The 57,671-nt window shown below is 46.9% G+C and carries 53 protein-coding genes, 2 tRNA genes, 1 other RNA gene and 1 pseudogene (2 of these 57 running past the window's edge); 46 read left to right on the top strand and 11 right to left on the bottom strand.

Annotated features, from left to right (window positions below; all coding sequences use genetic code 11):
• A protein-coding gene (locus A4V09_RS17310) for an aminopeptidase (RefSeq protein ID WP_330396456.1) crosses the window boundary here: on the top strand, positions 1 to 1,004 show its 3' portion. Its footprint begins 181 nt before the window's first position; 1,004 of the gene's 1,185 nt are visible here — the last part of the coding sequence; the start codon falls outside the window, past its left edge; the stop codon is at positions 1,002 to 1,004.
• Between the two features lie 358 nt (positions 1,005 to 1,362).
• Here the strand turns inward: A4V09_RS17310 and A4V09_RS17305 are convergent, their stop codons facing one another.
• Positions 1,363 to 1,527: a helix-turn-helix transcriptional regulator gene (locus A4V09_RS17305; RefSeq protein ID WP_084043646.1), complete on the bottom strand. Its 165-nt coding sequence runs from the start codon at positions 1,525 to 1,527 to the stop codon at positions 1,363 to 1,365.
• A 127-nt stretch (positions 1,528 to 1,654) separates the two neighbouring features.
• Here A4V09_RS17305 and A4V09_RS17300 point away from each other — a divergent pair, with 127 nt between their 5' ends.
• From A4V09_RS17300 to A4V09_RS17240, 13 genes are all read left to right on the top strand, one after another.
• The gene (locus A4V09_RS17300) at positions 1,655 to 3,397 is read left to right on the top strand and encodes a cache domain-containing sensor histidine kinase (protein WP_162291117.1); all 1,743 of its coding nucleotides are present in this window, start codon (positions 1,655 to 1,657) and stop codon (positions 3,395 to 3,397) included.
• On the top strand, positions 3,394 to 4,473 hold the full coding sequence (locus tag A4V09_RS17295; protein WP_065543433.1) for a response regulator transcription factor: 1,080 nt from the start codon (positions 3,394 to 3,396) through the stop codon (positions 4,471 to 4,473). Before A4V09_RS17300 ends, A4V09_RS17295 begins: the two co-directional genes overlap by 4 nt.
• A gap of 234 nt (positions 4,474 to 4,707) precedes the next feature.
• Complete coding sequence (locus tag A4V09_RS17290; protein ID WP_065543432.1) at positions 4,708 to 6,033, top strand: ABC transporter substrate-binding protein; 1,326 nt, start codon at positions 4,708 to 4,710, stop codon at positions 6,031 to 6,033.
• Between the two features lie 68 nt (positions 6,034 to 6,101).
• A complete protein-coding gene (locus A4V09_RS17285; protein ID WP_065543431.1) occupies positions 6,102 to 6,992 on the top strand; it encodes a carbohydrate ABC transporter permease in 891 nt (296 codons plus the stop codon).
• A gap of 13 nt (positions 6,993 to 7,005) precedes the next feature.
• Positions 7,006 to 7,842, top strand: coding sequence for a carbohydrate ABC transporter permease (locus A4V09_RS17280; RefSeq protein WP_065543430.1), 837 nt, complete (start codon positions 7,006 to 7,008; stop codon positions 7,840 to 7,842).
• A 9-nt stretch (positions 7,843 to 7,851) separates the two neighbouring features.
• Entirely contained in the window at positions 7,852 to 9,639 is a 1,788-nt protein-coding gene (locus A4V09_RS17275) for an FAD-dependent oxidoreductase (protein WP_065543429.1), read from the top strand.
• Between the two features lie 273 nt (positions 9,640 to 9,912).
• Positions 9,913 to 10,413 (top strand): RNA polymerase sigma factor, encoded by a 501-nt coding sequence (locus tag A4V09_RS17270; protein WP_065544843.1) that lies wholly within the window; start codon positions 9,913 to 9,915, stop codon positions 10,411 to 10,413.
• A 17-nt stretch (positions 10,414 to 10,430) separates the two neighbouring features.
• Entirely contained in the window at positions 10,431 to 12,671 is a 2,241-nt protein-coding gene (locus tag A4V09_RS17265; RefSeq protein ID WP_065543428.1) for a beta-propeller domain-containing protein, read from the top strand.
• 129 nt (positions 12,672 to 12,800) lie between these two features.
• Positions 12,801 to 14,192 (top strand): asparagine--tRNA ligase, encoded by a 1,392-nt coding sequence (gene asnS / locus A4V09_RS17260; protein WP_065543427.1) that lies wholly within the window; start codon positions 12,801 to 12,803, stop codon positions 14,190 to 14,192.
• A 14-nt stretch (positions 14,193 to 14,206) separates the two neighbouring features.
• A complete protein-coding gene (locus A4V09_RS17255; protein ID WP_065543426.1) occupies positions 14,207 to 15,262 on the top strand; it encodes a metallophosphoesterase family protein in 1,056 nt (351 codons plus the stop codon).
• Between the two features lie 6 nt (positions 15,263 to 15,268).
• A complete protein-coding gene (locus A4V09_RS17250; RefSeq protein WP_065543425.1) occupies positions 15,269 to 16,846 on the top strand; it encodes an ATP-binding protein in 1,578 nt (525 codons plus the stop codon).
• A 206-nt stretch (positions 16,847 to 17,052) separates the two neighbouring features.
• Positions 17,053 to 17,487: a beta-galactosidase trimerization domain-containing protein gene (locus tag A4V09_RS17245; protein ID WP_065543424.1), complete on the top strand. Its 435-nt coding sequence runs from the start codon at positions 17,053 to 17,055 to the stop codon at positions 17,485 to 17,487.
• Positions 17,480 to 17,608 carry a hypothetical protein gene (locus A4V09_RS17240; RefSeq protein ID WP_242963855.1) on the top strand — a complete coding sequence of 43 codons (129 nt, stop codon included), beginning with the start codon at positions 17,480 to 17,482 and terminating at the stop codon, positions 17,606 to 17,608. Before A4V09_RS17245 ends, A4V09_RS17240 begins: the two co-directional genes overlap by 8 nt.
• Positions 17,609 to 17,671: 63 nt before the next feature.
• Here A4V09_RS17240 and A4V09_RS17235 read toward each other — a convergent pair whose 3' ends face one another.
• The 4 genes from A4V09_RS17235 to murC form a co-directional block, all read right to left on the bottom strand.
• Positions 17,672 to 18,865, bottom strand: a complete 1,194-nt coding sequence (locus A4V09_RS17235) for a ribose-phosphate pyrophosphokinase (protein WP_065543423.1) — start codon at positions 18,863 to 18,865, stop codon at positions 17,672 to 17,674.
• Between the two features lie 3 nt (positions 18,866 to 18,868).
• On the bottom strand, positions 18,869 to 19,858 hold the full coding sequence (locus A4V09_RS17230) for an ATP-binding protein (RefSeq protein WP_065543422.1): 990 nt from the start codon (positions 19,856 to 19,858) through the stop codon (positions 18,869 to 18,871).
• A 120-nt stretch (positions 19,859 to 19,978) separates the two neighbouring features.
• On the bottom strand, positions 19,979 to 21,061 hold the full coding sequence (locus tag A4V09_RS17225; RefSeq protein ID WP_065543421.1) for a DnaD domain protein: 1,083 nt from the start codon (positions 21,059 to 21,061) through the stop codon (positions 19,979 to 19,981).
• Between the two features lie 429 nt (positions 21,062 to 21,490).
• Positions 21,491 to 22,870 (bottom strand): UDP-N-acetylmuramate--L-alanine ligase, encoded by a 1,380-nt coding sequence (gene murC / locus A4V09_RS17220; protein ID WP_065543420.1) that lies wholly within the window; start codon positions 22,868 to 22,870, stop codon positions 21,491 to 21,493.
• A gap of 239 nt (positions 22,871 to 23,109) precedes the next feature.
• On the opposite strand from murC, the gene A4V09_RS17215 reads away from it, so the two are divergent.
• The 6 genes from A4V09_RS17215 (at position 23,110) to A4V09_RS17190 (ending at position 28,617) form a co-directional block, all read left to right on the top strand.
• Positions 23,110 to 24,384 carry a glucose-1-phosphate adenylyltransferase gene (locus tag A4V09_RS17215; RefSeq protein ID WP_065543419.1) on the top strand — a complete coding sequence of 425 codons (1,275 nt, stop codon included), beginning with the start codon at positions 23,110 to 23,112 and terminating at the stop codon, positions 24,382 to 24,384.
• Entirely contained in the window at positions 24,381 to 25,496 is a 1,116-nt protein-coding gene (gene glgD, locus A4V09_RS17210; protein WP_065543418.1) for a glucose-1-phosphate adenylyltransferase subunit GlgD, read from the top strand. Before A4V09_RS17215 ends, glgD begins: the two co-directional genes overlap by 4 nt.
• Positions 25,497 to 25,581: 85 nt before the next feature.
• Positions 25,582 to 25,869 (top strand): septation regulator SpoVG, encoded by a 288-nt coding sequence (spoVG, locus tag A4V09_RS17205; protein WP_065543417.1) that lies wholly within the window; start codon positions 25,582 to 25,584, stop codon positions 25,867 to 25,869.
• 277 nt (positions 25,870 to 26,146) lie between these two features.
• On the top strand, positions 26,147 to 27,181 hold the full coding sequence (locus A4V09_RS17200) for a uroporphyrinogen decarboxylase family protein (protein ID WP_065543416.1): 1,035 nt from the start codon (positions 26,147 to 26,149) through the stop codon (positions 27,179 to 27,181).
• 22 nt (positions 27,182 to 27,203) lie between these two features.
• Entirely contained in the window at positions 27,204 to 27,815 is a 612-nt protein-coding gene (locus A4V09_RS17195; RefSeq protein WP_065544842.1) for a GTP-binding protein, read from the top strand.
• Complete coding sequence (locus A4V09_RS17190; RefSeq protein ID WP_065543415.1) at positions 27,808 to 28,617, top strand: hypothetical protein; 810 nt, start codon at positions 27,808 to 27,810, stop codon at positions 28,615 to 28,617. Before A4V09_RS17195 ends, A4V09_RS17190 begins: the two co-directional genes overlap by 8 nt.
• Here the strand turns inward: A4V09_RS17190 and A4V09_RS17185 are convergent.
• A complete protein-coding gene (locus tag A4V09_RS17185; protein ID WP_171286940.1) occupies positions 28,614 to 29,993 on the bottom strand; it encodes an RsmB/NOP family class I SAM-dependent RNA methyltransferase in 1,380 nt (459 codons plus the stop codon). The genes A4V09_RS17190 and A4V09_RS17185 overlap by 4 nt on opposite strands.
• A gap of 341 nt (positions 29,994 to 30,334) precedes the next feature.
• On the opposite strand from A4V09_RS17185, the gene A4V09_RS17180 reads away from it, so the two are divergent.
• The 3 genes from A4V09_RS17180 to A4V09_RS27015 all read left to right on the top strand — a co-directional run bounded on the left by A4V09_RS17180 (position 30,335) and on the right by A4V09_RS27015 (position 32,888).
• Positions 30,335 to 31,357: a LacI family DNA-binding transcriptional regulator gene (locus A4V09_RS17180; protein WP_065543414.1), complete on the top strand. Its 1,023-nt coding sequence runs from the start codon at positions 30,335 to 30,337 to the stop codon at positions 31,355 to 31,357.
• Positions 31,358 to 31,539: 182 nt separating this feature from the next.
• Positions 31,540 to 32,487 (top strand): AEC family transporter, encoded by a 948-nt coding sequence (locus A4V09_RS17175; RefSeq protein ID WP_065543413.1) that lies wholly within the window; start codon positions 31,540 to 31,542, stop codon positions 32,485 to 32,487.
• 131 nt (positions 32,488 to 32,618) lie between these two features.
• Complete coding sequence (locus A4V09_RS27015; RefSeq protein WP_157123518.1) at positions 32,619 to 32,888, top strand: DUF5131 family protein; 270 nt, start codon at positions 32,619 to 32,621, stop codon at positions 32,886 to 32,888.
• Between the two features lie 87 nt (positions 32,889 to 32,975).
• On the opposite strand, the gene A4V09_RS17165 is transcribed toward A4V09_RS27015, so the two are convergent.
• Positions 32,976 to 33,049, bottom strand: a tRNA-Pro gene (locus A4V09_RS17165).
• 175 nt (positions 33,050 to 33,224) lie between these two features.
• On the opposite strand from A4V09_RS17165, the gene A4V09_RS17160 reads away from it, so the two are divergent.
• A complete protein-coding gene (locus A4V09_RS17160; RefSeq protein WP_065543411.1) occupies positions 33,225 to 35,711 on the top strand; it encodes a DUF6128 domain-containing protein in 2,487 nt (828 codons plus the stop codon).
• Here A4V09_RS17160 and A4V09_RS17155 read toward each other — a convergent pair.
• Complete coding sequence (locus A4V09_RS17155; RefSeq protein ID WP_065543410.1) at positions 35,670 to 36,365, bottom strand: anaerobic ribonucleoside-triphosphate reductase activating protein; 696 nt, start codon at positions 36,363 to 36,365, stop codon at positions 35,670 to 35,672. The genes A4V09_RS17160 and A4V09_RS17155 overlap by 42 nt on opposite strands.
• A 147-nt stretch (positions 36,366 to 36,512) precedes the next feature.
• Here A4V09_RS17155 and A4V09_RS17150 point away from each other — a divergent pair.
• From A4V09_RS17150 to A4V09_RS17140, 3 genes are all read left to right on the top strand, one after another.
• Positions 36,513 to 36,600: transfer RNA gene (locus A4V09_RS17150), tRNA-Ser, on the top strand.
• A gap of 663 nt (positions 36,601 to 37,263) precedes the next feature.
• A complete protein-coding gene (tadA, locus tag A4V09_RS17145) occupies positions 37,264 to 37,761 on the top strand; it encodes a tRNA adenosine(34) deaminase TadA (protein WP_065543409.1) in 498 nt (165 codons plus the stop codon).
• Positions 37,742 to 38,599, top strand: a complete 858-nt coding sequence (locus A4V09_RS17140; RefSeq protein WP_065543408.1) for a homocysteine S-methyltransferase family protein — start codon at positions 37,742 to 37,744, stop codon at positions 38,597 to 38,599. Before tadA ends, A4V09_RS17140 begins: the two co-directional genes overlap by 20 nt.
• Positions 38,600 to 38,632: 33 nt before the next feature.
• On the opposite strand, the gene A4V09_RS17135 is transcribed toward A4V09_RS17140, so the two are convergent.
• Both A4V09_RS17135 and ffs read right to left on the bottom strand, forming a co-directional pair.
• A complete protein-coding gene (locus tag A4V09_RS17135; RefSeq protein WP_065543407.1) occupies positions 38,633 to 39,247 on the bottom strand; it encodes a DedA family protein in 615 nt (204 codons plus the stop codon).
• Positions 39,248 to 39,319: 72 nt separating this feature from the next.
• Positions 39,320 to 39,582, bottom strand: an RNA gene (gene ffs / locus A4V09_RS17130) — signal recognition particle sRNA large type.
• A gap of 235 nt (positions 39,583 to 39,817) precedes the next feature.
• On the opposite strand from ffs, the gene A4V09_RS17125 reads away from it, so the two are divergent.
• From A4V09_RS17125 to A4V09_RS26870, 11 genes and pseudogenes are all read left to right on the top strand, one after another.
• Entirely contained in the window at positions 39,818 to 40,297 is a 480-nt protein-coding gene (locus A4V09_RS17125) for a hypothetical protein (protein WP_065543406.1), read from the top strand.
• 216 nt (positions 40,298 to 40,513) lie between these two features.
• Complete coding sequence (locus A4V09_RS17120) at positions 40,514 to 41,593, top strand: 6-phosphofructokinase (RefSeq protein WP_065543405.1); 1,080 nt, start codon at positions 40,514 to 40,516, stop codon at positions 41,591 to 41,593.
• A gap of 19 nt (positions 41,594 to 41,612) precedes the next feature.
• Entirely contained in the window at positions 41,613 to 43,247 is a 1,635-nt protein-coding gene (gene dnaX, locus A4V09_RS17115; protein ID WP_065543404.1) for a DNA polymerase III subunit gamma/tau, read from the top strand.
• Between the two features lie 12 nt (positions 43,248 to 43,259).
• Positions 43,260 to 43,616 carry a YbaB/EbfC family nucleoid-associated protein gene (locus A4V09_RS17110; RefSeq protein WP_065543403.1) on the top strand — a complete coding sequence of 119 codons (357 nt, stop codon included), beginning with the start codon at positions 43,260 to 43,262 and terminating at the stop codon, positions 43,614 to 43,616.
• Between the two features lie 29 nt (positions 43,617 to 43,645).
• Positions 43,646 to 44,245: a recombination mediator RecR gene (recR, locus tag A4V09_RS17105; protein ID WP_065543402.1), complete on the top strand. Its 600-nt coding sequence runs from the start codon at positions 43,646 to 43,648 to the stop codon at positions 44,243 to 44,245.
• 10 nt (positions 44,246 to 44,255) lie between these two features.
• Complete coding sequence (locus tag A4V09_RS17100; protein WP_065543401.1) at positions 44,256 to 45,362, top strand: LacI family DNA-binding transcriptional regulator; 1,107 nt, start codon at positions 44,256 to 44,258, stop codon at positions 45,360 to 45,362.
• 231 nt (positions 45,363 to 45,593) lie between these two features.
• The gene (gene fsa, locus A4V09_RS17095; protein WP_065543400.1) at positions 45,594 to 46,247 is read left to right on the top strand and encodes a fructose-6-phosphate aldolase; all 654 of its coding nucleotides are present in this window, start codon (positions 45,594 to 45,596) and stop codon (positions 46,245 to 46,247) included.
• A gap of 72 nt (positions 46,248 to 46,319) precedes the next feature.
• On the top strand, positions 46,320 to 47,159 hold the full coding sequence (locus A4V09_RS17090) for a transketolase (RefSeq protein ID WP_065543399.1): 840 nt from the start codon (positions 46,320 to 46,322) through the stop codon (positions 47,157 to 47,159).
• Complete coding sequence (locus A4V09_RS17085; protein WP_065543398.1) at positions 47,147 to 48,085, top strand: transketolase family protein; 939 nt, start codon at positions 47,147 to 47,149, stop codon at positions 48,083 to 48,085. Before A4V09_RS17090 ends, A4V09_RS17085 begins: the two co-directional genes overlap by 13 nt.
• Before the next feature lie 363 nt (positions 48,086 to 48,448).
• Positions 48,449 to 48,901 (top strand): annotated as a pseudogene (locus A4V09_RS26875) (HD domain-containing protein); the annotation flags it as partial.
• A 35-nt stretch (positions 48,902 to 48,936) separates the two neighbouring features.
• The gene (locus A4V09_RS26870) at positions 48,937 to 49,083 is read left to right on the top strand and encodes a 3-alpha domain-containing protein (protein WP_408606840.1); all 147 of its coding nucleotides are present in this window, start codon (positions 48,937 to 48,939) and stop codon (positions 49,081 to 49,083) included.
• Here A4V09_RS26870 and yyaC read toward each other — a convergent pair.
• A complete protein-coding gene (gene yyaC / locus A4V09_RS17075; protein ID WP_330396455.1) occupies positions 49,033 to 49,722 on the bottom strand; it encodes a spore protease YyaC in 690 nt (229 codons plus the stop codon). The two genes, A4V09_RS26870 and yyaC, sit on opposite strands and share 51 nt — an antisense overlap.
• 152 nt (positions 49,723 to 49,874) lie before the next feature.
• Here yyaC and A4V09_RS17070 point away from each other — a divergent pair, with 152 nt between their 5' ends.
• From A4V09_RS17070 to A4V09_RS17035, 8 genes are all read left to right on the top strand, one after another.
• Positions 49,875 to 51,230 carry a LysM peptidoglycan-binding domain-containing protein gene (locus A4V09_RS17070; protein ID WP_065543395.1) on the top strand — a complete coding sequence of 452 codons (1,356 nt, stop codon included), beginning with the start codon at positions 49,875 to 49,877 and terminating at the stop codon, positions 51,228 to 51,230.
• Between the two features lie 53 nt (positions 51,231 to 51,283).
• Entirely contained in the window at positions 51,284 to 52,492 is a 1,209-nt protein-coding gene (locus tag A4V09_RS17065) for a DUF5711 family protein (RefSeq protein ID WP_065543394.1), read from the top strand.
• Between the two features lie 110 nt (positions 52,493 to 52,602).
• Complete coding sequence (locus A4V09_RS17060; protein ID WP_065543393.1) at positions 52,603 to 53,289, top strand: CvpA family protein; 687 nt, start codon at positions 52,603 to 52,605, stop codon at positions 53,287 to 53,289.
• 31 nt (positions 53,290 to 53,320) lie between these two features.
• The gene (locus A4V09_RS17055) at positions 53,321 to 54,331 is read left to right on the top strand and encodes a LacI family DNA-binding transcriptional regulator (RefSeq protein WP_065543392.1); all 1,011 of its coding nucleotides are present in this window, start codon (positions 53,321 to 53,323) and stop codon (positions 54,329 to 54,331) included.
• A 155-nt stretch (positions 54,332 to 54,486) separates the two neighbouring features.
• Entirely contained in the window at positions 54,487 to 55,707 is a 1,221-nt protein-coding gene (locus tag A4V09_RS17050; protein WP_065543391.1) for an ABC transporter substrate-binding protein, read from the top strand.
• Positions 55,708 to 55,718: 11 nt separating this feature from the next.
• On the top strand, positions 55,719 to 56,573 hold the full coding sequence (locus A4V09_RS17045) for a carbohydrate ABC transporter permease (protein WP_065543390.1): 855 nt from the start codon (positions 55,719 to 55,721) through the stop codon (positions 56,571 to 56,573).
• 3 nt (positions 56,574 to 56,576) lie between these two features.
• A complete protein-coding gene (locus A4V09_RS17040) occupies positions 56,577 to 57,407 on the top strand; it encodes a carbohydrate ABC transporter permease (protein ID WP_171286951.1) in 831 nt (276 codons plus the stop codon).
• Positions 57,408 to 57,422: 15 nt separating this feature from the next.
• Positions 57,423 to 57,671 carry the beginning of a glycoside hydrolase family 13 protein gene (locus tag A4V09_RS17035; RefSeq protein WP_065543389.1) on the top strand. The gene runs 1,419 nt beyond the window's last position, so the window shows 249 of its 1,668 coding nt (coding positions 1-249); the start codon lies at positions 57,423 to 57,425; its stop codon lies beyond the right edge, outside the window.

Genomic DNA, 57,671 nt, shown 5'->3' with positions numbered 1-57,671 from the left:
CGAAACAGCTTATCCGGGAAGTATACCGGGCGGGCGGGATGCCCTTCCCCCACTTTACGGACCCGAAAGTCCAGAGGGAGATGCTGCTTAACTGTACCAAAGAGCAGATCGAACTTATGGCAAAGGTGGACAGGGAAGAGATGGAGGCCATGGACTGCTATATTGGAGTCAGGGGCGCGGACAACATTACAGAGCTGTCCGATGTTCCAAAAGAAAACATGGCTGTCTATGATAAATACTATAATACCCCGGTACACCATGAGGTGAGAGTCGCAAAGACAAAATGGGTGGTTCTGCGCTATCCCAATGATGCTATGGCGCAGTTATCCGGTACCAGCACGGAAGCTTTTGAAGATTTTTACTTTGATGTATGCACACTGGATTACAGCAGAATGGGCAGGGCTATGGAGAATCTGGTGGAGTATATGCAGCGCACTGACCGGGTACGGATCACAGCCCCGGGCACAGACCTGACTTTCTCCATTAAGGATATACCGGCGGTCCCATGCAGTGGTGAGAGCAATATCCCTGACGGCGAGGTGTTTACAGCACCGGTCCGCGAATCTGTCAACGGTACCATCCGTTACAATGCAGCCTCCTCCTATCAGGGGTTTGTATTCGAGAATGTGACACTCACATTTGAAAATGGAAAGATCGTGAAGGCAGAGGCCAATGACACGGAGCGCATCAATGGAATCTTTGATATGGATGAGGGCGCGCGTTATGTGGGGGAATTTGCCATAGGGGTGAATCCCTTTATCCTTCACCCCATGAAGGATATCCTGTTTGATGAAAAGATACAGGGCTCTATTCATTTTACACCGGGAAGCTGCTATGATGATGCCTGGAATGGAAATGTATCAGCTATCCACTGGGATTTGGTACTGATCCAGAGACCGGAGTACGGCGGAGGGGAAATTTATTTTGACGATGTGCTCATACGGAAGGACGGACGCTTTGTGGTGCCTGAGCTGGAAGGACTGAACCCGGAGAACCTCAGGTAGGGAAATAGAAAAGAAGCGAAATAAGAGAAGTGGGATATCCAATTTAGACTTTTAAAGTTTAGATCAGATATCCCATATTTTTTTATGTCTATCCATTTAATATTTCTCAGCGCTTGGCAATAAGACAAACCTGCGCGTTTTACAGCTTATGGAGATAATAAAATTTAAAGCAGATACCCAGCAGCATCTGACATGTGCCGGCAGCTAAAAGGGTGTAAAAAATGACGATATTAAAATATCCGCCGATAATACCTCCAAATATCATGGTTAAAGATGTGATGAGCAGTGGGGGTACGGTAATGTCTTTTTATATTTTTCCATAATCTTTAACCTCCTTATCTATCAGCAATGCCCATATCTAAAAATCAAAAACTTCCTCAACGGTAAGCCCGAAATAATGTGCTATTTTATAGGCCAGGACCAGGGAGGCGGTATATTTTCCCACCTGAATAGATGTAATGGTCTGTCTTGTGGTTCCCACTGCGAAGGCAAGCTCTTCCTGGGAAAGTTTGATCTGTGACATTTTCCTGTTGCTGTTCTCGTACGGGGGGGACGGTTACTGCAGATGCGGTAAGTTAAAAATTACCATCATCACTACATTGCATAACAATATTGATTCTGCTAATATGAAAACGGGGTGTAAAATTCATATGACTATAAAAAAACAACTGCTATACACTATTATTTTATCAACATTGATCCCCATGATCGTTATACCCTGGATTGGATATCTGTATATCAGGGATACTGTAAAAGAACAGCTTCTGCTGCAAAGCAAGCGGCAGTTGGAAGAAATCACGCGGGATACAGAGGATATGCTGGATGATATTCTGAAGGTTTCAAGTGTGGCGGCAGTAGATGAAAATATTATGGAGATTATTAAAGAGAAAGACAGCAGTATACAAAAAAAGTCTGAGGTTATTGCTGCTCTTTCTAATATGAATGCAGTTTATTTGTACCGTTACAATGCTGCCATATGTTTATATGACAACTATGGGAGAATATACAGTACATTGGGTACAGAACAAAACGAAAAGGCTGAATTCAGAAAAGCGTGGAATAAAGAAACGATTATCAATCAAACATATTTTCTGTGGAAAGTATTTCCGGAAAGGACTTCTGAGGAACCTGTACTGGGAATGTCCAGGAACCTGTATGACCGGAATGGAAATAGGACAGGAACACTCTGTATAGAAATCTATCAGGACCGTTATCTGACAAAATTGCTCCGGCAGGACAGTGATTTGAATGATACGGAACGCTATCTTGTAGATGAAGAAGGAAATCTGGTGTTGGAGTATACCAACGATAACACAGAAGCGGGCAGAGGCCAGAAGTTACAAACCTTTACCAGAGAAGTTTACAGCCGCCTGATGGAAAAAGCAGAGTCCGGGGAAGACATACAGGACCTGCGCATGGGAAACAAGAGATTTATTTTTCTGCAGAATTCTGTGGAGAAGACGGGATGGAAACTGATACAGATCGTTCCCTATAATGAGGTATTCGCAAAGCTAAACTATTACCGGAATTTTACATATCTGAGTAATCTTATCTGTCTGGCCCTGTTGATCCTGGTAGATAATTATACAGCAAATAAAATAGGAAAATCGCTGACCAGGCTGGGTGCAGCCATGAAACAGGTAAGAAAAGGAAACTTTATTACAATTGAAAACAGGGAAAAGAATATAGAAGTACATCAGATTTATGATGATTTTAATAACATGAGTACGAAACTGAAGGTTTTGTTTGAGGAAAACCGGAGAATCACCAGAGAAAAGGAGGAATGCAGGCTGCTGGCACTTCAGACTCAGATACAGCCCCACTTTTTGTTTAATACTCTGAATGGGATAAAGTGGCTCTGTATTATCGAATCGGCGCCTACAGCCGAGCGTATGATTGAATCTCTTGGACATATTCTGGAATATTCCCTTGGGAAAACGAAGGATTGTGTCACGCTGGAAGAGGAACTGACCTGTCTGAAACATTATGTGGAGCTGCAGAAAATGAGGTATGGCAATATATTCGATGTTTTTTATGAGATTGATGAAAAACTTCTCAAACTGGAAGTACCTGTTCTGATATTGCAGCCCTTGGTAGAAAACAGTATTATCCATGGAATCCGTGAGAAGGAAGACAGAGGTGAAATATGGATTCGGGCCGGGCAGACAGATGATGAGGCTGTCATATCTGTGGAAGACAACGGAGAGGGAATCAGTGAGGAAAGAATCTGTGAGATTTTAAATGGAAATGGTACAACGGGAAATATTGGGGTAGTCAATGTAAAAGAGAGAATGGAACTTTATTACAGAGACAGCAGATTTGAAATCGTATCAGAAGAAGGCAGAGGAACCAGAATACAGATGATGTTGAAGATGGGGGAGGAAATGCTATGAAAGTAGTGATCGCAGATGATGAAGTCCTGGTGCGTAAAGGAATCAGCATGAGCATTCCGTGGCAGGAACTGGGAGTAGACCAGGTATTTGAAGCTGGAGATGGACAGCAGGCTATGGAAATAATTGAAAGCAATCCAATTGATATTCTGCTTACAGATATCAGAATGCCGAAAATGGACGGGCTCGAACTTTTGAAAAGGGTGAGTGTTATCAGTCCTCATACAGTTAATATTGTTTTAAGCTGTGTTAATGATATGGAGTGTGTTCGGGAAGCCATGAAATTCAACAAAGCGGTGGATTATATTCCGAAGCTGACTATGAGTACGGATGAACTGACATCCGTCATACGAAGGGCACAGACATTTGTGAAAGACAGGCAGGAAGATTCCCATGAGAAGGAAGAGAGTCTGCCGTTGTTCTTTCGGGCAGAATCCGAGGCCAGACTGCGCAGGGGACTGGAATACGAGACAAAGGAAGAACTGTGGAAGATACTCAGAGGAATTTTCACGGAGTCCCGGGTTCTGGGAACCGCCTGGAGAAAGAGCACAGAATGGGAAGAGATCGTTGGCGTGTTTGCCAGTGCAGGCAAAAAGTATGGTATCTATGAAAAAGACTATCTGGCAGGTAAACTGGAGCGGGCTCTGAAGCAGGCGGCAGCGCAGGAAGAGCTGGAAAAAGAAATTCTGAATCTGGCATCTGAGATGAAGGAACGGATAGAAGAAGAAAAAAGAAAAAGTTACGATACGGGAATACGGGCAGCATTGGAATACATGGACCTGAATTATAAGAAAAATTTGAAACTGGGGGAAGTTGCAGAACATGTCGGGATGAGTGAATCCTATTTTTCCAGATATTTTAAAAGAGTAATGGGGGAGGGCTTCTGCGAATATCTCAATAAGATAAGAGTGGAAAAAGCAAAGGATTTGCTGAAGGAACAAAGAATCACCATGCAGGAGACTGCAGAGCGGGTAGGGTATTCCAATGGGGCTTATTTTACCCGGATATTTAAGAATCTTACAGGTATGTCTCCAAAAGCTTTTCAGAAAAAGATATCCGGGGGCCAGGTACCCAGATGATAAATGAAAAAATATCGAAAGAGTCCGGCATAAAACCGGGCTCTTTATTTGAACAAGATTTCGATAAAAAACGACAAAAAATTGTAAATCCATACGTGAGAGAAAAATACTAAAAAAAACTGACAATTTATTTTCTGTTGGAAACAAAATATTTTATTTATAATCAGAGTATCAGATGAGGTAAAGAAAACAGTACTGAAAACTTACCAAATATAAATAAAAGGAGAATGAGATATGAAGATGAAAAGTATAAGTCTGGTAATGGCAGGCATTCTGGCAGCCTCTGCTCTGGCCGGCTGCGGTAATCAGTCACAAGCTTCCCAAGGTAAGGGGAGCGAAACAACAGAAACGAAACAGCTGGTAGTGTGGGGCGGGGTTCCCGGAGAAGACGGACCGGATAAGATCGTAGAAGACTGGAATAAACAGCACCCGGAAGCACAGGCGGAATATGTACGCTTTGTCAATGATGATACAGGAAATACGAAGCTGGATACAGCACTTCAGTCAGGAGAGCAGATAGATATATTTTTCACGTATTCGCCTGATTTGATGGTAAAAAGGGCTTCCAGCGGCATGTTGGAAGATTTGGAAAATCTCGGCGCAAAGGAATTTGTGGATGAGAATATTCTGGGCGGCGAAGAATCGTTTCTCCGGGTGAACAACAAAATCTATGGTATCCCCACTGTGACAGAACCTACAGGTATCATGATCAATAAAGATATGCTGGATGCCAAAGGAGTCACCATACCGGAGAACTGGACGATCAGTGATTATGAAGAGGTTGCCCGGCAGCTTACAGGTGAAGTGGACGGCAAGAAAGTGTATGGCTGTAATGTGTACTGGGGCGGCGGTCCGCTGTCTATTGCCAGATCTATTCTGGGCGGAGATGAATTCTACAAATCAGATACAGAAACTAACTTTGATGCAAAAGAGTATCAGATCAATACCAAGTTTAAAGCCATGATGGATGAGGGAATCGCCATGCCGTATGAAGAAATTTTCTCAAGAAAACTGGATGTCTACTCTCATCCGGCGTTCCTTTCCGGAGAAATTGCCATGATGCCGTTTTCAGCCTGGATGCTCCGTTATGTGAATGATAAGGAGAATTTCCCTCATGACTTCGTGACAACCTTTGCACCTTTCCCGAGTACAGATGACGGAACCCCCAATCCTTACCAGTCAGAAAATAATAATACCATCTGCATGAACAGCCAGAGCAGGAACAAAGAGGAGGCATGGGAGTTCATAAAATTCTGGATCACAGAGGGCTCCAGGTACATCGCCAAAATGCCGGCCTGGTCAGGGGCTGCAGAAGATGAGATTGTAGCAAAAATCCTGGGAGAAAATCCGGAAGAAAGGTTTGATGTAGAGGCATATAAGAAAGTAATGCTGAGAGATGATTTCAAATATATTGTGCCGACAAAGACAACGGCCCTTTCAGAAATTACACAGATTTACAAAGAAGAATCACAGAACTATTTCCTGGGAGTCACAAGTGAGGAAGATTATTACAAAAATCTGAAAGAGCGGGCAGACAAAGCGCTTCAGTCAGCGCAGTAAAAAGTCGGCTGCATGGTGGGGAATGCAGGTTCTCTGTCATGCAGCCTGATTTATGAAGGAGGCAGAAGATGAAAACAAAAAAGAAAAAATTGAATTTAGCGCCATATCTGTTCATTGCCCCTAACTTTATCGGATTTCTGGTGTTTATTTTAATCCCCGTGCTGGTATCCCTTGTTGTGGCATTTACAGACTTCAATATTTTCCAGGGATTTGCCAACAGTAAATTTGTAGGGCTGGATAATTTCATTCAAATGTTCAGTGATGAATGGTTCTGGGCGGCGCTTAAGAATAACCTGATTTATACAGTAGTGACGATTCCCATTATATTAGGATTCAGTATTGTACTGGCAACTATACTCAATGATAAGGTCTATTGCAGGACTGCCATCAGGGTTATGATTTTTATTCCCTATATTGCCAGTGTAGTAGCCATATCTGTAATCTGGATGCTGATCTTAAATCCATCACAGGGTATTCTTAATAATTTTCTGAGAAATCTGGGCATAGCTAACCCTCCGGGATGGCTGGGAGATCCTAAATGGGCACTCCCTGCTGTAATTATCGTAGGAATCTGGATGGGGCTGGGTTATAACACCATTATCTATATGTCAGGGCTGCAGTCGGTATCAAAAAGTCTGTATGAAGCGGCTGAGATTGACGGGGCTTCTTCTGTTCAGCTTTTTCGGTTTATCACAGTGCCTATGCTCCGTAATACCACTTTCTTCCTTCTGATCACCAATATCATCGGGTCTTTTCAGGTGTTCGGGCAGATCAATATCATGACAGGCGGAGGACCGGGCAATTCTACCACGGTTCTGGCACATTACATCTATCTGTCTGGTTTCAGGTATCACAAGATGGGATATGCTTCGTCTATGGCATGGTTCCTGCTGCTGATTATTTTTCTGGTGACATTGTTCCAGTGGAAAGTACAGCGCAGATATGAAGAAGATATGTAGGGAGGAGAGGACAATGACAAAAAAACAAAAAACACAGAAAACAATTCTTACAATGATCATGTTTGCTTTTGCACTGGCTGTCTTATTCCCGTTTATCTGGATGCTGTTCTGTTCCTTTAAGCCTTTAAACGAGATTTACGATTTTCCTCCCAGATTCTTATCGGGAAATATGTCATTGAAAAATTACAGGCAAGTGCTGTTTGAACAGGATCCGTCATTCCTTACATATTTGAAAAACACAACAGTCACCACAGTAGTATCTGTATTGGGAACTGTTATCACATCATCTATGGCGGGATATGCGTTCGCAAAGATGAAATTCAGATTCAGAGACCAGCTCTTCCTGCTGTATCTGATCACCATGATGGTGCCATTCCAGGTACTGATGGTGCCGCAGTTTATCCTGTTTAAAGAAATGGGGATTTTTAACACTTTATGGGCACTGATCTTACCAAGACTGTTTACACCACTTGGAACTTTCCTGATGCGTCAGTATTTTCTGGATGTACCTGATGAAATCATAGAAGCCGGCAAGGTGGAAGGGCTGGGTGAATTTGGGATTTTTTCCCGCCTGGTACTGCCGCTTGCAAAACCGGCCATGTCCACTGTGGTTATTCTGAACTTTGTATGGAGGTGGAATGATTATGAAGCACCGCTGATTTTCCTGACAGACAGCAAATTGTATACTTTGACAGTGGGTCTTACAAACTTTATTGATGAATCAGGATTTTCGCAGGACAATCTGGTTATGGCGGCTGCTACCGTGGCATTGATCCCCATAATCCTGGTGTTTATTTTAGGACAGAAATATTTTATAGAAGGACTGACAAGCGGAAGCGTGAAAGGATAAGGTGGCGTAATGGAAAAAAAGATTTATGAAGTGATTGTAGTGGGCGGAGGGATGGCAGGAGTCTGTGCAGCCATTGCCAGTGCCAGGACAGGTGCCTGCACGGCACTGATTCAGGATAGACCGGTACTGGGCGGTAATGCCAGTTCAGAAATCAGGATGCATATCTGTGGTGCCACTCATCATGGCCACCGGGAAAATGCCCGGGAGACAGGAATCCTGGAAGAAATTCTACTGGAAAACCGTTCCAGGAATCCGCAGCACTCATTCTCCATATTCGACACGGTGTTATGGGAGAAGGTCAGACAGGAGGAGAAGTTAGAACTATACCTGAACACAAGAGTGACAGATGTAGAGACTGCAGACGGCAGGATTCTGAATCTGAAAGCGCATCAGCTCACCACAGAAAAGGAATTCATGCTGGAAGGAAATCTTTACATGGACTGCACAGGCGACGGTATGATCGGGGCCAGGGCAGGTGCGTCTGTAAGACAGGGCAGAGAAGGCAGAGCAGAATTCGGGGAAACTTATGCGCTGGATGAGCCGGATACAGGCACTATGGGTAATTCTCTTATGTTCAGAGCTGTGGATATGGGAAAACCTGTGCCTTTCAAGAGGCCGCAATGGGCTTATGAATACAGCGAGGAAGACCTGGCATACAGAGGCCACAGTGATTACTGTTCAAAAATGCAGAATTATGATATTGAATCCGGATATTGGTGGATTGAACTGGGAGGAACACAAAATACAATTGATGATGCCGAAGAAATCCGGGATGAACTATTGAAAACACTGTACGGTGTCTGGGATCACATTAAAAATAAGGGAGACCATGGAGCTGAAAATTATGCTCTTGACTGGGTGCAGTTCCTTCCGGGAAAGCGGGAGAGCAGAAGGATTGAAGGCGATTATATTCTGAGAGAACAGGACCTGCTGGAAGGCCGGGTGTTTGAGGATACGGTTGCCTACGGCGGCTGGCCTATGGATATGCATCCGCCTCAGGGCTTTTTGTTTGGCGGCGACCCCACAAAGTACATTGCGCTGGAGAATATTTATACGATTCCTTACCGGTGTTTTTATTCCAAAGATATCCCGAATCTGATGATGGCGGGAAGAAATATCAGCACAACGCATATGGCATTCGGTTCCACCCGGGTTATGGCGACCTGTGCGGCAGGCGGCCAGGCGGCAGGAACTGCGGCGGCAATGGCTGTAAAAAAACACTGTACCCCAAGACAGCTCGGAATGGATTATATAAATGAACTCCAAAAACAGCTCATGAGAGATGACTGCTATCTCCCGGGATTCCTTCATAAAGATTCCGATGATTTGGTAAAAGGGGCAGAAGAAATTCTATATTCCTCAGAAACCCCGGAAGGAGCAGCGGAAAAAATCCGTGATGGGCATCAGAGAAATGAAGGGAACGAAATACACCAGTGGATATCAGAAGAAATCATCAGTCAGCCTCAGTGGTTGGAAATCCGTCTGAAAAGTGTGAAAAAACTGGCAGAGATCCATCTCAAATTCGACACTGACCTGACTACAGAGATAGAAACCTCCCTGTCCCGGACTATCCGTGAAAAACAGATACCCGGAATACCAAAATCTCTGGTAAAACACTATAAAATCCAGGCCCTCAAAAATGGAAACAGTATCTGGGAAGAAGAAGAAACAGAAAATCACCAGAGATTCTGTATGCATTTCCCAAATGCAGAGGCTGATACGATCAGAATAGAGGTCTATCAGACATGGGAGTGCAAGTCAGCAAAAATATTTGAAGTAAGGGCATATGAAGCATAAAAAATAGCTGCTGTTCAGAGGGCGGCTTGCCAAAAAAAAACCGGTGGTGCGGACGAAATCCAGTCCAAACCATCGGTTTTTTTTCGTTCAACTTTATTAATCGCTGCCGGGATACCCCTGGGCTGTAAATAGTAATAGAAATTTTTTAAATCCGAATGCAACAAAAGGATGCAAACAGAACACTATATTTATATAATAAAAGGGAACAACCGGCATGAGGGATGCCGTGTACAGATAAGAAGGAACATAGGAAAGAGAAAGAGAGGTGGCGGCATGACGGACTGTAAGCAGTTGGCGTATGAGGCAAGGCAGGGCAGCAAAGAAGCGTTTGCCGAGTTATATCAGGCAGTTTATCAGGATTTGTACCGTTTTGCGTTATATGTACTTAAGAACCCGGAGGATGCCCAGGATGCGGTGGCGGAGACAGTGGCAGATGCCTATGCGGAGATCACGAAGCTGAGGGACAGTGAGGCCTTTAAGGGCTGGATCTTTAAGATCCTGTCAAATAAATGCAAACGGAAATTGAAGGAGTATACCAGGAAGACGGAGCCGCTGTATGAACAGGAGGGGAGCGTGCGGGGAGATCTGGACCGGGACATGCAGGTGCGGGAGGCATTTTTCTCCCTCAGCGATGAGGAGCGTTTCATTGTAGCCATGCAGGTCTTCGGAGGCTACAAGAGCAAGGAGATCGGCCTTATCCTACATAAAAACCACAATACCGTGCGCTCAAGGATTAACAGAGCGCTGAAGAAAATGGAAGAGATATTACAGTGAGAAGGGAGGCGAAGAATATGAAGGATGAGAATTTCAATGAGAATCAGATGCAGGACGAGAACAACCGGCATGAAATCATACAGAAGATCAGGGAGTCTGCGGACAAGGAGAAAATCCCCGAGAGCCTGAACCCTGAGAACCTGGACAGCTTGCTGGAGCAGGGGAAAAACTCGAAGGGCAGAAACGGGAAATGGAGAGATGCCGCCGCGGACTTTGCGTTCCGTTACCGGAAGACTGCCGGGGTGGCCGCAGCCTGTGTGATCCTGGTGATCGCCGCGGTAAACCTCATGCCTCTTATGAATCTGAACTACAGAAGCGAGAACAAAGCGGATAGTGCCCAGTCCATGGATACTTCTTCTGAGGCAGCGAAACAAGATACCGGGGCAGAAGACGGGGATGCTTCCGGCGGGGATATGGGAGCAGAACCAAAAGACTCCAAAGGTACGGAAAAAGCAGATGAGGCGGCACCGGAGAAGAAATCAGAGGACAAAGAAACGGCAGAGGGATATATTGCCGGGAGCAGCTACGAAGAGCTGTATGAACAAATATATACGGAGACAGAAAATGCCCGGAAGGAATGGGAGCAGAAGCGGATGGCAGATACCGGAGACGGCGCAGCGCAGTCTGACAGCAGCACTACTGCAAAAAGTGAGGAGAAAGCGGTTATGGAGGATGCCGGTGCGGAGGAGTCCGCAAGTAACACAGCAGGCTACACGGCAGACGGAGGGGCAGGACATTCCTCCACCAACGTCCGCACAGAAGGTGTGGACGAAGGGGACATTGTCAAGACAGACGGCACCTATATCTATACGCTGACACGTTCCGGTACGCTCCGCATTGTATCTGCCCATGGAGGCGAAATGTCTGTTGCAGGCCAGACATCACTGGAGGATTTGACGGATTCCATACAGGAGATGTATGTGGATGGCAATACACTCTGCGTAGTCACCAGCGGATATGATTCGGGCCTGGAATGGCAGGGGGACGAGACATATATGGTGAACAGCAGGGAGTTTATCCGTCTGTACACATATGATATCACAGATAAGAGCAAAATAACTCTGAAGGGCACGGCGGAACAGGACGGGGGATATTATTCCACCAGAAAAGTAGGAAATTATGTGTATCTTTTCTCCCAGTTCTATCCTGCATACAGGGAAGATACGCAGGAGGCAGATCCGAGGCTCTATGTACCTTCCGTGAACAAGGAGCTTCTGGACAGCAGTGATGTGCTCTATCCGGCTGTGCCGCAGATGGAGAACGGGCAATTGGTGATCTCCTCTGTGAACCTGGAGAAACCGGATAAGATACAGCAGAGCAAATCCCTGATCGGGGCATCCGGCAGGTGTTATGTGAGCAGGGAGAGCATTTACATTTTCGGGGAGGATTACAGCGGTGAGGAGATGCGGACCCGGATCGTGCGGTTCTCCTATAAAGACGGTGAGATACAGGCAAGGGCAGCAGGCGAAGTGAACGGGAGTATTAACGATACATTTTCTATGGATGAATATGACGGCTATCTGAGGGTGGTAGCCACCAGATACAATAACGGCTGGTGGGGAGGCAGCATGAGCAACAGCCTGTATGTGCTGGATGATAAGCTGAAGATGACAGGCAAAGTGGAAGACCTGGCAAAAGGGGAGCAGATATATTCCTCCAGGTTTATGGGGAATACCGGCTACTTTGTCACATACCGGCAGATGGACCCCCTGTTTTCCGTTGACCTTTCAGACCCGGCAGACCCGAAGATCCTGGGTGAGCTGAAGATCACGGGATTTTCCGAATACCTGCACTTTTACGGGGAGAATAAGCTGCTGGGAATCGGCTGGGAGACGGACCCGGATACAGGAGAACAGAAAGGGCTGAAGCTCTCCATGTTCGATATTTCTAATCCGGCAGACGTTAAGGAGATTGACAAGATGGTGCTGAAAAATGTGGATTTCTGCCAGGCTATGGAGGACTACAGGTCAATTCTCATTGACCCTGAAGAGAATATTCTGGGGTTCAGTGCGGGAGTATATGACAGAAATTACTATGAACTGCAGGGATATTACGGAGTCTTCACCTATAACCCGGAGGAGGGATTCCAGAAGCTTTTGTATCAGAGCATAAGCAAATGGATGGACAGTTCCGGGGACGAACTGGCGTGCGTGCGCGGTATTTACATCGGCAATACATTCTACCTGTGCGGCAGCAGCGGAATCAGTGCTTTTGACCGGGAAAAAGAGTACGAAAACTGCGGAAATCTGGAGTGGTAGAGCGCCAAATACCCCTTGCATAGCAGGAAACAATGAGATATACTAAAGTGGAGTGGATAAAAAATCCACCCCGCTTTTTATAAATTGATACTTTACGGTCACCGGACCGGCAAATAAAGGAGAATAAATATGCAGCTTACAACAGTAAAAGAAATTTACAGGGACAAAGAGCAGCACCTGGACAAACAGGTGACTGTGGGCGGATGGGTAAGAAGTGTCCGCGATTCCAAGACATTCGGCTTCGTTGTACTCCATGACGGAAGCTTTTTCGAGACACTTCAGGTAGTTTACCATGACAGCATGGATAATTTCCAGGATATCTGCAAGTTAAATGTAGGCGCTGCCATTATTGTAAAAGGTACCCTGGTCGCAACACCCCAGGCAAAGCAGCCTTTTGAGATCCAGGCAGAGGAGATCACTGTGGAAGGGGATTCCGCTGCAGACTATCCGCTGCAGAAAAAGCGCCACTCCATGGAATACCTGCGCACCATCTCCCATCTGCGTCCGAGAACCAATACCTTCCAGGCAGTGTTCCGTGTGCGCTCCATGATCGCGTTTGCTGTTCATCAGTTCTTCCAGGAGAGGGGCTTTGTCTATGTGCACACCCCACTGATCACGGGCAGCGACTGTGAAGGTGCTGGTGAAATGTTCCGCGTCACTACACTGGATATGGAGAACCTTCCGAGAACTCCGGAGGGAAAAGTGGATTACAGCAAGGATTTCTTTAAAAAAGAGACCAGCCTGACAGTGAGCGGACAGCTAAACGGTGAGACTTATGCCCAGGCGTTCCGCAATATTTATACATTCGGACCAACCTTCCGTGCGGAAAATTCCAACACCACACGCCACGCGGCAGAATTCTGGATGATCGAGCCCGAGATGGCATTTGCGGATTTGGAGGATAACATGGAACTGGCAGAAGCCATGCTGAAATATATCATTCAGTATGTGCTGGAGAATGCTCCTGAGGAAATGCAGTTTTTCAACTCCTTTATAGACAAGGGGCTCTTGGAGCGTCTGGAACTTGTGAAAAATTCTGAATTTGGACATGTTACCTATACAGAGGCAATTGAGATACTGGAAAAAGTAAATGATAAGTTTGAATACAAAGTGTTCTGGGGCTGTGATCTGCAGACGGAGCATGAGCGCTACCTGACGGAGCAGGTATACAAACGTCCTGTATTTGTCACCGATTACCCGAAGGAGATCAAAGCCTTCTATATGAAACAGAACGATGACAACAAGACAGTAGCAGCCATGGACTGCCTGGTTCCCGGCATCGGTGAGATCATTGGCGGCAGCCAGAGAGAGGATTCCTATGACAAGCTGAAATCCCGTATGGCGGAGTTGGGCTTGGATGAGGCGGATTATGATTTCTATCTGGATTTGCGCAAATACGGTTCCACCCGTCATTCAGGATTTGGTCTTGGATTTGACCGTTGCGTGATGTACCTGACAGGTATGCAGAACATCCGCGACGTCCTTCCGTTCCCGAGAACTGTAAACAACTGTGATTTATAAAAAAAGGAGAACCCATGAAATTTTTTCATGCCGCTGACATACATCTGGGTGCAGAGCCTGACAAAGGTTTTCCCTGGAGTAAAGAAAGGGGCCGGGAGATATGGGACAGTTTCCGAAGATTGATAAGACAGGTCGGCGATGAAAAAGCCGGCCTGTTTCTGATTGCAGGGGACTTGTTTCACAGACAGCCTCTAATGAAAGAATTAAAGGAAGTAAATTATCTGTTTTCAACGATACCGGATACAAAGGTGGTACTGATAGCGGGAAACCATGACTATCTGAAGCGGGAATCCTGCTATCGGCGGTTTCCGTGGGCAGAAAATGTGTTCTGTCTGTGGGGAGAGCAGGAGCCCTGCGTGGAATTTCCGGATCTTGGCACTGCGGTTTACGGGATAAGCTATGACAGGAAAGAGATCACGGACCCTTTATACCACCATATCAGGCCCCAGAGACGTCAGCCCCTGGAAATCCTGCTGGCACATGGGGGTGACAGGACACATATCCCTTTTGACAGATCCTTACTGGAACGGTCCGGGTTTTCTTATATTGCCCTGGGCCATATACACAAACCGGAGGTTCTGGCAAAGGACAAAATGGCCTATGCAGGGGCATTGGAACCCATAGATAAAAATGATCTGGGTCCCCATGGATATATAAAAGGTATTTGCAGCAATGGGGGGACCAGAATCGAATTTGTTCCGGCCGCCATCCGTTCCTATATTCTTCTGTCTGTAAAGGCAAAGGAGAGCACCACACAGTTTTCCCTTGAGCAGGCACTTGCCAGACTCATGGAGGAGAAGGGCAGGAATAACCTGTACCGGATCCTGATAAAGGGTGAGCACGCCATGGGCACAGAGTTTGACATGGAACGCCTTATGAAGCTTGGAAATGTGCGCGAGGCCGTGGACCGGAGCCATACAGTCTATGATAAGGAAGCTCTCATGCGTCAGTACAGGGGAAGCCTGATCGAGGCCTATGTAAAACGGTTCAGCGGCAGGGAGCTTTCCGCCACGGAGGAGAAGGCCTTCGCATACGGCATGGAGGCTCTGATGGCTTCAAGGGAGGAGTAACGTTCTATGATGATCCGTGAGCTTATTTTAAAAAATTTCGGCAGATTCCGGAACCGTTCCATACGGCTTAAAGAAGGCATCAATATTATATATGGGGAAAATGAAAGCGGAAAAAGTACGCTCCATGCCTTTATCCAGGGCATGTTATTCGGCATGAGAAAAATGAGGGGCCGGGCGGCCAGGACAGATTCCTACACCCGCTATACTCCCTGGGAGCATCCCTCCTGGTATGAGGGAAGCCTGCGTTTTTCCTGCGGCGGCAAAGCGTTCAGGCTGGAACGTGATTTCAGGAGAGGAGAAGAAGGGACAAAGCTGGTCTGTGAAAGCGACGGGGAACTTTTGTCTGTGATGGACGGGGACCTGGAGATGCTGCTGGGCGGCATCAGTGATACGGTATACGAAAATACGGTATCCATAGGCCAGATGAAGAGCCGTACCGGGGATGCTCTGCTACTGGAGCTGAGGAACTATCTAAGCAACTATCAGGAGAGCGGTGACGGAAAACTGAATCTTGACAGGGCGCTTTTGCTTCTGAAGGAGAAAAAGAAAGAGTGGCAAAACCGCATGCAGACGAGAGAACAGCAGCAGGAGGCAGAGGGGAAGAAGATAAAGTATGAAATCGCCTATCTTGAGCGGGAGACAGAAGAACTGGGACAAAAACTTTTGGAGGAGCGGAAAAGGGAAAAAGCAGAACAGGAAGTACTGAGACAGGAAAATCCGAGCAGGCAAAATGCCCATAAGAAAAAGGGGGCAGGAGCAGCATGGAACTGGAAAAAGGCGGTTCCGGCTGTCCTTCTGGGTGATGTTATTGTCTGGGGGATCCTTTTGTGTTTAGCCGGCTGGAAGGCAGCCAGTATATCTGCTGTGTGTATACTCATAGCAGTGTCTCTGTTTCTGGTATATATATCAACTGCTTTCAAGAAAGCAGAAACGGAAGAGGATACGAAGCATGCTGGACAGCCTGTTTCGGACAATACTTCCGGCAATTCCCAAAAAGAGAGTATAACCAATGACAGCGTCCGTCTGCTCACAGCCCAGCTTCAGGAAAAAAGAACCAGGTTATCCAACCTGCAGGAAGAGCTTTCAGAACTTCAGATGGCAGGAATCTCGGACCGGGCGGAAATGGAGGAGATACGCGGCATAGAGCTTGCAGCAGTGACCATACAGAGCCTGTCCGTATCGGCGCAGGAGTCTGTGGGGGAAACATTGAAAAAACGTATCTCGGATATTTTCTGCACCATGACAGGGGGGAAATACAAAAAAGTCTCCATAGATGAGGAGCTGAAAATCGACCTGTTCACAGAAGAGCGCCATGTTCCTCTTTTTATGGCCAGCCAGGGAACCATAGAGCAGGTGTATCTGGCACTTCGCATGGCGGTGGGAGATATCTTCTGCAGCGAGGAACCTATGCCGCTTCTGCTGGATGAGGTATTTGCCATGTACGATGAAGAACGTATGACAGAGACGCTCAGATGGCTTTATACGGAGAAAGAACAGACCATTATTTTTACCTGTAACAGGAGGGAGACGGAGGTTCTGGAAAAGGCGGGAATCCCCTTCCATATGGTGCGCCTGCAGGAATAATGAAGGAAAATATTGCAAAAATAAGGAAAAAATTTATCATATTTTTAAAATTGATTGGAACTAATTGACTTATTTTCAGGACAATTCTATAATCAAGAAAAGATACCGAAAGGTAACTATTCAGCAGGTCTGCGCGCTCCCTGCGGCATGAAAATGCCCTGGAATATGAATACTTCCGTGCCATTGCAAACGGGGCAAGGGTATGTGTGGGTGACCAGATGCATCCCTGCGGAAAGCTGGATCTTACTGTGTACAAACGGATTGGAAACATCTTTGAACAGATCGAACGTATGGAGCCGTGGCTGTATGATACCAAAAAGGTCAGAGAGATTGCCGTATTGATCCCAACCAGGGCGGGGACAGAGGACCCGTCTTTGGGGGGAATGAGCGAGGAAGGCGTATACCGTGTACTCTCAGAACTGCATCTTCCCTTTGATTTTGTCAATAAGGAGAATTCTCTTGAGGATTCCAGGCTTCTGATCTTACCGGACCATGCAGAACTGGATGGGAAATATGCAGAGATCATAGCTGCATTTGTAAAAGGGGGAGGAAAACTCCTTGTATCCGGCACATGCAGCTTCCTTTTTCATCTCACGTTCAATCACCCATCCGGTTCAGAAATTGATAAAATCCATGAATAAAGTAAAAATGGGGAACCTGAAAAAGGCAGACCTGGATACCGGAAAAGATGAGATCGGAATCCTGAAGGACAAATATAATGAGATGATAGAGCTGGAGAGGATTTCATATCGAGAGGTATGATTTTACTAAACTAAAAGAACAGGGACAAAATCCGCATCTTGCGGTTCCATCCCTGTTCTCTTTTTATGCTTCTTTGGTTCCCAGCTGTTTTTTATGTTTTACCATCAGCTTATTGATCCTCTCCACCGGATTCAGCAGCTTGCTGATCGAGGCATCGTGGTTCAGAGTGTCAATGAGCAGAGCAATGTATTTGCTCATATCACAGTTTACATAATATTCTTTCTGCAGAAGCTCATCAGGCTGGTACACCAGATTGGTGGTGAGCAGTCTGTGGAATTCACCTCTCTCAAAGGCTTTGTCGAATTTTTTCATTCCGTTGGTGAAGAGTCCAAAGGTGGAGCACATGAAAATCTTACCAGCTCCCTTGCTCTTTAAAAGTGCGGCAACTTCCAGCATGCTGTCGCCGGAGGAAATCATATCATCAATAATGATCATATTCTTGCCTGCCACATCCGTGCCCAGAAATTCATGTGCAACGATGGGATTGCGGCCGTCAATGATGGTGGAGTAATCACGGCGTTTGTAGAACATACCCATGTCCACGCCCAGTACATTAGCCAGATAGATGGCACGTCCCGTACCGCCTGCATCGGGGCTGATCACCATAGTGTTGCCATTGGTTATCTCAAGGTCAGGTTCAACCTTGAAAAGTCCTTTGATGAACTGGTAGGATGGCTGTACAGTCTCAAAGCCTTGCAGAGGGATGGAATTCTGCACACGGGGGTCGTGGGCATCAAAGGTAATGATATTGTCCACACCCATGTTCACTAACTCCTGCAGGGCAATGGCGCAGTCCAGAGATTCTCTGCCGGAGCGCTTGTGCTGACGGCTCTCATAGAGGAACGGCATAATGACATTAATACGTCTGGCCTTCCCGCCGATGGCAGCAATGATGCGTTTGAGGTCCTGGAAATGGTCATCCGGTGACATGTGGTTAGGGTGTCCGCAGAGGGAATAGGTGAGGCTGTGGTTGCACACATCCACCATGATATAGATATCATCGCCGCGTACGGACTCACCCAGAATGCCCTTTGCCTCTCCGGTACCGAAGCGGGGGGTCTGTGCTTTGACAAGATAGGAATCCCGCTCATAGCCTTCAAACTCCAGGTTGTTTTTCTCCTGATGTTCACGGTCCCTGCGCCATTTTACAATGTAGTCATCAACCCTGGAACCCAGCTTTTCACAGCTTTTCAGTGGAATGATCCCAAGGCGGCCTACGGGAAGGGAATCTAATGGAGTTGCATCTTTTGGTGACATGTTTTACTTTCCTCCTAAAAGTTTTTTTTGGATCCTTATATCATTTCCGATCAGCTTCAGCATGGTATAATTGCTGGAAATCCTGGAGAAGATACGCTCGGAATACGTCTCCAGAAAGTCTTCCATGGCAAGGTTGGTGGAAATAATAGTAGATTTATGGTTCATAATACGTTCATTGATACAGCAGAAAAGCTGGCTTGCCACAAAATTGTTGGTAAGCTCGGTCCCCAGATCGTCAATGATGAGCAGGTCACAGTCATAGATAAAACCAGCTATATCAGAGGCCGCTGCATCCTTCTGGAAGGTGTTCTTTGCCAGCAGGTCAAAGAGATCAAAGGATGAAAAATACAGCACAAAATATGCCCTGTCAATGAGTTCCTTGGCAATACAATGGGAGAGGTAGGTCTTTCCCACTCCTGTGTCGCCGTAGAAGAACAGGCCGCATGGATGCTCACCGAAATGGTCAATAAAATCCCAGGCCTTGTCCACTGCGTCCTGGGCTGTCTCCAGTGCGCTGAGGCCTGTGGCAGGGTTTGTGATATCCTGTGGATAATACTCCAAGGAAAAGTTTTCAAAGTTCTCTGTTTCAAGTATTTCCCTGATATTGGACTGTGTATACAGTAAATCTACAGCAGCTTTCTTAAAACAGGAACATTTTTGATTTTCTACATAACCCGTGTCCCTACAGAACGGGCAGTCATACTTCAGCTCCAGATAGTCAGGCGTAAAGCCGTGGATCTGCAGAAGCGCAGTCCGTTCTTCGGAAAGCTCTCCAATGGCGGCAGAGAGGTCAAAGTCATCCTTCGGTGAGGGGAGCAGCAGGGCCCTTGCCTTTTTCAGGCTCAGGGACGCAATCTCTCCGTCGATTTCCTGGAGACGCGGAATCATCTCATAAGCCTGTTGGATGTGCTCATCCTGCTCATGCTTATGATTCAGTTGTTTCTCGTTGTATGCGCGCATCAGCGCGTCGTATTGGAAATTGTTCAGCGACACAGTGACCTCCTTATGGTAACTAAGCAGCAGGTCCTCGCAATTGCCGTGCTGACCGTAAGAGAACATTCGGCAGCCAGGCAAAGACCGGGCCGAAGGAAAACCTGCAAAGGGTGGTTTCCGTTATTTCAGTAATTGTTTTTCCAGTTCGTCCACATTGTAGGTGCGTTGGTGGAAATTGTTGAATTTGTTCTTGGAAGGTGCCGGTTTTGGACGAGTGCTGCTTTCCGCCTTGGCTGCTTTCTGCTGCATGCGGTCTTCATCCAGCTTGTCTATATCAGACAGGTGCTTGACACCCTTTTTCTGCCAATTATGCAGAATAGAATCCGCATAGGCGAAATTGGGGTGGCCGGTGGCAATGACGGTACGGCTGCAGGCAGCGGATATGATATCCAGTGTGAAGGCGTACTCATTCAGCCAGAGATTCATATAACGGGTCTCTTCATCCACAGGGTTCCGGTTTTTGATGCCGAAGGCCTTGAGGATAGCAAAGAAATTTTTATTATATGTATTGGTCTCCTGCTTTGCCTGCTTTACGGTGGTAATATTCTCCTCCGCCCAGGCAAGCGCCACTTTTTCAATATAACGGATACTGCGGCTTCCTTTGGATACACAGTATTCGATCAAATACTCCATCAAATCCTTTGAGAAATGAAGCTCTTCGTAAAAAAAGAGGAGCTTATTGATCTCCGTGGGAGTCAGGGTTTTCCCCAGATATTGTTCTGCAATAAACAGAAGTTCGATCACGTCATCCCTGCCGGACAGTTCTTTTACTTTGTCGGGGGACAGGGTCTTGGGTTCAGAAGTCTGGCTTTTTTCCCTGGAGGCGGCAGTTTCGGGTACAGTTTCAGCCAGTGCTTTAACGGATGGAGCCTGGGGTGCCTTTGGCGGCGCAGCTTTTGCTCCGCCTGTGAGGGAACGCAGCCGGAGTTCTTTTAAATTCCCGCGCCCGTCGAAGGTTACATCAAGGACGCCTGTGTTTTTCCAGTATTTCAATGCGCGGAGCACATCATTTTCCGTACAGTTAAAGATATCGGCAATAGATGACAGCTCCAGAGCGGCGCCGGATACGGAAGCGCTGCGCAGAAGCCAGAGATATATTTTGACAAACTCTCCGTTGGCCTGCGGCATATAAGTATCCAGAAAATAGTTGGAGACAAGCGTAAAGTCTCCGGGAAAATCATTGTGTATGATGAACTGTCCCATGTCTAACATCCTTTTCTATTCCAGAGCGTGTTTGATGATCTAAATTACAGTAAGCCGAAAAGATTCCGGCATAACAAACAGGAAAACATCTTTTCGTGTACGCCAGGCACAGACATGTCAAAAAGGTCCGCCCAAGTCAGTGTTTCCCCGTCTTTTGTAAGTATAACATATAACTTTTGAAAAGAGAATAAGCATTTTTTAGCAGAGGCCTTTGCGCAGGCATGTTGGAAAATATGTTGATAATGTGGATAATGTGGATAAAAAAGTGGAGTATTTTTATTAGCAACCGAAAAATGTCGAAAATATGTGGATTTTAAAGGTTTACATCAAATTATGTTACATTATTATGTTAACTGGCTTATACCCAAAAAAATCCACATGCTTATAGGGGAGTAAATGTGTATAAGCATGTGGATAATGTGGATAACTTTACATTCCTAGCAGGTTTTCGCCGATTTTATACACATCTCCGGCCCCCATAGTTATCAACAAATCATCGTGGATACAATTTTTTAATAAAAATTCTTCTATCTCATCAAATGTGGAAAAATAATACGCATCTGTACCAAGAGAGGCAACCAGATCACACAGGATCCGGGAGGATATCCCCAGGTTGTCGGTCTCGCGGGCTGCGTAGATATCAGCCAGCACTACCTTGTCGGCCAGGGTCAGCGCTTCCGCGAACTCATTCAGCAGGGCTTTTGTCCTGGTATAAGTATGTGGCTGGAAGACACACCAGGTAGTTTTGTGTGGATAATTTTTGGCGGTCTGCAGGGTTGCGGCGATCTCTGTGGGATGATGGGCATAGTCGTCGATGATGGTGACGCCGGCCACCTTACCCTTGTACTGGAACCGCCGGTCTGTGCCGCCGAAGTGCAGTAGCCCCTTTCGGATGTGCTCCATGGAAAGGCCCAGTTTTTCCCCCAGGGCAATGGCTGACAGGGCATTGGCAACATTGTGGGTTCCGGGAACAGACAGGGAGAAGCGGCCAAGTATCTCATTGCCCTTTACGCAGTCAAAAGATGCGTGGGCGAATTCGTCGAAGGTAATATTCTTAGCCATATAATCAGCCTCATGCTCCAGTCCGCAGGTGATCACTGCGCAGGAAAGACCTCCCGTGATCTCTTCATAGTCCGGGATATCACTGCTGATGATCAAGGTTCCGTCAGCGGGCAGTTTCTCTGCAAACAGTTTGAAGGAATGGCGGATATCATCCAGGTCTTTGAAGAAATCCAGATGGTCTGCATCAATATTCAGGATAATACTGATTTTTGGGAAAAAACTCAGAAAACTGTTGGTGTACTCACAGGCCTCTGTGACAAAAGTCTCTGACTGGCCCACACGGATATTTCCGTGGATGGCAGGCAGAATTCCGCCTACAGAGATAGTAGGGTCAGCATCAGCTTCCAGCAGAATATGTGAGATCATGGAAGTGGTGGTGGTCTTACCGTGTGTGCCTGCTACCGCTACGGGTACCTCATAGTTTTTCATGATCTGTCCCAGAAGCTCTGCTCTTGTGAGCATGGGGAGCCCCTTCTGGCGGGCACATGCAAATTCCGGATTATCTTCATGGATCGCTGCGGTGTAGACCACCAGCTCAATGTCATCGGTAATGTTGGAAGCGCGCTGGCCAATGCGGACAACGGCACCAAGGCTCTCCAGATGGGCAGTCAGTTGGGACTTTCTGGAGTCTGAACCTGATATGGGGAAATTTTCTTTTAAAAGGATTTCAGCCAGACCGCTCATGCTGATGCCGCCGATACCGATGAAGTGAATGTGCAGCGGCTTATTAAAATCTATCTGATACATAAAGTTGTGCTTCCTTTCTCTTCTTTATTATTATATGGGGCAGTGTCAATGGGGCACTGTTTGTGTTTATTATACCTAAAAAAAGTACAAAATGAAACCCCTAGTTATAGAAATGGTTACGGGCAGGTAAAATGTCACAAAAACTAAAGTAAAGTCGAAAAAAAATTGTTAAAATTGTTCACAATTGCGATTTAGTGTGGTATAATAAAAAAATCATAGAATATACAAGAGGTGATTGCATGATTAAGAAAGAGATGATTGCAATGTTGCTCGCAGGTGGACAAGGCAGCAGATTAGGCGTACTGACTGCAAAAGTCGCAAAACCCGCAGTAACATTCGGGGGAAAGTACAGAATAATAGATTTCCCGCTGAGCAACTGCATTAATTCAGGAGTTGATACCGTAGGTGTACTTACACAGTACCAGCCGCTTCGCCTGAATACTCATATTGGCATCGGTATTCCGTGGGATCTCGATAAGAATGTTGGAGGCGTATCCATTCTTCCGCCATACGAGAAGAAGACGGATACGGAATGGTATACAGGGACTGCTAATGCTATCTACCAGAACATGGCATATATGGAGGAGTTCAACCCGGATTATGTGTTGATCCTGGGCGGCGACCACATTTACAAAATGGACTATGAGGTAATGCTGGATTACCACAAAGCGAACAAGGCAGACGCTACTCTGGCATGCATGCCCGTTCCGTGGGAGGAGGCAAGCCGATTTGGACTTGCTATCACAGATGAATCAGGACGCGTTACGGATTTTGAGGAGAAACCGGAGCATCCTAAGAGCAATCTGGCATCCATGGGTATTTATATTTTCAGCTGGCCGGTACTGAAGGAAGCCCTCCTTGCCCTGAAAGACCAGCCTGGATGTGACTTTGGAAAACATATCCTTCCGTACTGCAAGGATAAAGGCCAGCGCCTGTTTGCTTATGAGTACAATGGATATTGGAAAGATGTTGGAACACTGGGTTCCTATTGGGAAGCCAATATGGAGCTGATTGATATTATTCCTGAATTTAATTTATATGAAGAGTTCTGGAAGATTTATACCAAGAGTGATATTATTCCCCCGCAGTATATTTCTGCTGACGCTGTGGTGGAGAGAAGCATTGTGGGAGAAGGGACCGAGATATACGGTGAGGTACATAATTCCGTTATTGGTGCAGGTGTCGTTATCAAAAAAGGCGCGGTTGTGCGCGATTCCATTATCATGAAACAATCTTTCCTTGGGGAGAATTGTGTGATAGACAAGGCAATCATCGCAGAGAATGTCACAGTGGGAGACAATGTAGTCATGGGAATCGGTGAAGAGGTTCCGAACAAAGAAAAACCAGGTGTTTATTCCTTTGGTCTTGTAACCGTGGGAGAAAACACAGTGATTCCGTCCGATGTTAAGATTGGCAAGAACACCGCCATTGTTGGTGAAACATCAAGTGAAGACTATCCGGACGGCGTACTGGAGAGCGGCGAAACATTGAATAAGGAAGGTGAGACAGCATGAGAGCAATAGGTATTATTCTTGCCGGCGGCAATAACAATAAAATGAGAGAGTTATCACAGAAAAGAGCGATTGCAGCAATGCCAATCGCTGGAAGTTACCGCAGCATAGACTTTGCGCTTAGCAACATGTCAAATTCCCATATTCAAAAAGTTGCGGTTCTGACACAGTACAATGCCCGTTCCTTAAATGAGCATCTGAGCTCATCCAAATGGTGGGATTTCGGAAGAAAGCAGGGAGGCCTCTACACCTTCACACCTACCATTACTGCTGACAACAGCTTCTGGTACAGAGGCACAGCAGATGCCATGATCCAGAACCTGAACTTCCTCAAATCAAGCCATGAGCCTTATGTGGTGATCGCATCCGGTGATGGTGTGTACAAGCTGGATTTCAATAAAGTTCTGGAGTACCATATTGCAAAGCGGGCAGACATCTCAGTTGTCTGCACAGATGTGTATGGTGATGACACCACCAGATTCGGCTGTCTGAAAATGAATGAGGACAGCAGGATTGAAGAATTTGAAGAAAAACCCATGGTGACGCGCACAAATACTGTCTCTACGGGTATTTATGTGATCAGAAGAAGACAGCTTATTGAGCTTCTGGAAAAATGTGCACAGGAAGACAGATATGATTTTGTAAAAGATATTCTCATCCGTTATAAGAACCTGAAGAGAATCTATGGTTACAAGATCAATACCTACTGGAGCAATATTTCCACTGTGGAATCTTATTATAAAACCAATATGGACTTCCTGAAACCAAAGGTAAGAGATTACTTCTTCAACCAGTATCCCGGAGTTCAGTCAAAAATAGATGATCTGCCTCCGGCAAAATACAATCCCGGTTCAGATGTGAAGAACAGCCTGGTTTCCAGCGGATGTATCATCAACGGACAGGTTGAGAACTCTGTTCTGTTTAAGAAAGTATTTGTAGGCAATAACTGCGTGATCAAGAATTCCATTATTCTCAACGATGTGTATCTGGGGGATAATACCCACATTGAGAACTGTATCGTAGAGAGCCGTGATACCATTCGTGCCAATTCCTACTATTGCGGTGAGGACGGCATTAAAATCGTAGTGGAAAAGAACGAGCGTTATGTACTATAAAAATACACAAGTAAAAAGTGTGCAGGGTGCAGTGACATCATAAGCAGGACTTTTTAAGAATGGCATATGAAAGGGGAAGGTTTTTATGAACATCACAGATGTAAGAGTAAGAAGAGTTGCGAAGGAAGGTAAGATGAAAGCTGTTGTCTCCATTACAATTGATGAAGAATTTGTAGTGCATGACATTAAGGTTATCGAAGGGGAAAAAGGTTTATTCATTGCCATGCCCAGCCGTAAAGCAACCGACGGTGAATACAGGGATATCGCACATCCGATTAACTCTGAAACCCGTGAAAGGATCCAGGGCATCATTTTGGAAAAATACGAACAGGTACTCGCTGAGGAGCCTGTAGAAGTTGAAGCTGAAGCATAAGAAGATAGAAAAGTTAGAAAAGCCGTTTGCATTCTGCAGACGGCTTTTCTGCTGCACAGGAAGGTCCTGGTGCCGCCTGGCACCAGAGCATGTTGTGGAGAAAAGGAAATGCAGGGTACAAAAGTGAGGGAAACAGAAAGTCAATTTTTGTACCCCGCAGACATAGTGCGGGAAGGTGGGAAAAGTTACAATAGAATCATAAGAATTCATTGTTCGTCCGGATTGAAGCGTAAATATTGTGCCGGACAGCATTTGTTTGTAAGAAGGAGGATACAATATGGCAAAAATGACAGAAAAAACAAATTATCTTATGACTCTGCGTGGGGAACAGCCGGAGTGGGTGCCTACCTACAGTTTTGGTCCTATGCCCAATATGACAAGGCCCTGCACATCCTGTATGCTGGAACCTGAAATTGTGGCGTATTTCCGTTTTCAGGGGGGCGGCAAGGACTGCTGGGGTGTCACCTATGTTCCTACCAGGGAGACAGGAAACGCGCTGCTTCCTAAGCCCGGTGAATTTATACTGGATGACATTACAAAGTGGAGAGATGTTATCAAAGCTCCTTCCCTGGAAGGGGTGGACTGGGAGGCCATGGCTAAAAAACAGTTGGAAGGTTTTTACCGTCAGGGGGTAAACCGGGAGGATACGGCCATTGCCCTGAACCTTCACGTGGGATATTTCCAGAATCTGATGGCATTTATGGGATTTACGGAGGGGCTCTGCGCCATGGCTGAGGAACCGGAGGAGGTGTACGCGCTGTTTGATTACATGTGTGACTTTTACACAGAGATCACACGGCAGATCATTGGATATGTGAAGCCTGATGTGCTGACCATGATGGATGATACTGCCGCATGGAGGGCGCCTTTCATTTCCAGGCAGATGTACCATGATCTGGTACTGCCATTCCACGACAGGCAGGCAAAATTCGGACGTGACCTGGGAATCCCCATTACCATGCACAACTGTGGTAAGGCGGAACCTTTTATAGAAGACTGGCTTTCAATCGGCGTTAATGCCTGGGACCCTGCACAGACGTGCAATGATCTGACAGGTATCAAAGAAAAATACGGAAACAAGCTGGTCATTATGGGGGGATTTGATCCTCGTGACCATCTGGCTGATCCAAATGTGACAGAAGAAGAGATACGCCAGGCAGTGCGGGATACCATGGACAGGCTGGCACCGGGGGGCGGTTTCTGCTGGTGCGGCGGATATCTGGGAGCCGTTGATGATCCGGAAGTGATTAGAAAAAATGCGGTATTGTTTGATGAAGTGTTCCGTTATGGAGATGAGTTCTATAAAAAGTAATGCGGGAAGAAGTGATAAGAGTATGAAGGTATTGATATTAGGCGGTTTTTTGGGATCAGGTAAGACCACCCTCCTTCTTCAGATGGCACGGTATCTGGTGGACAGTTCCAGGTCAGGCAGTGCCTATAAGGTGGTGATCCTGGAAAATGAGGTAGGCAGGGAAGGGATTGATGACAAGCTTCTCAGGGGAAATGGCTTTAATGTGGAAAATCTCTTTAACGGCTGCGCCTGCTGTACCCTGGCCGGAGAGCTGGTTTCCGCTGCCTATGAGATTGAGAAAGAATATGCCCCCGACTGGCTGATCGTGGAGACAACAGGCCTGGCATATCCGGGCTTGATCCAGGACAATCTGGCAGCAGGGATCGGAATGGAATCACGGGTGTGTACTGTGGTGGATGTATCCAGATGGAAACGGCTTTTGAATGCCATGCGGGAACTTCTCCTGGGGCAGACAGAACGGGCAGATGTGGTTCTTATGAATAAGGCGGATCTGGTGACAGAGGATATCCTCAGCGGGGTGGAGAAGGATATTGAGGAGATGAACCCGGCTGCCGGGCGGATTGCCACCACGGCAGTAGGTCATGTGGATGAACATGTGTGGGATGTTGTGTTGGGAGTGATGGACCATGGATAAAGAGGAAAAGACTTTGCAGGTGTCCGGGGATGGGCAGAGGAATCTGCGGAGATGCGGAGCGGGACATGAAGGCGAGGGGCATCACGGATGCGGAGAGGAACATGCAGAGGAGCGTCATGGATGCGGAGAGGAACATGCAGAGGAGCATCATGGATGCGGAGAGGAACATGCAGAGGAGCATCATGGATGCGGAGAGGAACATGCAGAGGAGCGTCATGGATGCGGAGAGGAACATGCAGAGGAGCATCATGGATGCGGAGAGGAACATGCAGAGGAGCATCATGGATGCGGAGAGGAATATGCAGAGGAGCATCATAAATGTGGAGAGGAACACGCAGAGGAGCGTCATGGATGCGGACATGCGCATGTACATGAGGCGCATCATACCCATGTGCATGAACACCATGATGGTGAGGTATGTGAATGCCCCTCCTGCACACAGAAGAGAGAAAAATTATATGTGACATCCCTGCTCCAGGATAATGCTGTGGTGGTCTCGGCAGAGTATCACACAGCGGCGGACCGGGAGCGGGCGGGGGAACTGCTTGCCAGGTATATGGAAGCACTGGCCGGTGAGATAGACAGCGGTGGCGGCATAATCGGTCATATTAAGACATCAGTGGAGATACAGTACGTGGAAATGTACTCCCTGACAGACAAAACAGTGATGAAAAAGACTTCAGAACTGCCGGAACTGACTTTATATATGGCTGCTATTGTATTCTGCGTAAAAGAAGAGGAACTGCGCTGTCTGGTCCGGGATATGTTCAGGGACATGGACAGGCAGCTCCATGAGCGTTAATGGATACGCCACCCGGCAGGATATTTATTTTTTAATGTACCGTTCACCAGTTTTCCGAATCCAAGAGGAAAGTTGTCCACGCAGATCAACTGCCATCCCTTATCCTTTGTACATTCACCCTTTTCCACCGGGAGAGTTTCACCCTTCAGGTAACGTCCGATGCGCTCATCCTGTGGGGAAAGGCAGAGGCGTGAAGGGAATTGACCTGCTTTAAGGGCCAGGGCCAGAGGCTGGGACGGCTCAAAACGGTTTTTCTTTAATTCCCCCAAAAACAGTCCGTTTCTGAGAAAGCGGATGCCCTTGAAGTGGTTGTTTGCAGGGGGCAGGCAGTAGACATTGCTGCTGCGCACTTCTATTCTGTCCGCGGGAAAGGGAATATCCATTCCGGCGAAAAACTCCGTCAGCAGTTTTTGGGCTTCTTTATCAGGTTTTGTTCTGAAATCTGATAAAGTCTGCCCGGAACTGCCTTTTTTTCTCATGAGGGCCATGAAATGCCCCTCCCCATCCATTCTGTGAGGGAAAATGCGGAGGCATTTGGTGAGCTCCGGGTCCCCATTTCCCCATGCAGGATTGCCCTTGGAAAACCCTTTATAACTATCCGTCTCTAAAAGCTCCATATCCGGATATTCCTCCAGAATAAAGGAGATGGTTCCTTCATTTTCAACAGGGGAAAAGGTGCAGGTAGAATACAGCATCAGCCCTCCGGGCTTCAGCATGGAAATGGCAGACCAGACACATTCCCGCTGGAGTTTGGCAAAAAATGCAGGCCTTGTCTCGTCCCAAGTCTTGGCTACGGCAGGCTCTTTTCTAAACATTCCCTCCCCGGAGCAGGGGGCATCCACCAGTATTTTATCAAAAAACTCCGGCATGGCTTTTGCCAGAGATGCAGGAACTTCGTTGGTGATAAAGGAATTTGGTATACCGCACAGCTCTATATTTCGCTGTAGGGCTTTGGCCCGTGAGCTGCTGATATCATTGGCAACCAGCATACCTTTATTCTCCAGTCTGGCGCCAAGCTCTGTGGCCTTCCCCCCTGGGGCTGCACAGAGGTCCAGCACATAGTCTCCTGGGGTGACAGGAAGAAGGGCAGCAGGAGCCATTGCACTGGGTTCCTGCAGATAATACAGACCAGCTGCATAGTAGGGATGTTTTGCCGGATGGTCTGTTTCCTCAAAGTAAAAGCCGTTTGGGGTCCAGGGCACAGGTGTCAGGGAGAAAGGGCTGATTTTTAGAAATTCCTCCACGGATATTTTCAGGGTATTGACTCTGAGGCCAAAATGCCGGGGATTTTCATAGCTTTTTAAAAATGCAGTATATTCATCCTGAAGCATATCCTCCATACGGGTGAGGAAAGCTTTGGGGAGTTGTTCGATCATAACGGTCTCCTTTTTTGTGGGATCTGTTGTTTTGGAGTAACAGTTCAACAGTCTGCACTGTTACGTTTGGGACTTATTATAACATGAAGGTTTTTATTGCGCTACAGAAATATCCCTTCGGGCCATTATGGTGCCATGAAATGGTCAAAATGGCAGGGAGTCACATTCCGAATGCGGATCCGTACGGTTCTTCCAGTATTTTCTTGTAAATAAAAGATAAAAATGATATGATTTATATTAAGTAAAAGACAGAGGCAAAACAAGTAAAATTATAATAACTATTCAGCAGATCAAGACACTGAACAGTTACAAACTACGAGAAGATAAACGGAGTGAGTGATATGGCTACACTAAAAGAAATCTCTGAGCTGACCGGTTATTCCATAGCTACGATTTCCAGAGTGCTGAATCATGATGCTTCCCTCAGTGTGACGGACAGCACCAGGGAAGAGATACTGAGGGTAGCCGGCAAGCTGGACTACGAAAGTAAGAGTGTCAGGAGCAGCCGCAGGAAAGCGGCCCAGCTCAGAATCGGGATTATTGAAATGATGGACTCCCGGATGAAGCTGGATGACCCTTATTATCTTTACCTGAAAAGCAGCCTGGATAAGTGTTGCTTTGAAGAAGGATTAGAGACAGTAACCCTTCAGTATGATGAGGAGGAGGGCTGCTATAAGAGCAACAGCCAGTCAGGACTGAACGGCGTGATAGCTGTGGGACAGTTTGATGAGGCACAGATCCATGCCATGGAACAGTGGTCGAATCAGATCGTATTCCTGGATTCCTCTCCCTATGAGGAGCGATTCAGTTCTGTGGTGCCAAATTTTCAGGTGGGGATTCACCAGGGCGTGGATTATCTGGCCGGGATGGGCCACAAAACCATTGCCTTTGTGGGCCCTGTAATGTCCCCGGATTCTTTGGGCAGTGATGCGCCGGAGAAGCGCAGAAAAATATTTCAGGAATACATGAAGTATTACAGGAAAGATTTAAAGGCGGATTTTGTTGATACAGACAGAGAGGCGTCCGCTGTACTGGAAAAGATGATTGCTTACCTGAAGGAGGAAAAGAACCCTGCCACGGCGTTTTTTACCTTCAATGAGGCTGCCGCCATTGGCGTGATGCAGGGAATCCAGCAGTTAGGATACCGGGTGCCTGAGGATTTCAGTATTTTAAGCTATAATGACACAGTGCTGGCAACACTGATGCAGCCACAGCTTTCAAGTATCAGTATTCATTTGGGGGAGATGGCTTTGGAAGCGGTAAGACTTTTAAGAAGAGAGCTGCTGGAAAGCAGGGTACCGCCTATGAAGATAGCGATACCTTCCAGTTTAAGTGAGAGGGAAAGTGTTAAGAGGCTTGAATGATGGACCCAGGCCTCTGTTTTTATGTGCTTTTCCATGAAAGTAAAAAAAGAGTTAAATAAAGTAAAAGGGGGAAAGGACAACTGAATAGGAAAGGTATGATCTGCGCCGGAAGGGAATTGCACAAGTAAAGAGTACAGAGTATAATAGACAATCATGCGGATACACCGCCCGGAGGCACAGAAATGGAAAATATTATATTGTCGTTTAATGTTATAGCGCCATTATTTTTTCTGATGGTAATAGGCTATTTGATTGCCAACTATACAAATCTTGCAGATAAAGACCTGCTGAAGAAAGCAAATACTCTTGTGTTCAAGGTGTTTCTGCCGTGTATGCTGTTTAAAAATATTTACCGGAGTAATATCAGAGAACAGATGCAGGGCGGGCTTTGTATTTTTGCGGCCGGAAGCCTGCTTCTTTTGTTTGCACTTCTGTGTCTCATTGTTCCCAGGGTGGTGAAAAAGGAAAATCAGCAGGGAGTGGTGATCCAGGGAATCTTCAGAAGTAATTATGTGATATTCGGAGTAGCAGTGGTGGAAAATATGTATGGCTCTGCCAATACAGCCACAGCGGCAATTTTAAGTGCGGTCCTGGTACCCATGTATAACTTCCTGGCAGTGACCGCCCTGTCTTTTTTCGGAGGGAAAAGGGAGCGGGATTTCAAGAAAGTTATCATCGGTATTCTGAAAAATCCGTTGATCCTTGCCTCCGTTCTGGGGATCATAGCCTCTCTGTCAGGAATCAAACTTCCCAAGGCGGCAGATACCACACTGAATGATCTGGCAAAACTGGCAACCCCTATTGCATTTCTCATCCTGGGAGGAGATTTTGATTTTTCCAAGATAAAAGGGAACCTGAAAACTGCGGGATGTGTGATTTTAGTTAAGATGGTAATACTTCCCCTTATCTTTATCCCCATTGTGGTGGCAATGGGGTACCGTAATTCTGATCTGCTGGCAGCACTTCTGGCATATCAGACACCGGTTGCGGTATCCAGCTATATCATGGCCCAGCAGGCAGGCGCGGATGAACAACTGGCAGGGCAGCTTGTGGTATTCAGCAGCATAGTCTCCATATTTACGCTGTTTGTTACGATCTTTATCCTCAGGCAGATGGGTCTTCTCAATTGATCTTATATAGGCGGATGTATGATCAGCACTTAAAGATATGCAAGGATCATGTTGGATTTTTACTATAACAGAGCGGGAATATATTATACAATATTTTCAAAGAACGAATAGAAAACAGAACAATAAGGAGAATGCATATGAACTGGGAACCCTGGACAGGCTGTTACAAATTAAGTGATGGCTGCACGAACTGCTATTTTTATGGGCTGCACGCCAAACATTACGGTCAAAACACCATCCAAAAAACAGATAAATTCGATTGGCCTGTGAGAAAGAATGCCAGGAATACAGGGCCTTTTTTAAAACGTGACGGTAAAGTGAAAAAAGTAAATCCGTTCAAGCAGACCGGTTTGGCAAAAGAGCTGGATATTCATATTGCAGATGGGAAACGATTGTTTTGATAGGCTGAGAAAATGTTAGGCAGCAGAGAGATAGGCAAAAAAAACACCGGATTCGAGAAACCCGGTGTTTTTAACCATTGCTGAAAGTCGAAGCGACGTGATTCGAACACGCGACCTCTGCGTCCCGAACGCAGCGCTCTACCAAACTGAGCCACGCTTCGTTATTTTATTTCGGCTGTGTCATTCAGCATTTGTTATTATATATAATGGTGGCAGAAATGTCAACATTTTTTTGCGTTTTTTTCAAAAACTTTTCCGTTTGGTTTTTATGCTTAGTTCTAAAAGTTTTTTTCGCTCATATACTTTACGGAATAATTGGTATTGGAGAAAGAAAATTTGGCTGGATATCGGCGATTTGTTGCGTATGTATATGAGTACCCAGATGGAAAGAAAGGAAATGGAAAGGGTTTTATCAAAGTAGAAGCCCGGGACGGCAAGTGCCGCATGAACTACCGGATCACAGGTATTTATGGGAGAGAGGAGGCCCCCTGTAAGATATACGGGTTTGTGAGAAAAGAGCAGGGCTGTGAAGGCATTTATCTGGGAGAATGCGACCTTGCCGGTGATACGGTGCAATTTCAGACTGAGGTGCCTGAACAGGGGCTGGGAGGCACGGCCTACGGTTTGAATGATCTGAGCGGTTTGATCATGCTGACAGGTGACGGAATGATGTATGGTACGGGATGGGATGACAAACCGGTGCGTCTGGAAGAAATACGCCTTCCGAAGATGCAGAAGGAGCCCTCCCGGAAAGCGGACAGAGCCTCTGAGAGGGCAGGCAGTGTGCGGAAAGAAAAGACCTCCGGGATGCATGAGGAGCAAGTGCCGGAAGGGGTAGCAGCATCACAGGCTCTTATGGAGGCAGAGGAAAACCTCAATGGATCGTCAGGGTATTCCGGGGAGGAACAAGATGAGTTACCCCCGGAAGAAGAGGGGTATCCATCAGACGGCAGCATGGGAGAACGGATTTACCCGCCCAATGCGAACATGGATGAACCGGTCAGTCCGCTGGACCAGCATATGGATGAGGCGGCTGCACCGCCGGAAGCAGGTATGGATGAGCGGGTTATACCCCCGAATACAGGCAGGGGCGGGCAGAGCATGTCACCGGATACGGGAATGGATAAGCAGATCGTGCCGCCGAACGCAGGAATGGATGAACGGATCGTGCCGCCGAACGCAGGAATGGATGAACGGATCGTGCCGCCGAACGCAGGAATGGATGAACGGATCGTGCCGCCGAACGCAGGAATGGATGAACGGATCGTGCCGCCGAATGCAGGAATGGATGAACGGATCCTACCGCCGAACGCAGGAATGGATGAACGGATCGTGCCGCCGAATGCAGGAATGGATGAACGGATCGTGCCGCCGAATGCAGGAATGGATGAACGGATCGTGCCGCCGAATGCAGGAATGGATGAACGGAGTGACACGTCGAACCCAGGAACGTATGAACAGGGGACACACGCAGGCACGGGTATGGATGGTCGGACTATACTGCCGAATACAGACATGGAAGAACCGGCTGCCCAGCCAAATGCAGGTATGTGGGAACGGGATACTCCACGGAATGCGGGTATGTGGGAACGGGATACTCCCGGGAATGCAGGCAGGTGGGGAAGCAATACATCACGGAATGCGGACTGGGAAGAACCGGCCTATCCGCCAAACGCAGACCGGGGAGGAAACAATACATCACGGAATGCGGACTGGGAAGAGCCGGCCTATCCGCCAAACGCAGACCGGGGAGGAAATAATAGATCACGGAATGCGGACTGGGAAGAGCCGGCCTATCCGCCAAATGCAGACCGGGGAGGAAATAATACATCACGGAATGCAGACTGGGAAGAACCGGAGTATCCGTCCAAGGCAGACCGGGGGAATCGCACCGGCACGCCGGGCAGGCGTATGAATAGGCCTTCACAGATGGGGGCGGACCCTTACATGCCGGCGCGTATAAACGAGAGAGGGGCTTTTATACCGTCTCATTATTCTGAGGATGAACAGCCTATGCCCAGGCAGGAGGAACAGACCGGACGGGAAGATGCGGCGGTATTTTCCCCTGAGACAGAAAACGCAGCGCGGTCCCCGGAACCGCCTACAGGTGGCAGGAATGCCATAGAGACAGAACGGAATATGGACACCACCATTCCGGATACGGATATGCCGCCTTACACGGAGGAAGAGCTGTATCGGGAAACTATCAATAATGAAATCTTCGGGGGAGACCAGTATCCAAACGGCGGAATGCGGATTGAGGCTGCTGACGATGAAGATGCAGCGGAAAAGACCACATGGAACCCTGAGGGGGAAAATGAAGGAGATGAGATCAATCTTCTGGAAGAGCTGGACCAGGATGAGGATGCCATCCGCAACATGAGAGAAATGGAAAAAGAAGTATCGAAAAAGAAGGTACAAAAACCGGAAGCGGGAGAGCTTCATGAACAGTCTGCACAGGCAGCCAGACAGCCTGCCGTATTTGCACCGTTTTCAGATGGGGAGATTGTGGATTGCAGGCAGATAACACCTGCGGAGCTGCGGATCCTGGCAAGAAGAGACAGAGGGCTTATGAACAATAATTTCCTGAGGCATGGATATTACCGCTATCATCATCTGCTCCTTGGAAGGAGAAGAGATGACGGCCGGTACATACTCGGTGTTCCGGGCGTTTACGACAGGCAGGAATGTCTCATGGCCGGCATGTTTGGGTTCCCCAACTTTAAAGCGGCCAAAACGCAGGGAAAAGCTTCCTCGCCGCGTTTTGGCTACTGGTACCGTTTAATCGACACCCCTGATATAAACCGCAGGAATCGTTCTTGACAGTATAAGACAGAAATAATCCAGATCCCTTTTAGAATAGCTGTTGAATCCAGGCCTTATGACTTCAGGGGAGTCCTTATAGGCCTGGAGGTAGTAAGCACTGCACCCGGCAAGCCATTTTCCGACAGAGCGGAAATCTTCCCGGGTATGCAGTTCCCTGACTACAGTGGTTCTGAATTCATAGGGGATCTTTCCGGACATAAGGAAATCCACGGACTCACAGATTGGCTTTAAATCCAGATTTTTACTGCCGGCAACCCTGGCATAAGATTCTTTGGATGATTTGATGTCCATGGCAACCATGTCCACCATTTTGTTGTTTATCAGTTTTTTCAGAATCCAGGGGTGGGAGCCGTTGGTATCCAGTTTGACCGGGTAGCCAAGCTCTTTTATTTTATCAATGAGGCAGAAAATATCCTTGTCCAGCGTGGGTTCGCCTCCTGTGATGCAGACACCCTCCAGAATCCCCTGACGTTTTTTCAGAACTTTAAGAACGTCCTCCATGGGAATCACCGGCTGTTCACCGGGTGAGAGGACAAGCCCGCTGTTGTGGCAGAAGGGACATCTGAAGTTGCAGCTTCCCAGAAAAATGGTGGCAGCTATTTTGCCGGGATAGTCAAGAAGCGTTGTTTTGTTAAAACCATTGATTGGCATAAAAATCCCCCTTTAGGCATCGTTTGGACAGGACAGTAAGTCCTTTGCTGATACTTTATATTTTACTATACACAGGGAGCTTTTACCAGGGAAAACTCATATTTATACTTGACCGGAAAGCTGCCGGGCTTTATAATGGACAAGTATGGAGACGTATCGAAGCGGCCATAACGAGCTTGACTCGAAATCAAGTTGCCGGGTAACCGGCACGTGGGTTCGAATCCCACCGTCTCCGCTGCCTGAAACCCGCATGACCAGCGGGTTTTTTCTTTACCCTGCAGGGGCTTGATGATCTCCTGTGATCATAAATAAAAGGCCGGCACCTTGGCAGGCACCGGCAAAAGAGGGGGAAAAGAAAAATCTATATAAAAATAAGTCAGTTGGTTTTATTAGGCGAAGCCCGGCAGCCACATATATCACTGTAATGCAGCTGCTGTCTTCTTCAACAACAATTAAAGTATAACTTGTAAATGTGAGGAATATGTGACAAGGATATAAAGCTTTTCTGAAACATTTTAAAAATAATGAAAAAGAGTCTGAAGAGGAAACAAAAGGCATTTTAGGACAGGAAAAAGCCGGTACTCTGCGAAGTACCGGCAAAAGAGGGAGGGAAAAGAAAAATCTATATAAATAAGTCAGTTGGCTTTTTTCTGAGGTTGGGCTGTTATGGCCGTCCTCCTTGCTGACAATTACAGTATATCCAAGAAATATGAGTAATTTATGACGGCACCATAAAGCTTTTCTGAAATTTTTGAAGAATTTATGAAAGAAATGGGAAAGACTTTGATACGGGAATGTTGTTGACTATTGCGTTACAAAAGCAGGGTGTAGTATAATTCAAAAGTAGCTGTGCACGGAACTGCTGCATTTAAAATCATACAGAAAGGCGGATCGTGAGATGGATATACAGGAGAAGTATATGAAGGAAGCCATTAAGCAGGCGAAAAAAGCTTACGCCCTGAGGGAGGTTCCCATCGGCTGTGTGATCGTATATGAGGGCAGAATAATAGCCAGAGGCTATAATCGAAGAAATACTGATAGAAACACTACCTCCCATGCGGAGATGAATGCCATACGGAAGGCCAGCAAAAATCTGGGGGACTGGAGGCTTGAGGGGTGTACCCTGTATGTTACACTGGAACCCTGCCAGATGTGTGCCGGCGCCATTGTACAGGCCAGAATTGATAAAGTGGTGATCGGCAGCATGAACCCAAAAGCCGGGTGTGCCGGATCGGTGTTAAACTTGTTGGAAATGGATGGGTTTAACCATAAGACAGAAGTAGAACGGGGTGTGCTGGAAGCAGAGTGCAGTGCTATGCTCAGCGGCTTCTTCCGGGAATTGAGGAAAGAAAAAGCAAAAGCAAAGGAGAAATGTCATGACAAAACAGGAATTTAGAGAACTGGTGCAGGCCAAAACATTGCTTTTAGACGGAGCCACAGGCTCCAATCTCATGAAAGAAGGAATGCCCAGAGGTGTCTGCTCAGAGCAGTGGGTATATGAAAATCCCCAGGTGCTGCAGAAACTGCAGAGAGAGTACCGCGAGGCAGGATCCCGGGTGGTCTATGCTCCCACATTTTCAGCAAACAGGATAAGCCTTGCCAATCACGGGCTGGAAGATAAGGTGGACGAACTGAACCGTGGACTTGTACGCATTTCCAGGGAGGCAGTGGGTGAGCAGTGTTATGTTGCAGGGGACCTGACTACGACCGGGAAGCAGGATGTGCCTTATGAAGAATTATTTGAGGCATACAAGGAACAGATAACTGTTCTGGCGGACGCAGGTGTGGATTTGCTGATCGCGGAGACTATGCTGGGGGTGGACGAAGTGATGGCGGTGTTGGATGCCGCTGCCGCGGTGTGTGAGTTGCCGGTTATGTGTACCCTGACCGTGGAATCTGACGGCAGTTTATTCTTTGGCGGAAATATTTATGAGGCAGTGGAGTCTTTGGAGCAGATGGGGGCAGATGCTGTGGGAATTAACTGTTCCACAGGCCCGGACCAGTTGGTTTCGGTTGTGAAAAATATAAGGGAAAGAGTTTGCATTCCTGTCATTGTAAAACCGAATGCAGGGATGCCTGTGATTGATGAAAAAGGAAATCCGGTTTATTCCATGGGCGCGGAAGAATTTGCAAGGCATATGAAAACCCTTGCAGAGGCCGGTGCGGATATTGTGGGCGGATGCTGCGGAACTACCCCTGAGTATATCAGGAAACTGGCGGAAGTTCTGAAATAAGTAAAAGTATTGAAATTAAGAAAAGCGTTTCCCTCATTTCTGAAGGAAACGCCTTTTTATGTAAACTAAAATGCCGACTAAAACGAAGACAAGAATCACGACACGGGCCACCTGGGTATAAGTGCCCAGGCACTCAGCCGCCTTCTGCCAGGAAGTTCCTGCAATGGCTCCCAGGGTGACAAGTACCAGGTTCCAGATAAAACTGCCGATTGTAGTCAGAGACAGAAAAGTACCAAGATTCATATGAGCCATACCTGCGGGAATGGAAATAAGGCTCCGCACAATGGGAATAAACCGGCAGAAGAGAACCGTGTAGTTTCCTTTGCTGTCAAACCATTCCATAGCGCTGCCCACATCCTCAGGCTTAAAATGAAGTATTTTTCCGACTCTGCCTTCCAGAAGAGACTCCAGTTTTTCCTGTGGGACCAAATGGCCGATCTGGTACAGAAGAATGGCGCCGAACACACTGCCCACAGTGGAGGAGAGCACAACACCGATAATATTCATCTTTGTATATGTTGTCATAAAACCACCGAAGGTCAGTATGACTTCTGAAGGAATAGGGGGGAACAGGTTCTCAACCAGGATCAGGAGAGCGATCCCCAGGTACCCGTAGGCATCCATTATGTGCATCATCCAATAACTCATCAAAAAAACCTCCGCTGTAATCGTCTCTTTCATCTTATGACGATACAGTGGAGGTTATTCTATTCTTTTTCACCGTGCGCCGCACCTCGAAACCCCTTCACGGACGTTACCTCTACAGTTAACTCGGCCCAGGCACCCTCACGGCACACAGAAGATTCTACTTAGTGCTGCTTCATTCCTGACCTGACACGATTCGTAGAGTTCTGTTGCGCAAGACCCAGACGTCAGCGCCACTTATAAAGGGCAGCTCCGCAAAGAAAGCCCCTCAGATTTGGCATCACCCCTGCTGTAGCGGATTGCAGGTACAGGGCACCGCTATCTCCCCGGCTGCACGGTATCTAAAAGTATATCGGTTTTTGAACGGTTTGTCAATGAAAAAGAAAGGAAAAAAATTTGGTACCGCACTTTACAAAAGCAGAGAAGTGTAGTATAATAAATATCGACCATAAATGTGTTAATGTAATTTGAATTCCTCAACGAAAGAAAACGGACAGGCCGCATACCTGTCCGTTTTCTTTTTATGCAATAAACTTCCTTCTTATGCATAAAATATAAAAGGAGGACAAGTATATGAGAAGAAAAAAGATTATATTATGGGTTCTGTGCGCCGTTGCAAGCCAGACCATGCCCTATACCGCCACCGGAAGATTTCCGAAAATGAGCGGGAGCAAAAAAATAGAGGCAGCAGTTCTGCAAAACGAACCGCAAAACGTAGAGGTGCTCCCGGACCAGCCGGAGTTCGTTGTCACAGAACAGCCTTTCCTATCTTTTGAAGATATGGAACCCGGGGAGGAGAGGAGCCAGGTATTCTCCATCTGGAATACAGGGGAGGAAGAGGAGGCATACTACTTTACCATGCAGGCAGCAGAGGGCATCACGTGGGAGCTGGCAAAGGCCGGTACTTTGTACAGCAGCGGACAGGCCCTGCAGACGCCCCTTAAACTTGCACAACTGCCGCCAAATGACCATGTGGTCTTCCAGCTCACAGTAAAAAACACAGAAAAAGACTTTGGCACTGCAGTTCCGGTATTTTCCAGTGATAAACCCTGAGGCGGCACATTTGCCAAAAAGAAAATTTTGAGTTGTGATAGAAAATAAAATAAGCTATAATGGATGCAGGTGAGTGATTCATGCACCCCAAATGCGAGGAGGCTCCCATCCGCCATTAGTGGGAGAGGAATTGGCAGAACAAACTGAGTTTACCTTTTAAACTCAGCATGTGTATTTTAGTAAACACTATATCATAAGATGGGATGTGAAATATTTATGAAGAGAATCGGTTTGTTAACAAGCGGCGGTGACTGTCAGGCACTCAATGCTACCATGCGCGGCGTTGTGAAAGGTTTAGCTTCCAATCTGGACGACCTGGAGGTCTACGGTTTTGATGATGGATATAAAGGATTGATATACGGGGATTACAGAATGCTCTCAGCCAAGGATTTCTCAGGAATCCTCACAAGAGGCGGTACGATCCTGGGTACCTCACGCCAGCCTTTTAAATTGATGCGTGTACCGGATGACAGAGGGCTTGATAAGGTTGAAGCTATGAAGCAGACTTATTACAAGCTGCGTCTGGACTGTCTGGTGATCCTGGGAGGCAATGGAACCCAGAAGACAGCCAACATGCTGAGAGAAGAGGGACTGAATATCATCCACCTTCCCAAGACCATAGACAATGACATCTGGGGAACCGATATGACATTTGGATTCCAGAGCGCAGTGAATATTGCCACAGAGGCAATCGACTGCATCCACACAACGGCAGCATCCCACAGCCGTATTTTTATTGTGGAGGTCATGGGACATAAAGTAGGATGGCTGACCCTGCACGCAGGTATTGCAGGCGGCGCTGACATTATCCTGATTCCTGAAATCCCATATGATATTGATAAAATAGCTGACGCAGTCAGGAAGAGGAACAGAGCCGGAAAAGGCTTTACGATCCTGGCAGTGGCGGAAGGCGCGGTTTCCAAAGAAGACGCAGCACTTCCCAAAAAAGAGCTGAAGAAAAAGATGGAAGAAAATGCAAAGAAATATCCGTCCGTTTCCTATAAACTGGAAGCAGAATTAAAGGAAAAGCTGGATCTGGATATCCGCATTACCATTCCGGGACATATGCAGAGAGGCGGAAGTCCATGCCCGTATGACCGGGTGCTCTCCACCCATATGGGTTCTGCAGCCGCAGGCCTGATCTTAAAAGATGAATACGGCTACATGGTGGGAATCGTCAACGGCAAGATAAAAAAAGTCCCGCTTCAGGAATGCGCCGGCAAACTGAAGATGGTATCTCCGGAGGACCAGCTGATCAAAGCTGCAAAGAGGATCGGTATAAGCTTCGGGGATTAACTGAAAAAGGAGAATTTTCATGAGCTATACTGCTCTGTATCGGAAGTTCCGCCCCCAGGATTTTGAAGATGTAAAGGGGCAGGAACACATTGTAACCACATTGAAGAACCAGATGAAGGCAGACAGGATCGGGCATGCCTATCTTTTCTGCGGCACCCGTGGTACAGGTAAGACTACCATTGCCAAAATACTGGCAAAGGCGGTAAACTGCGAACATCCGGTAGACGGAAGCCCCTGCAACCAATGCGAGACATGCCAGGCGATCAATGCAGGGACCTCCATGAATGTAATAGAGATCGACGCCGCGTCCAACAACGGCGTCGATAACATTCGTGAGATCCGTGAAGAAGTGGCCTACCGTCCTGCAAAAGGACGTTATAAAGTATATATCATAGATGAGGTTCATATGCTGTCCACAGGAGCGTTTAATGCACTGTTAAAGACACTGGAGGAACCTCCTTCTTATGTTATCTTCATTCTTGCCACCACGGAGGCCCACAAAATTCCGATCACCATTTTGTCCAGATGCCAGCGCTATGATTTCAAACGTATTACCGTGGACACCATAGCCGCAAGGCTTAAGGAGCTGATGGATAAGGAAGGCACAGACGTGGAGGAGAAGGCCATCCGCTATATAGCAAAGGCGGCGGACGGTTCCATGCGTGATGCGCTCTCCCTGCTGGACCAGTGTATTGCCTTTTATCTGGGTGAGACACTGACCTACGAAAAAGCCCTGGAGGTACTGGGGGCTGTGGACACCCAGGTGTTCAGCCGGCTGCTCCGTCTTGTAGTAAAACAGGACACTGCAGGGGCGATCAGGACACTGGAGGATCTGATCATCCAGGGAAGGGAACTGGGGCAGTTTGTGGCGGATTTTATCTGGTATCTGCGCAACCTGCTTTTGGTAAAGACTTCCGACGCGCCGGAGGAGGCTGTGGATGTGTCTGCGGAGAACATGGAGCTTTTGAAGGAAGAGGGCCGGATGCTGGATGCGGAGACATTGATGCGCTACATCCGTATTTTCTCTGAACTGTCCAACCAGATACGCTACGCATCCCAGAAGCGGGTGCTGGTGGAGATCGCGCTGATCAAGCTGTGCCAGCCGGTTATGGAGACCAACCTGGATTCTCTTTTTGACAGAATCCGGGTACTGGAGGAGAAGCTGGAGAACGGTGTTGTAATGACAGGGACAGCGCAGGCGGAGGGATATGCTTCCCAGACTGTAGATGCTGTCCGGAACACAAAACCGGAGGGTATGCCGGCGGAACCTGAGGCAAAGCCTGAGAAAGCAGCGCCGGAGGATTTGCAGTATATTAAGAAGAACTGGAATTCCATTGTGCGGGAGACGAGAGGGTTTCTGCAGCAGATGCTGCTCACCTCCACGCCAAAGTACAACGGCAATACAGGGGAGCCTGTCCTGTATGTGGAGTTTGGGAACTTCCAGGCAAAAATCTGCATGGACAATCCGGATACCATACCCATGCTCAAAGAGATCATCCGGAAAAAAACAGGAAAGAGTGTGGAGATCGAACTTTTGCTTGCAGGCGGGGAACATAAAGGACCCGCAGGGCTTGCTTCGATCTCCGTAGATGATTTGATCGAACAGAACATCCATATGGATGTTGTAGTAGAAGAAATGGAAGAGGAAGAATAGGAGGATTTGAACATGGCAAAAAAAGGAGGATTTCCGGGAATGGGAATGCCCGGTAATATGAATAATCTGATGAAGCAGGCGCAGAAAATGCAGCGTCAGGCAGAGGAGAACCAGAAGGCACTGGAGGAGAAAGAATTTACCGCAGCAGCAGGCGGCGGAGCCGTGGAAGTGACCATTTCGGGCAAGAAGGAGATCACAAAGGTAAAACTGGCTGAGGAAGTCGTTGACCCGGATGATATCGAGATGCTGGAAGACCTGATCATGGCAGCCACCAATGAAGCCCTCCGCAAGATGGAGGAGGAGTCCGCTGCCCTTATGTCTAAGCTCACAGGGGGTCTTGGGGGCCTTGGCGGTGGATTCCCGTTTTAAACGGCGGTATGCCACAGAGGTGAAAAATATTGGAATACTACAGCAGTCATATCAATAAATTAATTGAGCAGCTTTCCCGTCTGCCGGGCATTGGGGCAAAATCAGCCCAGCGCCTGGCATTCCATATTCTGAATATGCCCAAGGACCAGGTGGAGCAGCTTTCCGCTTCCATTGTGAATGCCAAGGCCAATGTACAGTATTGTAAAAACTGCTACACCCTGACAGACCAGGAAATCTGCCCGATCTGCAATAACCCAAGAAGGGACCGGAAAGTCATCATGGTGGTGGAGAACACCAGGGACCTGGCAGCCTATGAGAAGACCGGGAAATACGACGGTGTGTACCATGTGCTGCACGGTGCAATTTCCCCTATGCTGGGCATCGGTCCGGATGACATTAAGTTAAAAGAGCTGATGCAGCGTCTTTCCCAGGATGACATTGAGGAGGTGATCATTGCCACCAATTCCAGCCTGGAAGGCGAAACCACAGCCATGTATATCAGTAAGCTTGTGAAGCCTTCCGGAATCCGGGTGAGCCGTATCGCCAGCGGCGTTCCGGTAGGCGGTGACCTGGAATATATTGACGAGGTAACCCTGCTTCGGGCACTGGAGGGAAGGGTAGAACTATAGGAGCTTTAACATGAAGAAGAAAGTGACGTCCACGGATATCGCAAAAGCGGCAGGAGTTTCTCAGGCTACGGTATCCATGATACTGAATAAAAAGTACAATGTCTCCTTCTCAAAAGAGACGATTCAGAAGGTGGAGCAGACTGCCAGGGAAATGGGATACAACATACCAAAGAGACGTCCCAGAAAGGATGCCGGAAACAGCAGACTGATCATAGTCTTCTGCCCAACTCTCACAAACCCTTATTATGTCATGCTTCTCCAGGGAATTGAAAAAGTAGCCAAGGAAAAAGGATACGCGGTCTTCACCTGCGATACCCAGAGGGAGTTAAAGCTGGAGGAGCAGTACCTAAAGATGATGCATACAGTGATCCCGGCAGGTATTATCTACACCTTTAACCCCAGTCCTGTGTACATGCAGCAGGTGGAGGAGCTGGCGAAGAAAATCCCCCTTGTCATTATAAGCAACAGGGAACGGGTGGAAGTGGATGCCATTAACCAGGACAACACCAAGGTGGGAAGCCTTATGGCGAGACATCTGCTGGACCTGGGGCATCGGGATGTGGCGTTTATCGCGCCGCCTCTTACAAAGAGACAGCAGCAGCGTTCAAAACGTGTGGCGGGATTTGTGGAGGAATATGAAAAAGAAGGTCTGGGAGGCCATGTTATCATCAAAGCAGCTGACGACGCTTTGGATGACCAGCTTCCGAGCATTGATTCGGAATACAGGATGGGATACAACCTGACAAAAGAACTTTTGGCTGGTCCAAAGAAGGTGACTGCATTTGCTGGGCTGAATGATATGATGGCCTTTGGAATCATAGACGCTCTCCAGGAAGAAAAATATAAGATTCCCGGTGATGTGTCAGTGATTGGCTGCGACAACATTATATTCTCCGGTATGTCGCCTATGTCACTCACCAGCATTGAACACTTTGTACCGCTCAAGGGGCGGGATGCCTGCGATATTATCATGCGTAAGATTGAATCTTTCCTGAATACATATTCTGACAGTGAGCCTACCAGTATCTATCATATTGAGTATGAACCTAAGCTGATCGTGCGCAAAACAACAGGTTATGTAAAACAAAAGCAGAAAAAGAAGAAAAAAACAAAATAAATTAAATGAATTCCGTATTGCTATTAGTAATAAAATAGAAAGTGAATTGTGAAAAAATATAGGATTGGACAAGTTCCGATTTCTTATATTGCTGAAAATGATTAATAAAAATCCGGTTTATTAATAGAAAAAATTATTTATAAAAGCAACAGCGCTTGCGAAGGATTGTTTTATGGAGTAAACTGAGTGTATCAAAAAACAAAGCAAAGGTTTTGAACGGGAGGAAGAATTATGAGATTTTTTATCGACACTGCAAATGTAGAAGACATCCGCAAGGCAAATGACATGGGGATCATCTGTGGAGTGACCACAAACCCATCCCTGATCGCAAAAGAAGGACGTGACTTCAATGAGGTTATCAAGGAGATCGCTTCTATCGTAGACGGACCGATCAGCGGTGAAGTGAAAGCTACAACAACAGACGCGGAAGGGATGATCAAAGAGGGACGCGAGATCGCAGCCATCCATCCCAACATGATCGTAAAGATCCCTATGACCACAGAGGGATTAAAGGCAGTTAAAGTCCTGAATGCAGAGGGTATCAAAACCAACGTTACACTGGTATTTACATCCAACCAGGCACTTCTGGCAGCAAGAGCAGGTGCAACTTATGTTTCTCCGTTCCTGGGCAGACTGGATGATATCTCCGTATGCGGTACGGATCTGATCAGTGAGATCGTAGAGATTTTCCAGGTTGCAGGTATTGAAACAGAGATCATCGCAGCAAGTGTCCGTCATCCAATGCATGTGACAGACTGCGCTCTTGCCGGTGCAGACATTGCAACCGTACCTTACAAGGTTCTGGAGCAGATGACAAAACATCCTCTGACAGACCAGGGTATTGAAAAATTCCAGAAAGACTACATTGCAGTTTTTGGCGAATAATATAACTGTTATAATATTGTGCGGGAAGCCGGTCAGGCTCCCGAACGTAGAACAAACAATCAGGAGGAAGAAATGAACAAGTTAGAACTTCAGAAGACGGCTAACGAAGTCCGCAAAGGCATCGTGACTGCTGTCCATTCCGCAAAAGCCGGACATCCGGGCGGCTCATTATCAGCAGCAGATTTATTTACTTATCTGTATTTCCAGGAGATGAATATTGACCCAAAAGAGCCAAAGAAGGCAGACCGTGACCGTTTTGTGCTCTCGAAAGGGCACACAGCGCCGGGCCTTTATTCCACTCTGGCACAGAGAGGATATTTTCCGGTGGAAGATTTGAAGACTCTGCGCCATCTTGGTTCTTACCTGCAGGGGCATCCGGATATGAAACATATCCCGGGCGTTGATATGTCCAGCGGTTCCCTGGGACAGGGTATCTCCGCAGCAGTAGGCATGGCATTGTCCGCTAAGATGGACGGCGCGGATTACCGTGTTTATACACTGCTTGGTGACGGTGAGATCCAGGAGGGCCAGGTCTGGGAAGCCTCTATGTTTGCCGGATTCAGAAAACTGGACAACCTGGTAGTGGTTGTGGACAACAATGGACTTCAGATTGACGGAAGCATTGAAGATGTTTGTTCTCCGTACCCGATTGACAAAAAATTTGAAGCATTTAACTTCCATGTGATCAATGTTGCGGACGGCAATGACTTTGACCAGCTTGATGCAGCGTTTCAGGAAGCAAGAGAGACAAAAGGAATGCCCACTGCCATTATCATGAAGACCGTGAAAGGCAAAGGGGTTTCCTTTATGGAGAATTCTGCCGGATGGCATGGAAAAGCTCCCAATGATGCAGAATATGAAATCGCTATGGCAGATTTGGAAAAGGCAGGTGAAGCATTATGTCAGAAGTAAAGAAGATCGCAACCAGAGAAAGCTATGGAAACGCATTAGTAGAGTTAGGCAGGAAATATGACAACCTGGTAGTCCTGGACGCTGACCTGGCAGGTGCTACAAAGACCGGTACATTCCAGAAAGCATTTCCGGAGCGTCATATTGACTGTGGTATTGCGGAGTGCGATATGATGGGCATTGCAGCAGGTATGTCCACCACAGGCAAAATCCCATTTGCCAGCACATTTGCCATGTTCGCTGCAGGCCGTGCTTACGAGCAGGTGCGCAACTCCATCGGATATCCTCATTTGAATGTTAAGATCGGTGCTACCCATGCTGGTATCTCTGTAGGGGAGGACGGCGCGACACATCAGTGCAACGAGGATATGGCCCTGATGCGCACAATTCCGGGGATGGTTATCCTGAACCCGTCTGACGACGTTGAGGCAAGAGCAGCGGTTGAAGCTGCATATCAGCATGAAGGCCCTGTATATCTCCGGTTCGGACGCCTTGCTGTCCCGGTCATCAATGACAAGCCAGATTATAAATTTGAAATCGGAAAAGGTATCGTTTTAAGAGAGGGCAGGGATGTGACGATCTTTGCCACAGGTCTCTGCGTAAGTGAAACTCTGGCTGCTGCTGAGAAGCTGGCTGCTGACGGAATTGACGCCAAAGTAGTCAACATCCACACCATCAAACCTCTGGATGAGGAGCTGGTCGTGAAAGCGGCGCAGGAGACAGGCAAAGTAGTGACCGTGGAGGAACATTCCGTAGTTGGCGGACTGGGTGGAGCGGTTGCCGAGGTTCTGAGTGAGAAAGCACCTACAAAAATGCTGAGAATCGGCATTAACGATGTGTTTGGCGAGTCAGGCCCTGCTGTGAAGCTGCTTGAGAAATACGGCATAGATGCCAATGGCATTTACGCTAAAGTAAAAGCGTTTGTATAAAACAAATACTAGGGTATTTATATAGGATAAATGCTAAGGTATTTATATAGGATAAATACTAAGGTATTTATATAGGATAAATACTAAGGTATTTATATAGGATAAATACTAAGGTATTTATATAGGATAATACTAAGGTATTTATATAGGATAAATACTAAGGTATTCGTATAGGACAAATACTAAGGCGCTCGTATAGGCCTTTACAAAAAATAAGAGATGTTTTACAATCAGGTTAGAAACCTGGTTAAAGTGAGGGATGTCGCCGCTGGGGACATCCCTTTTTGTAATGACAGGAGGGGCGAAGCGCCGCCCGGAATTCAGTATCATGACACACAAAGGGTATAAAGGAGTATAAAATATATGAAGCATAAGGGATTATTCAGGAGGGATTCCTCCCGTGCGAGCACGGTGAAGGATGCAGGGAATGAAGAGTTTTATGAGTGCATTAAGGATTTGGTCCATCACCCTTATGTGCTTAGGATGAAGGATTATCCCCATCACTGTGAGACAAGCTGTTACCAGCACTGCCTTAATGTGGCCTACTATAATTTCCGGATCTGCAAATTTTTCGGCCTGGACGCCAAGTCAGCAGCCAGAGCCGGGATGCTGCACGATTTATTTCTCTACGACTGGAGAGGGCACAGGAAAAAGACAGGTGATCCGGTTCATGCCATGACCCATCCCCATGCGGCTCTGCACAACGCAAAAAAATACTTCCAGCTCAACAAGCTGGAAGAGGAAATGATCTTAAAGCATATGTTTCCTGTAACCCCGGTTCCGCCCATGCACAGAGAGACATGGATCATTACCCTGACGGATAAATACTGCGGAACCTGTGAGATCGGCAGATATTATTACCGGGCCTGGTTCCCAAGGGGAATCTATTATATGGCAAAACGGCTGATGAAAAAGGTCTTCGGAGAAGACTATCATTACCAGGATTATCAGCTTCCCTTCGGCTTGGCAGCCGCGGACTCTGCGGACAGCGGGGTTAATTTTGTCAAGCTGCGCCGGCGTTCCTCCTCCGGATGGAAGAAAGCCAAAAGAGAAGGGCGGCGCGTGCCGAAGTATTGACGGTGCGCTACCAGGATTCCTGAGACAATGGCATCCGCCAGTTCCATGACAGTGGACAGGCGGGTTGTCTGCAGTAGAAAGTGTTCAAATGCTCCCGACAGATTGACGATTCCGGTAATGGATATGTCACCTACAGGGGGCAGCTTCTTTTTTACTCCCAGGCCCGGTTCCAGGGAGCCTTGTCCCACAGTGACAAACCCCTGGTGCTTTTTGGATCCCAGGGAGGCGTCAATGGCTACCGTCAGGCTGTTGGGGTGTTCTTTTTTTACGGATTCCACAGTCTCCTGGAGATTCAAGGCATGGACAGGATTGGCAAGGGTGCCGTATATACAGCAGCGGTTCAGATGTTCTTTTGCCAGGCGGTGGCCTATGAGCGGTCCAAGGCTGTCGCCGGTGATGCGGTCACTTCCAATGCAGAGGAAGACCAGTTCTTCAAAATTGCTGTCGGATTTGGCGTATAGTTCGGTGAGCAGGGAGCCGATCTTATTACCGGCCCGGTCTGTGCGGCCTTCAATATAGTAAACGGGCGTATCAAGGTGTGTGTCCATATTTTTATCCATCCTTTCTTTCCCCTATTTTGTCCGTTTTTACCTCTCTTTATCCTGTCTTTTTAACGGGATGTTTGTCGTTAAAAAAAGGCATGTACCTTTCCTAATCCGCTAAATTTCGCAGACTTTTCATGCTATCCTGTTGCCCAAAGGGGTGAATCTTTATGATAGAAATAGTCTACGAAAAAGAAAAACAAAAGCCTGAGGGAAACGAAGGATTCTTCCGCATCCCCAACAACATACGCCAGATAGGAGAAGTCAACGAAACACAAAAAATCTATATAGAAGATTATGCGTACACTTACCTTTGTAGAATCTCTTCCGGGAATTCTTCCAAAGGAAAAGCAGCAATTCTTCTGGGACAGGCCAACTGGAAAGACGGCGTTTCCTACCTTTTTGTGAAAAGTGCTGTTGTGCTTCCTGACATGGAAATTACTGAAGAACACCTTTCCTTTACCAGGGAAATCTGGAATCACGTGTATGAGAAGAACAAGGAATATTTTCCGGATCAGGAAATTGTGGGATGGTATCTGTCCATTCCGGGATGCTCCATGGAACTTCACGAAGTCATCTGCCGGACCCATCTGGATCATTTCGGCGGCAATGACAAGGTTCTCATGGTGATGGAACCCCTTGAAAAAGAAGAAGCATTTTACCGATACGAGGACGGGGAACTGTCCAGACAGCCGGGCTTTTACATCTATTATGAAAAAAATGAGCCTATGCAGAATTTTCTCGTGGCCCAGAATGACAAGGCCGAGACAAAGAGTGAGCAGGTCAGCGACCAGGCAGTAAAGACCTTCCGGAAAAAGGTGGAGGTGAAGTCTGAAGGAAATAAACAGACAAAGAATACTCCTGTGTTCAAGACTGCCAGTGTGTGTATGATGGTGGCTGTACTGGCTGTTGGAGTCCTGTATCTCAATGATTATCACAAGCTGAAAAACACGGAGACGGTAATCTCCAAGCTGGATGAAAAAAACAGCGGCAAAGAACTGGTTGAGACTAAGCCGGTCAATGGCCTGGTATCTGAGAATCAGAAAGAGGACAGTCAGGACGGGGCGGACCACAATGCTGCAGGCACAGATGCCGAAAAAAGCGGCGGAGATACGGAGGCAGCAGATAATACGGCCGATGCCGCGGATGCCGCTTCTGACGGCCGGAAAAATCCGGAAGATCAGACAGGGACAGAGGATGGAAACAGGCAGGATGAAAGCGCCGCAGACGAAAAGGCGGATGCCGGCGACAAGGACACATCCAAACCAGATACCAAACCAGACACCCAGTCTGACAGCAAAGGCAGTACAGACGGTGAGAAAGAACAGAAGGACGGCGATGATGAGGATTCCAGCCAGGCAGCAGGCTCCACGCACCAGTCTTACACCATTCACGAGGGCGACACCATCACAAGTATCAGTATGAGATATTATGGAAGCAGCTCCAAAATTAAAGATATCTGTGCTTTAAACGGCCTGTCACCGGAAGATTTTATTTTCCCGGGACAAAAAATTTTACTCCCGTAGAATTTTGTGCTATAATAGCCAAAAACAGTTACAGATTCGATAAGGAAGAGTGAATGGAAGACAATAAGACAAACGAGAAAAGAGAAAATATGAGCAGTTCTAAAAAAGCCGGACCCGCCTCCGGCCATAAAAGAAAGTCCCACAGACGCAGACGACAGCAGCTAAAGCGCATACTGGTGGCTGCCCTGGTGGTCATAGCTGTCATCATTATGGCGGTGGTGGTGATCCAGCGCAGGACTTATCACAAGTATTCCGTACAGTCCTCAGCCAAGAATGAGGATGTGCAGTCAGCCGGTTATGTCCAGCTTGGGGATTGTGTACTCAAGTACGCCTCAGACGGCGCGTCGCTGCTGGACCAGAAGCAGGAGACAGTCTGGAAACAGAGTTATGAGATGACAAACCCTGTGGCAGATGTCCGGGACGAGACAGCAGTGGTGGCTGACAAGGAAGGCACACTGATGTATATTTTTAAGAAAGAAGCCCCCGTGGGCGCTGTGGAGACCAGTATGCCGATCCTCAAGGCAAGGGTAGCAAAAAGTGGTGTCGTGGCAGCCATTCTCCAGGACGGAGAGAAGACATGGATTGATTTCTACGCCACGGACGGCAGTCTGATCGCAGAAAACCAGACTAGAATAGACAGCCCCGGATATCCGGTGGATTTGGCAGTTTCCCCCGACGGAAAGCTGATCATGATCTCCTATCTCTATGTGGAGGATGGGCAGACAACCAGTTATGTGGCCTTTTATAATTTTGGGGATGAAGGGCAGGGCGAGATTGACAATATAGTTGCCGGATTTACATATGAGGGTGTAGTGGTTCCGCAGGTGGTATATCTGGACGGCAATGTTTCTGCGGCTTTCAGGGATGATGGATTCTCCATATATGAGGGAAGCAGCGTGCCAAAGGAGAAGACCAAAAAAGAAATAAAGACAGACATAGTCAGCACATTTTATAATGAAAAATATGTGGGGCTTGTCTTTAAAAGCGGCGGAAAGGATGAGAAGTACACAATGACAGTTTATGACCTTTCCGGAAAAGAAAAATTCAGCCGCAGTTTTAATATGGAATATAAAAATATTCGTATCAGTGATGATATGATCATTATGAACAATGACAGCCAGGTGTCCATGTACTCCATGAGCGGAATTGAGAAGTTCAATGGAAATATGGACGAAGGTGTTATTAAAGATATTTTTAAAATGGATTCCAACCGGTATATTCTGGTGTCTGAGAATGGTATCAAGACAATTAAATTAAAATAGATAAAGTGATGTGGGAGCTGCCGGCGTATATGCGGCAGCTTCGTTTATCTGATGGATTTGTAACTGTTCAGTACCTTCACAGTTACATGGTTTCAACACAGGAGAAAATTATGAATTGGCTTAATATTATTGTACTTGCCGTATTTGTGTTATGTATTATGAATGGTATACGCAGAGGGTTTATCCGGACCGTTGCGGCTATGTTCTCTATCCTTGTGAGCATAGTGCTGGTCTATTTTTTGAACCCCTATGTAGTTGATTTTGTGGAGGAGAAAACGCCAATCTATGATACGATCGAGGAAAAATGCAGTGAATCCATAGCCGCTGGGCTGGAGGGAGAACTGGGAGAGCAGGACCAGACAGTGTTCATTGAAAAGCTGCCGCTTCCGGAGAGTATGAAAAGTATTTTGAAGGAGAGCGGGGAGTCCTACGGAAGTTCTCTGGCGGATGTTTTTGCCGGATATTTGTCCTCCTCTATTGCCCACATGATCGTCAACAGTCTGTCATTCTTGGTGACATTTTTTGTGATTTCCCTGATTCTGCAGTTTGCGGTGGCGGCCCTTGACAGTATCTTCAGTCTGCCGGTGCTGAGTCTGCTGAACCGGACCGGGGGAGCTGCTGCAGGATGCATTCAGGGACTGCTCATTGTCTGGGTGTTTTTTCTTGTCATTACTCTGTTCTGGAGTACAGACTGGGGAAGAACGGCTGTGGAGATGGCAAAGGAGAATCACATTACAAAGTGGCTCTATGATTCCAATCTGCTTCTCAAATTCGTGTCAGGATTTATGAAAATATAGAATTACTGGAAGGGTATAAGGAATTTTACATATGGTTAGGATAAAAGATATCGCAAGAGAGGCCGGGGTAAGTCCAACCACTGTCTCTAATGTTATTCATGGAAATACGAAGAAGGTCTCCAAGGCCAATATTGACAAGATCCAGAGGATTCTGGAAAAGAACCAGTACATTCCAAGTATGAGTGCCCTGATGCTGGCAGAAAACCGTTCCAGGCTGATCGGTGTGCTGATCGGGGAGAGAGAGGGGAAGCGCAGGAGCATTGCCTCAGACCCGTTCACCAGTGTTATACTCAACTCTCTGGAACTGGAGATTTACAGACAAAATTATTATATGCTTTTCCACCTGGCAAATTCCCAGGAGGAGAGCTGGAAACTGGCGGCTACCTGGAAAGTGGAAGGGCTTATCACTCTTGGGCTGTCCTCAGAGGAAAACCTGGAACTGAGTGAGAAATGTCAGATTCCCCTTGTGAGCATTGACAATTATTATGGAGAAAAAAAGGTTGCCAATATCGGTCTGCAGGATTTTGAGGGCGGCTATGCAATGGGAAGGTTCCTGGCGGAGGAGGGGCATAAAGATATCCTCTTCCTTGCGGACAATGACGTGGGCGTGGACCATGAGCGGTGGCTGGGCGTACAGAGAGCTGTAGGGGAATACGGAGCGAAAGGTGCGTTGGCAGGGCGAAAGATCATGCCGGAGAACAGGGAGCTGCGGAAGGCATGGCTGGAGGATAATCTGGAGGAGCTGAAGAGCCGTGACGTGCTCTTTTTTGCTTCAGACTTTTACGCTTTGGAGGCTATTCATTTTCTGCAGGATAAGGGGATTGAGATTCCCGGGGATGTGTCTGTGGCCGGATTTGATGACAGTCCCTATGCGGAGATCTGCAGACCGGAGATTACCACAGTCCGCCAGAATATCATGAAGAAAGGGCAGGAGGCCGTGAAAAGACTGACAAGTCTCATTCAGGGGGAGGAATTCAAAGGACAAGAGAGGCTTCCCGTAGAAGTGGTGATTCGGGATTCGGTCAAACGAAAAAGATTGTAGTAAATTTCTACAAAAAAGACAAGTGCTTGTTGTATAAAAAGACGTTTTGCGCAAAACCTATTGTGCAGATTCTATCTTGTTGCTATAATTTGTGACAGATAGAAAAGGTTTTGCGCAAAACGTCTTTTGTTTTTGCTGAGTGAAAGGAGAAACATATGAAAAACAGATTGTTAGCCGCTGCAGCTCTTGCTGGCTGTGCACTGCTGATGACAGGCTGCGGGAAAAAGGAAGAAAACCACCTGGAGATTTTTTCTACAAAGATGGAGAACCAGGCAATCCTACAGTCTTTTATTGATGAATACACACAGGCGAATCCTGATGTGACCATTGAATTTAACTCTCCGCCGGATGCTTCCACCGTGCTTAGGACTAAATTGACCAAGAACCGTGTGCCGGATATTATTTTTATGGGAGGGGATATGACCTTCCGGGATATGTCCGAGGCGGAAATCCTTATGGATTTAAGTGATATGGAGGAGGCTGACAGGATTAAGGAAGCCTACAAAGAGCAGGTTTACAACCTGAATCCTGATCAGGAGGAGAAGCTCTACGGCCTGCCTTACGCCACAAATGCAGAGGGTATCATCTACAATGTGGATATCTTTAAGGAACAGGGGCTTGAGATCCCCGGGACCTGGGATGAATTGATGGATGTGTGTGAGAAACTGAAAAACGCTGGGATACAGCCCTTTTATTTCACTTTGAAGGATTCCTGGACAGGCGGGCCGCTTTGGATCCCGATGACATATGACCTGGCCGGAATGGACTTTTTCCTTGACAGAAGAGAGGGGAAGACCACTTTCCTGGGTACCCATGAGGAGGCAGCGGAAAAGATTCTTACACTCATCCAGTATGGCCAGGAGGACCTTCTTGGAAAAGGATACGATGACGGAAATATTGACTTTGCCAACGGCAAGGCAGCCATGATGTTCCAGGGAAACTGGGCGATACCCAATATTCAGAAAGCAAATCCTGAAGTGAATCTTGATATGTTTGCCCTGCCGGTGACCAACGATGAAAATAAAAATGCCATCATTTCAGGTATTGATGTGATGCCCACCATATATAAAGACACCAAAGAGGAGGAACTGGCAAAGGATTTTATAAGCTTTATCTTCCGGGATGAAAAGGTAAAGGCATATATAGAAGACCAGTTTGCGTTCCCGTCTGTGGATACTGTGGTGCAGGATAATGTCAGTGTGGCAGGTGTTGCAGATAAGTTTGCCCAGGGAAATATCGGGGACTTTGCAGACCATTATTATCCCACGGGCTTTGATTTCACAGTGACCCTGCAGACCTTTGTGAGCAAACAGGGGGATGTGGAAGGATTTTTAAAGAAACTGGATAAAGAATACGACAAATACAACAGTTTTTAGGGGGATGAATCATGAAAAAGAACAGAGCTTATATGGTGATCATCATACCAATGCTGGTACTGTTTTTCACCTTTCACACATTTTCCTTTTTAAAAGGGATCTTCTACAGCTTTACAGACTGGAAGGGATACGGAACCTGGGATTTTGTGGGTCTTACTAACTATCTGAAACTGTGGGGCGATGAGGCGATCGGAGATGCCTACAAGTTCACATTTAAATATGCAATCTGTGCCACCATACTGGTCAATGTCATAAGCCTTTTGCTGGCACTTGCGCTCAACGCAAAGATCAAATGCAAAAATGCACTGAAGGCCGTCTATTTCCTGCCTTATATGCTGAGTGCACTGATCGTCAGCTTTGTGTTCAACTTTATTTTTTCCAATGTACTGCCTGACCTGGGACAGAAAATGGGAATTGGTTTTTTAAGCACTAATATTTTGGGGCAGGAGAATTTGGCCTGGATTGGTATTCTGGTAGTGGGAGTATGGCAGGCAGTAGCCTTTAATACTATTATTTATATGTCAGGCCTGCAGACTGTGGATACCGATATCTATGAGGCCAGCAGTATCGACGGAGCTGGTAGATGGACGACTTTCTGGAAGATGACATTCCCGCTGATCGCACCGTTTTTTACCATCAATATGGTGCTCTGTGTGAAGAACTTCCTCATGGTATTTGACCAGATCATAGCCATGACAAACGGCGGTCCGGGCACTTCCACACAGTCCATATCCGTACTCATTTACAAACAGGGATTTTCCGGTGCCCAGTATGCATACCAGTCAGCCAATGCAGTGATCTTCTTCATTGTCATAGCTGTGATTTCACTGTTCCAGACAAGAGTTTTAGAGAAAAGGGAGGCGTAGGATATGTTGAAGAACAAGAAAAACAATACCGTACTTACAGTGGTTCTGTTTGCGCTTGCGGCGGTTACTATTTTATTTCCGCTATATATCACCGTGGTGATCGCCCTGAAGACACCGGAGCAGATCGCGCAGTCCGTGCTGGCATTTCCCAACAAACTGCATTTTGAGAACTTTCTGACTGCTATTGAAAAGACGAATTTTTTCGTTACATTCAGAAATACGCTGATCATCACCGTGGTATCTGTTGCGGGAACCATTGTGACCAACTCCTTTATGGCATTTGCCATTACAAGAAACAGGGGAAAGAAGCTGTATGATTTTATCTATTATTTTTTGATCAGCGCTATGTTTATCCCATTTAACATTATCATGCTGCCACTGGTAAAACAGGTGAGCTTTTTCCACATGGATAATGTACCGGGACTGATCATACTTTATATTGTCATGGGTCTTCCTATGAATATATTTTTGTATTCCGGCTATGTTAAGTCCATTCCCACAGCACTTGATGAGGCGGCAACCATTGACGGAGCCAATACCTTCCAGATGTTTTACAAGGTCATTTTCCCAACCCTGAAGCCCATGAATGCCACAGTGGCAATTCTGACTTTCTTATGGTGCTGGAATGACTTTACCATGCCCCTGGTCATCATCAGTGACCAGAAGAACCAGACCCTGCAGCTTGCACAGTATGTGTTCAAAGGGGAGTTTGCAACTGATTACAGCCTGGCCTTTGCGTCATACCTGCTGGCCCTTCTGCCTATTGTGATATTCTATCTGTTTGCGCAGAAACAGGTTATCAGCGGTGTTACCAACGGTGCGGTGAAAGCATAAAAAAGGAGAATAATTATGAGAAAAGCATGGTGGAAAGAGAGTGTAGTTTATCAGGTATATCCCAGAAGTTTCTGTGACAGCAACGGGGACGGAATGGGGGATATTAACGGTATCACAAGCAAACTGGATTATTTACAGGAACTGGGGATCAATGTTATCTGGCTCTCCCCGGTTTACCAGTCACCCAACGATGACAATGGCTATGATATCAGCGATTATCAGGCGATCATGAAAGAGTTCGGTACTATGGAGGACTTTGACAGA

The organism is Blautia pseudococcoides (assembly GCF_001689125.2).
GTDB lineage: Bacteria > Bacillota > Clostridia > Lachnospirales > Lachnospiraceae > Blautia > Blautia pseudococcoides.
Note: the sequence above shows the minus strand (reverse complement) of the source record. Positions and strands in the feature narration are given on the sequence as shown.

What these genes read in the sequence shown, in the direction of transcription:
- A4V09_RS17305 (WP_084043646.1), bottom strand. Translation starts at nt 1,527, where the DNA reads ATGTCACAGATCAAACTTTCCCAGGAAGAGCTTGCCTTCGCAGTGGGA.
- A4V09_RS17300 (WP_162291117.1), top strand. Translation starts at nt 1,655, where the DNA reads ATGACTATAAAAAAACAACTGCTATACACTATTATTTTATCAACATTG.
- A4V09_RS17295 (WP_065543433.1), top strand. Translation starts at nt 3,394, where the DNA reads ATGAAAGTAGTGATCGCAGATGATGAAGTCCTGGTGCGTAAAGGAATC.
- A4V09_RS17290 (WP_065543432.1), top strand. Translation starts at nt 4,708, where the DNA reads ATGAAGATGAAAAGTATAAGTCTGGTAATGGCAGGCATTCTGGCAGCC.
- A4V09_RS17285 (WP_065543431.1), top strand. Translation starts at nt 6,102, where the DNA reads ATGAAAACAAAAAAGAAAAAATTGAATTTAGCGCCATATCTGTTCATT.
- A4V09_RS17280 (WP_065543430.1), top strand. Translation starts at nt 7,006, where the DNA reads ATGACAAAAAAACAAAAAACACAGAAAACAATTCTTACAATGATCATG.
- A4V09_RS17275 (WP_065543429.1), top strand. Translation starts at nt 7,852, where the DNA reads ATGGAAAAAAAGATTTATGAAGTGATTGTAGTGGGCGGAGGGATGGCA.
- A4V09_RS17270 (WP_065544843.1), top strand. Translation starts at nt 9,913, where the DNA reads ATGACGGACTGTAAGCAGTTGGCGTATGAGGCAAGGCAGGGCAGCAAA.
- A4V09_RS17265 (WP_065543428.1), top strand. Translation starts at nt 10,431, where the DNA reads ATGAAGGATGAGAATTTCAATGAGAATCAGATGCAGGACGAGAACAAC.
- asnS (WP_065543427.1), top strand. Translation starts at nt 12,801, where the DNA reads ATGCAGCTTACAACAGTAAAAGAAATTTACAGGGACAAAGAGCAGCAC.
- A4V09_RS17255 (WP_065543426.1), top strand. Translation starts at nt 14,207, where the DNA reads ATGAAATTTTTTCATGCCGCTGACATACATCTGGGTGCAGAGCCTGAC.
- A4V09_RS17250 (WP_065543425.1), top strand. Translation starts at nt 15,269, where the DNA reads ATGATGATCCGTGAGCTTATTTTAAAAAATTTCGGCAGATTCCGGAAC.
- A4V09_RS17240 (WP_242963855.1), top strand. Translation starts at nt 17,480, where the DNA reads ATGAATAAAGTAAAAATGGGGAACCTGAAAAAGGCAGACCTGGATACC.
- A4V09_RS17235 (WP_065543423.1), bottom strand. Translation starts at nt 18,865, where the DNA reads ATGTCACCAAAAGATGCAACTCCATTAGATTCCCTTCCCGTAGGCCGC.
- A4V09_RS17225 (WP_065543421.1), bottom strand. Translation starts at nt 21,061, where the DNA reads ATGGGACAGTTCATCATACACAATGATTTTCCCGGAGACTTTACGCTT.
- murC (WP_065543420.1), bottom strand. Translation starts at nt 22,870, where the DNA reads ATGTATCAGATAGATTTTAATAAGCCGCTGCACATTCACTTCATCGGT.
- A4V09_RS17215 (WP_065543419.1), top strand. Translation starts at nt 23,110, where the DNA reads ATGATTAAGAAAGAGATGATTGCAATGTTGCTCGCAGGTGGACAAGGC.
- glgD (WP_065543418.1), top strand. Translation starts at nt 24,381, where the DNA reads ATGAGAGCAATAGGTATTATTCTTGCCGGCGGCAATAACAATAAAATG.
- spoVG (WP_065543417.1), top strand. Translation starts at nt 25,582, where the DNA reads ATGAACATCACAGATGTAAGAGTAAGAAGAGTTGCGAAGGAAGGTAAG.
- A4V09_RS17200 (WP_065543416.1), top strand. Translation starts at nt 26,147, where the DNA reads ATGGCAAAAATGACAGAAAAAACAAATTATCTTATGACTCTGCGTGGG.
- A4V09_RS17195 (WP_065544842.1), top strand. Translation starts at nt 27,204, where the DNA reads ATGAAGGTATTGATATTAGGCGGTTTTTTGGGATCAGGTAAGACCACC.
- A4V09_RS17190 (WP_065543415.1), top strand. Translation starts at nt 27,808, where the DNA reads ATGGATAAAGAGGAAAAGACTTTGCAGGTGTCCGGGGATGGGCAGAGG.
- A4V09_RS17185 (WP_171286940.1), bottom strand. Translation starts at nt 29,993, where the DNA reads ATGATCGAACAACTCCCCAAAGCTTTCCTCACCCGTATGGAGGATATG.
- A4V09_RS17180 (WP_065543414.1), top strand. Translation starts at nt 30,335, where the DNA reads ATGGCTACACTAAAAGAAATCTCTGAGCTGACCGGTTATTCCATAGCT.
- A4V09_RS17175 (WP_065543413.1), top strand. Translation starts at nt 31,540, where the DNA reads ATGGAAAATATTATATTGTCGTTTAATGTTATAGCGCCATTATTTTTT.
- A4V09_RS27015 (WP_157123518.1), top strand. Translation starts at nt 32,619, where the DNA reads ATGCATATGAACTGGGAACCCTGGACAGGCTGTTACAAATTAAGTGAT.
- A4V09_RS17155 (WP_065543410.1), bottom strand. Translation starts at nt 36,365, where the DNA reads ATGCCAATCAATGGTTTTAACAAAACAACGCTTCTTGACTATCCCGGC.
- tadA (WP_065543409.1), top strand. Translation starts at nt 37,264, where the DNA reads ATGGATATACAGGAGAAGTATATGAAGGAAGCCATTAAGCAGGCGAAA.
- A4V09_RS17140 (WP_065543408.1), top strand. Translation starts at nt 37,742, where the DNA reads ATGACAAAACAGGAATTTAGAGAACTGGTGCAGGCCAAAACATTGCTT.
- A4V09_RS17135 (WP_065543407.1), bottom strand. Translation starts at nt 39,247, where the DNA reads ATGAGTTATTGGATGATGCACATAATGGATGCCTACGGGTACCTGGGG.
- A4V09_RS17125 (WP_065543406.1), top strand. Translation starts at nt 39,818, where the DNA reads ATGAGAAGAAAAAAGATTATATTATGGGTTCTGTGCGCCGTTGCAAGC.
- A4V09_RS17120 (WP_065543405.1), top strand. Translation starts at nt 40,514, where the DNA reads ATGAAGAGAATCGGTTTGTTAACAAGCGGCGGTGACTGTCAGGCACTC.
- dnaX (WP_065543404.1), top strand. Translation starts at nt 41,613, where the DNA reads ATGAGCTATACTGCTCTGTATCGGAAGTTCCGCCCCCAGGATTTTGAA.
- A4V09_RS17110 (WP_065543403.1), top strand. Translation starts at nt 43,260, where the DNA reads ATGGCAAAAAAAGGAGGATTTCCGGGAATGGGAATGCCCGGTAATATG.
- A4V09_RS17100 (WP_065543401.1), top strand. Translation starts at nt 44,256, where the DNA reads ATGAAGAAGAAAGTGACGTCCACGGATATCGCAAAAGCGGCAGGAGTT.
- fsa (WP_065543400.1), top strand. Translation starts at nt 45,594, where the DNA reads ATGAGATTTTTTATCGACACTGCAAATGTAGAAGACATCCGCAAGGCA.
- A4V09_RS17090 (WP_065543399.1), top strand. Translation starts at nt 46,320, where the DNA reads ATGAACAAGTTAGAACTTCAGAAGACGGCTAACGAAGTCCGCAAAGGC.
- A4V09_RS17085 (WP_065543398.1), top strand. Translation starts at nt 47,147, where the DNA reads ATGTCAGAAGTAAAGAAGATCGCAACCAGAGAAAGCTATGGAAACGCA.
- yyaC (WP_330396455.1), bottom strand. Translation starts at nt 49,722, where the DNA reads ATGGATAAAAATATGGACACACACCTTGATACGCCCGTTTACTATATT.
- A4V09_RS17070 (WP_065543395.1), top strand. Translation starts at nt 49,875, where the DNA reads ATGATAGAAATAGTCTACGAAAAAGAAAAACAAAAGCCTGAGGGAAAC.
- A4V09_RS17065 (WP_065543394.1), top strand. Translation starts at nt 51,284, where the DNA reads ATGGAAGACAATAAGACAAACGAGAAAAGAGAAAATATGAGCAGTTCT.
- A4V09_RS17060 (WP_065543393.1), top strand. Translation starts at nt 52,603, where the DNA reads ATGAATTGGCTTAATATTATTGTACTTGCCGTATTTGTGTTATGTATT.
- A4V09_RS17055 (WP_065543392.1), top strand. Translation starts at nt 53,321, where the DNA reads ATGGTTAGGATAAAAGATATCGCAAGAGAGGCCGGGGTAAGTCCAACC.
- A4V09_RS17050 (WP_065543391.1), top strand. Translation starts at nt 54,487, where the DNA reads ATGAAAAACAGATTGTTAGCCGCTGCAGCTCTTGCTGGCTGTGCACTG.
- A4V09_RS17045 (WP_065543390.1), top strand. Translation starts at nt 55,719, where the DNA reads ATGAAAAAGAACAGAGCTTATATGGTGATCATCATACCAATGCTGGTA.
- A4V09_RS17040 (WP_171286951.1), top strand. Translation starts at nt 56,577, where the DNA reads ATGTTGAAGAACAAGAAAAACAATACCGTACTTACAGTGGTTCTGTTT.